At 52.3% G+C, this 57671-nt stretch carries 3 protein-coding genes (1 of these 3 running past the window's edge); all 3 read right to left on the bottom strand.

Going from position 1 to position 57671, the window contains the following annotated elements; all coding sequences use genetic code 11:
• Positions 1-897: 897 nt before the first annotated feature.
• Entirely contained in the window at positions 898-10689 is a 9792-nt protein-coding gene (locus tag ACOJUN_RS17890; protein ID WP_422133269.1) for a hypothetical protein, read from the bottom strand.
• Positions 10690-10785: 96 nt separating this feature from the next.
• Entirely contained in the window at positions 10786-39186 is a 28401-nt protein-coding gene (locus ACOJUN_RS17895) for a TcdA/TcdB catalytic glycosyltransferase domain-containing protein (protein ID WP_422133270.1), read from the bottom strand.
• Positions 39187-39216: 30 nt separating this feature from the next.
• Positions 39217-57671: the 3' portion of a TcdA/TcdB catalytic glycosyltransferase domain-containing protein gene (locus tag ACOJUN_RS17900; protein ID WP_422133271.1), read on the bottom strand. The gene runs 5422 nt beyond the window's last position; 18455 of the gene's 23877 nt are visible here — the last part of the coding sequence; the start codon falls outside the window, past its right edge — the gene reads right to left on this strand; it ends in the stop codon at positions 39217-39219.

Here is a 57671-nt window from a genome sequence, read left to right on the forward strand (position 1 = left end):
AGGAATAATTCCATTTGCGTACATTTTTTGCAAAAGAGCACTTACCTTAGCTCTTTCTAGCTGCTCCCTGGCAATCCTGCCCCATCCCATTCCAGATATGCTCGTGAGCGAAATACCCCTTTTTTTAAAGGGCTCTTCGTTCAGTGATGGTAGCAGTCCTTTATCAATATATACCCCTCCATCAGAGAGTAAATGAGAAAACCCTATAGCTCTTTCGGCTACCAAAGTTTTTTTAAGACCTAAGGTGTATTTGATATACTCACTGTTTTCTCGTTCAAAATAAGACTCGGATTCTTCAACAACAGCCCTGCTAATGGAATTTTTAATTGTATTTAACACACGTTTGGTTTTATTCCATTGGTCAATAAACGACTTCTTTACACTGCCTGAAAAATCGGCTCTCATTATATCCAATCTTTCTACATCAACGTTTTCACCCATAAAAGTATCGATTTTTTGCCAGATGCTATGCCTCAACCTCACAATATCAAAGGGATAATCTGTTTCAGTAGTTTGTTGTATTCTCTCAGAAAACAGCAGCGAATATAGAATTCTTTTGTATATCAAGGTCTTGGGAGCCCAAACGTAGATTGTATGGCCTGGGTTCACTCTGTCCCATATTGTTAGCCAAATATGCTCCCAACCTTTAGCAGGACCGACAAGAGCAACATGAACCTTCTTGGGTATTGGGAAGTTTGCCATGATAACACCTGAAAGATTGATTTACATGGTTTTCAAAAGGGTTTTGATACTTGCTCTTTTCACCGGCGTGATCAGAGTATTTTAAATGCTTAAAAATTGCACCATGTAGTGTAGTTCGGAACTGGGATAATGACCTGCTTATCCGTTTTATAAAAAAAGTATGTCGTTTAATTAAGCGTGATCAGTCGCTGATAATCACCCATGACCTAACGTCGTTAAAGGTTGTGGTGTCGTCAAGTTCTGCATCATCCTCTGATTTTCCGACGTGATAAACGACGGGCTCTCGCTACTGTAATTGCCTGACAGGGCACTGAGGTCCTGAACCAGTCGCTGGTAGTGCTGGTAAAGTTCCGTATTATTCAGGCTTGTTCCTACTGGCCGCTCACTTTCTGATCCAGTGTTGTTTTTCTCACCTCCGGCCAGGCTGCACAGGTAATTCACCAGCCGTTGCCCTCTGCGAATGATTTTGTTCAGAAAGGTCACGGCTTCATTCTCTCTCCCGTCACTGCCGTCCATGGCTGACGTACTGTCATTCCTGGTGATTACAGCCATGGGGTTCAGGCTGACTTGTCCGCCTTTAAAGTGCAGGCTGGCCAGCACCTCCGGTTTCACCAGCGCCAGTGTCTGGTTGTTGCGGGTATTGATGATCCTGAAGGTTTGGCTCTCCAATGGCAGGGAAGCGCTGCTGCGGGTAAAGTTGCTGCTGCGGGTGAGATTGCTCTGCGCCTGCGGGTTACACTGGCTGAACGCCACCTGTTCCGGGGTCAGGTCGGTAAAGAACAGTGCGGTGCTGTTATCACCCGACAAACGTCGTAAATCCGCCTTAGACCCGGACGACAGTAGAACATAATGCTTGCCACGGCTGTCGATTGTGCGGGCTGGCCTGCACGCCCGCAGGTCATAGACGTCATTGCCAACACCGCCGACCAGCGGGCGGGTCCAGTCGAGAATGGCCTGCCAAAGGCTGCTGTTGCCGGGCGTATCCAGCCTCCGGTTGTCACACTGGTCGCCCCGGTTTGCCAGCACTTCTGGCCGTGCTGCGATGTTGCCTGAGATTCCCAGCAGCAGCAGGTCATGACCGCCCCATCCACGGAGTGACCACTGTCGGGCGTCGGCGCCAAGGTACAGAATATTACTGCGGCTATTGCCCCAGAGTCTCGCTGTCCTGTTACCGACGGCGGACGAGCTGATCACGGAGGGCAGAAACGGCCATGACTGGTAACCGCTGTCGGGTTTCGGCCCGCTCACCTGAACACTGCCCGGCTCCCAGCCCCACTGTCCTGTGCCAGTAATAAACACCTGACGTCTGACGTATGTGGCGTTCAGGGGTTCCAGTGTCAGTTTAATCCCGTCCATCGCCTGGTAGGTGACGATTTTTACCGGTTGGTCCTGCTGGATGTACAGAGGGTTGCTGGCTGTGGCGTTGATGAATCGGAGGCGTTCCTTCCTGACGAGGCTGCTCACCGTGAGTGGCAGGACGACCCCCTGACCTGAGTCCGTCACCCGTGCTGCCAGGTCGGATAATGATAGCTCAAGGTCATTGAACACCAGCGTTGTGGGTTGCAGGAACTGGTCGTGCTGTCTGGCCCAGACCTGCTGAATCTCGATCTCGGCATCGCCGGTGGTAAACCGGTTGGACAGCACCAGGTTCTGACCCCGGCGCCAGGCAAGGAAGAGGAAGGCCGATACATTCAGTTCAATGCGGGTTAGTGCCCTGTCGTGCTTGGTGATGCTTTCTTCAGCCAGGCCGGGATGGATGAGGATTCGGGCAAAAAATGACAAGTCTGTCTCATCCAGTTTAATCACGTCGGACCCACCCTGGCCCTCCACCATGATCCCGAACCGCTGTCGGGTACCGTTCCGGACAAAGGCCACCTGATGCTCTTGCTCTTGGTAGTAAGTGTCCAGCCGCAACGTTTCCAGTTTGATCTTGTCGGCTCCGGGGGTTCCTGACAGCAGCAGACCCTCGGCCATCACGGCGACCCTGCCAAAGGTGCCCAGTGATTGGTAACCCTTTTGGGTGACCCGGTACAGCGTCTGGTTGTTCTGGTTATAAACGACCGCGCTCGTTGACTTAGGGGACGAGAACTTCCGGGTGCTGCCAATCACTTGCTGAACACCGTGTTCCTTGCCAGGCAAACCGAACAACAGTCTCTGTTTACGGGGACTCTGGCCCCGGTAATCCATCCAGGCTACCTGGGTGGGGGAATAATCAGGGCGCAGCGTGAGGGCGATCAGTCCGATGTCAGCCCGCTGTCGTACGTCCGCTGGCAGAGAGCCCACGGTCTGGTTAAAATCCTGCCGGGTCCAGTAGACCAGCCTGCCGGTGGTGTTCCTGGGTCCCATCAGGCTGAGGTCCAGCGCCACCAGGGCCAGACGCTCACGGTTGGCCAGGTATTGAGCCTTCGGTGTCTTGATGCGCCATGCCCGGGCACCGAATTTCCACTGGTAGCTGCCCCTCAAGTCGGTGCGCTTAGGCAGGGTGTAACGGCAGGGAGGGGAGATCTGGTCATCGAACTCACTGGGCATCCCGGTCAGCGAAGCGGCGGCGGCCTCACCACAAAAGGGATGGCCTTTGGCGCCCTGATCAGGCTGTCGGAAAAACTCGAAAGCCTCCTCTTTGCGAGTGTCCGACAGCGCGAGCAGTTGGCCGTCGTCGTTCACCATGACTTCAAACTGGTCACGGGTGTTGGCTGCCAGCAGGGTGTCGCTGTCCGGGTAGTACCAGACGTCCAGTTGCCTGATCGCGCTGAACAGGGGGTGGTCGATGATTGCGGTGATGGGTCTCAGCGGCACCAGCCCCACCTTGGCCGAGAACCCCTCCCGGGCCCCATTCAGCCGGTCTCGCAGCAGACTCTTGAGCTCACGGATGAAAAAACGGGCACTGGTGGTGGTCCAGGTTGTACCGGGGTGTTCTATGGTCAGTTTGGCGAAGATCAGGTTGACTACCTTGCCCAGGTCCAGGCTGTCTATCACCACGCCAGATTGGGGGGTGAACTGGTGCACACTCAGGGTATCGTTCGACTTGGCGACGATCTGCCCGGTAGCTTCGACCTGCCAGTTCTTAAAAGGTCCTGACTCCACCGACAGGTTTTCGCTGACCACCCGGGTGTTGTCCCAGGCCTTGTCCGGTATCCACAGCCGGTAGTGACCGTTGGTATCGGCCAGAAGGCTGCCGGAGTGCGCCTGCACATGCCTGAAGACGCCGCCCCTGGCCATCTTTGCCTCTACTTTTGCCTTTTCCAGCGCTTGCTTCTCGCCTGCCGGGCGGATCAAATGGAAACCGGAGCTCAGCCGCTGGACATTCTTGGGGTTTTTTACGTCGGCGGTCAGGTAATACAGGTCTCCGGAGTGCTTGCTGAACAAAATGTAGTAAACTTTCTTGCCCCAAACCACCTTGTGGACCGGCAGGTGCTCTTCACTCAGTACTCTGCGGACACGCTCATCAATCGTCCGTAAGTGGCTTCCGTCGTTTTTATTATTCGGCACGTCGCCATCCAACAGGCTGCTCAGGAAGGCAAAATGGGTTCGGGTGGCATCGTCATAAAAACCGGCTCTAAGTATACGACGTTTGTTGTAGCTATCGACGACCCGCATGGAAATCAGTCCATGGTCAGATGCCGTTGTGCCGGATGCCGCTGCAGGTGGTACAGGAGGTTCGCTGAGCTGGCCATCCAGAGTTTCTGCCGCAATCAACTGGTGATTCAGCTGACCGGACGGGCTGGCCGTCAACAGGTAATAATAGGGGGCATCAAATACCAGCAATTGTGACTCATCTTTGTTCGGCACTATCTTAGAGACGTGGCGGCCAAACAAGCTGGCATTCAACTCATCAAAGTGCCTGATTTCCCGGGTCAGTACCTCCTTATTCTGGAATAACACCTTGCCGTTGGCGGAGTCAAAAAAATAGTAGCCGGTAGCCGGGTTCCCCTGGACCGGTTGCACCTTGGCAGCAATGAGCCGGATTTCCTGATGGTTAAGGGTATCGTACCAGATCTGGATCCGGTCTAACTTATGCCAGTCCGCTCTGGCCAGTCCCAGTTTGCCGGGGAAGCAGCGGTAAGGTTTCTTGAGATACTCATTAACCTGTCGGTCACAGTCCCGCTGGTGCTGTAACCAGGCCGGGTTCTGCCGATTATTGCTCCTGGGTAGTGGGTCAAGGGCACCGTTCATCGCCCACCGGTTCGGTATTTTGGGTGACCACCCGGATGTGGTTGTGGTCCACCGGTTCGGCGCTCCGGCCATACAGTGTTGACGGAGCTGAAATGAGGCGTCGCAGTCTTTCAGCTCCAGCGGCAGGAAACGCCTGGCCGCAGTGTAACGGCTCATGATTCTGTTCAGTTTCGATGCTCTTGACGGCCTGTCATTCAGTGTACCGGTGTCGTATAAGTGATGAATCACTTTGTCGTCCGGCAGCCACTCAAACTGTGCGTTGGGATCCTGTACCACAACTTTATACGAGGGGATGGGTTCGTGAGAGGGGGACGGCGCCGGATCAGGAAACCGGAAAAGGGTCTCACCCAGCCTGATGTCCCAGGTTGGGTTCCTGATCTGGCTCAGCGAGGAGCTACAGTTTTGTATCTGGTCATCCCGCTCGGTAATGCAGGCGTAGGGGCGCTTGCCGTCGTAGTTCAACACCCAGGTAGAGGCCGTCTGCCCCCGGGGGTGAATGCGGATAACATGGTCACCGTTGGACACCAGGACGTAGGTGTTGTCGGACCCTTTAGGACTGTACAGGTCATAATCCAGCAGCCAGGAGAATTCGTCTGAGACCCAGCGAAAGACGACGATGTGATCGTTTTTATCGAGATTCAGGCTGCTGGTTGATTGAAGGTACTCCTGGCCGCTTATATGAGTGAACGTCTTGCCAAGGTATTTATATGTGTAAGTCACTTTTTCTTTACACTTCTTAAAAAAGATGCTCACACACCGAGTGACTTTGGTGTCTTTCACCTTTTTCTGGTAAATCCGTTTCAGCTTATCATCGCTGACGGCATCGAGCAGCTGCGCACCGGGTGAACTGCCGTCCGGCGCACTCCCTTGAAAGTCCTGATCAATGTCAGTGTATTCGAGTGTGAGCTTCAACTCGGGTACGGCAGGCATTAAAATGATCTTTTTATCGCTCATCTGTCCCAGGTTGTGAAACACCCCGTTTGAGCATTGGTACGGGATTAAACGCGATTCCTTCCGGCACAATGTCTTCAGAGCATCGTTGATCAGGTTAAAGGGGGCCGGGGAGCGGTCGAGCCGGTTGGTATAGGTAGGGCATTCCAGGGTGTTGTGTGCTACATCGACCTTTTCCTTGCATTTCTTCCAATTCCAGTCGCCATTATCTTTGGCCACGAAGGTTATCCCGTGCGTATAGACGCCTCCGTAGGTCAGAGTCTTGTCCGCCAGGTTGATGGACTCGATGTTCAGGGGCAGGAGGTTTTTGCCGTCCTCGCTCACCAAAGCATTGAGGGTCTGGTTGTTGGCCAGAAAACTTTTGGGATCCAGTTGGGCGTGAATCGGGTTAAAGATGTGGGCCGCCTTGCCCGAGGCGTCCCGTAACTTTTTATAGGCCAGCTTGGCGAACTTTTCTTTATAATCCTCGGCAAAAATAGCCCTGACGTAGTGCATGAGACCGTCAACCGTAAACCCGAGCGGCCCGAGAAAGTCTGAAAAAATTGAGATACCCATGTCCACCGACTCAAAGATCACCATGGATTTCTTGAGTTCCTTGACTTCCGGGTCCTCTTCGTTCTCATAGTCAATCACGGTCAGGGTGAGACTGGTTATCGGCACACTGGAACCCACTAAAGGCAAAAAACGAGCGGCTTTTTTACCCAGCCTGCCGACTTTTTTCAGCCCACTGACCGGCTTTTTCAGCTCGGTACCGGGTAGCTTTGGCGCTGTCCGGTGGGTAGAAAATGGCTGCTTGAAGTTCGGGGTGAACAGTTTGAGTCCCTGTCGCCCGAGATCGATCATCTCAATCCCCTGCAAGGTGACCGCTGCATAAAAAACCACCTGACGCCCGGTATAAATCTGTCGTTCAGTGTCCGTCATATTCTGAGGCGGGGAGTTTTTGTAATGAAATCCTGCGGGGGCAATCCCGGTGACCAGGTCGAAAAGACCTATAACAGACCTGAGTTTATCCCAGCTGCCGGTGGCTCCTTTTTTTCCTTTGAGCCGCGATGGTGATGGACGACCCTTGCCCTGGAGAAAGCCCCGGAAGCGGTCAAAAGCTCCGGACGTAAACTGTATGTTCTTACGGGCCAGGGTATCGGGTTCTAAAAAGTCGATGCGCCAGCCACGGCCATCCCGACGAAGGGTATCGAGTTGGGGGATCATACTGTCGGGGAGAGAGTGCCGGGCTTTAATGTCCCCCAGGGCGGTGTCAAACTCCTGCAGCCGCTGCCTGAATTCGGCTCGTTCAGAGGCCAAACCTGAGAGTTTGTCTTTAGTCCGGGGCTGCTCCGGAACCGAAAGCTGGCTGGATGGCAAATACCGAATAAGGGCTTTTGAATCCGATGGCCGGGGTGACATCAGCACCGCCTTTTCGCCAGAAAAAAGCCGGTACTGCGGTTCTCCGGTGGCCGGGGAGCGCAGCACAAGGGTTTCGATCGCCGGGCGATCCTTCGGCATCTGGCGCTGGATATCCTTCACCAGTCGTTTGAAAACCTCGGGGCTGCGACTTCTGGGCTCGATAATCAGTTCGCCCACCAGGGGTTTGCCGTTGGTGGGTGAAAGGGCCACAAAGGTTTTCAGGGCGTTCAGGGCGGTGATTCCGCTTGACTGTTTGCTGCTGGCAAGATCGCTGACGGTCAGGCTGGCGATGTGGATGTCCGGGGTAAAGTAGGACAGTGTCGTCAAAGCATCGGCGATCAGTCTGGCTGGCCGACCGACAACGGTGACGCGGTTGCCGTCTCCCCCGGCGATGGCCGACTGAACCCGGCCATCGGGTGTGAGCAGCGCATAACTGCCGGAGGGGGTGGTTTTCAGCAACAGGGGTTGGCCACTCAAGGTCCCGTCTTTTATCTGCTGTTGAGCACGGGTAAACGAGTCTTCGTTCAGGGCAATGACCGAGTGCATGCCCCGGGTGTTAGCTAATGCGTCCCTGGCTTCGAGGCGACGATACCGGGTGAAAAAATTCTGCAGCCAGCGCACACCTTCGTTGGTGGGTTTGATCAGGGCAATATCGGTTTTTTTACCTTTGTTGTCTTTTTTGCCATCAAGATTGAGTTGGGTTTTGGGGCCGGAAAGTAACCGGAGCGCATACGCCAACTCTTTGCGTCGAGCGTCGCAGCTGCCGGCATTGGCTGATCTTCGGCGCCGGTTACAAGAGGCTGGTAGCTGGTTTGCGGGAAGCTCAATGTTGGGGAATTCATTTTTGTAGATTGCCCTAACTGTGGCAGCACCCTCTTCAGTGAGGGCATTGAAAGTGAAGCTATCGAATGAATAGGTCTCTGCCTTTCTTTTGAAGGTTTCGAAGGCCTTGACCTTCTCTTCTTCACCCTGATATTGGTTCATTTCCTGCCGAAGCTGGGTGATGTAGTTGAACTCGGGGAAACGCCTTTCATAGCGGTCAAGCCATTCGGTGTAGGAGGAAGATTCCTTCGCCATGTCGATTGTGTCTTCCAAACGACGCGTTTCTCTCCGATCCGGATGGAAGAAAGCAACTCTTCCAGGGGTTGAGTCTTTGTTTAATCCGAAAAAAATCGCATCTTTGAACTCAGATGCAAATAAGTATTTTTCAGCATCTCTTCTATAATCGACCTCATTGTGGACTGTGGAAGTGGGTACCCTGTTTTCCGGTCTGGCAGAGGCAGAGGCAGAGGCAGAGGCAGAGGCAGAGGCAGAGGCAGAACCATCCTGCTGCCTGTCACCGGCATACATTTTTTCGACCAGGGCTTTGGCTGACTCCTTTCCGAGTCTGGGGTCGCCCGAATCCTGCGAATCCTCAACGACTATGGATTCGAACAACTGATCTGCAAACATGGATTCGCGAGTGTCAAGGCCGGTTGTGGGATTAAACTCATTATCAGGGTCAAGCGAGCTCAACCCGAACTTGGCTATATACGTAACGGTGTCGTCTTTATTCCGGGTAAAAACAATACGGTTGAGTTCAGAATCGGGCGCATCTCTCGAGGTTGACGGCCTGTCAGGATCACCACCGGTAGTTTGCTGTGGAACGACTGCGGATAAGTATCCCCGAACTGCAACAGCTGAATTTGCATAGATACCTTTTTTAGCCAGCCCCCTCAGGACTTCAGGTATAACATAATCTCTCTGACCAGCATCCAAGAAACCCTCAACACCTGGAATGTCTTGTGCGGAGTTATCAAAAGAGAATGCTATGTTTTGTACGGTGGTATCCTTGGGGATCACTTCAATTAAAGCTGACAATAGCTTTTTCACTAAGAATTGGGAGTTGATGTGATTAACGGCACTCGACTCGGTACTAGAGAAATCAAGACTTCCAGTGATAAAAACTTTAGTGTCTACGCCAATATTTTTGAATGATTTTCCTGCCATCACTCTAAGTTCTTGCTTTTGCACTGCATCAGATTCAACAAATTCGTACAAAACAGCGCCGCCATCTTGAGTGCGTAACTTATTATAAAGTTCGTAAGACTTTCTCAAAGATTCTTCCCTGTTCTCTGGAATCTTAAAAACATTAATCATTATTAACTTTTTGTATGGTCGCTTGCGCTCAAATTCTGGCAGGTCAAAATCATTGTCATAAGAATTCATGTAATAGAAGGGATTGTACTCTAAGAAATTTTGATCATAATTAACTGTGGTCCTTACTCCGGATTGGCTATTTTTTAATCTTTCAAAAGCGTCATAACCTATTTTAGCGAGAATCCTGTGTTCAAAATCCCCATTATGATATGAAAGCTCTGTTAACATCATTGCAACTTTATCGATGTCATCGCTAGAGATATAGAATGCTTTCAAAGACTCCTGTAACTTTGGTATACGCTCTTGCTTGCTTATTTCATTTTTTTTAAGGTTTTCTAAAACCCTGTGGAAATATATGGTTTCTTCCATTATTTTTCCGATCAAGCGGTTATTTGGGGCAGCTTCGAACATTATTGGCTTGATTGAATCACTAAGGTATGAAGCTGTAGGCCGGCCTCTAGCCATAGTTTTACCGAAAAATACTTTATGAAAGGTAGCTTTCGATAGTGCACGATCACTTAGTTTTTTAAATAGTTTGTCAATACTGGTTTCTTTTACGACTCTTTGAATTCGATCGGAGTCTACTTTTGGCAGTTGTCGGTGTACCTTAAAATAAGGTCCAGGATCAGGAATAATTCCACTTTCAAACATTTTTATCAGAATAGCACGCACCTTAACTCTTTCTATCTCCTCCGTGTAAATAATCTTACCGCTGGTTCTCGGTATAAGATTTTTCGAAACACCCCCTTTTTTAAAGGTCTCATCGTCCAGTGATGGTAACAGTCCTTGATCAATATATACCCCTCCATCAGAGAATTGATGAGAAAACCCTATAGCTCTTTCGGCTATCACAGTTTTTTTAAGGCTTAAGGTGTACTTGATATATTCACTGTGTGTTTTTTCAAATTCAAACTCTAATTCGTTAACAGAAACCGTGCCAATTTCATTTCGGATTTGATTTAACAGATCGTTGGTTTTATTCCATTGGGTGGTAAACGACATCTTTACACTGTCTGAAAAATGGGATTTCATTATATCCAATCTTTCTACATCATCGTTTTTCCCCATAAAAGTATCGATTTTTTGCCAGATGCTATGCCTCAACCGCGCAATATCAATGGGATAATCTGTTTCAATAATTTGTTGTATTCTCTCAGAAAACAGCAACGAATATAGAATTCTTTTGTATCTCAAAGCTTTGGGAGACCATACATGGATTGTATGGTCCGGGTTCAAGCTGGCCCATATTTTTAGCCAAATAGACTCCCAACCTTCGACAGGACCGACAATAGCAACATGAACATCCTTGGGTACAGCTGGCATGATAACACCTCATGGATTGATCTAGATGGCTTTCAGAAGGGTTGTGATATCAGAAGGGTTGTGATACTTGTCTTTTCACCGGCGTGGTCGGAGGACTCAGCCCTGACCCATCATCGTTAAATTTAGCGGATTCGTCAGGTTCTGCGCCATTCTTTGGCTTACCGATGGAATAAACGATGGGCTCTCGCCACTGCGATTGCCTGAAAGGGTGTTTCTTTCCTGAACCAAACGCTGGTATTGCCGGTTCAGTTCCGTGTTATTCAGGTTCGCCACCATGGGTCGCTCACTCTCGGCTTCACCTGTGTCAGCGTCGTCTTTCTTAGCTACGGTCAGACTGCCCAGATTCAACAGCTGTTTCCCCCTGCCAATGATCCTGTTCAGTAAGGACTGGGTTCCGTTGCCCCCACCCTCAGCGGCCAAAGTTGCCTCTGGGATGCTTTCATTCAGTGAGCGGCTGCCATTTGACTGTAGGGTATCTACTTTCGCCAGCACCTCGCTCATGCTGAGCACCCGGTTATTGACGATCAGGCGCTCAACGGTATCGCCTTCCTGGCTGAAAAAGTTTTGCACCCGAAGGCTCTGGGTGGCATTGAGCGGATGGCTGCTATTGTCGCTGATTTTCAACCGGTTCTTATTCGACAAGACAGTCAGGATCAGATCCTCGTCCGACTTTTGATAGCCCAATGTCTGGCAATCATGGGTATTAATTTCGAGCTGGTCAGCGGTGCCCGTGGCGTTTGCCAGAAGCCATTGGCCGTTATCCATGTCATCGCCAGAGAAACGGTAAGTAGTGCTTTTTTCGTCGATTACATACTGATGTCCGGGGATGGTTTGCTCTGAAAGTGAATAACCAGACTCGAGTCGTCGACCGATCCTTTCCCTGTCATCCAGAATGCCGTCATCCAGTTCCAGGCTGTCTGGCCAGCCATTGGCGTAGATACGGTCAGGGTCCTGCCAGGTGCCTATTCTCACCAGGGGGTCGGCACCGGACGCCATCATTTTTATCCCTTCAGGCGACGGGAGACGCTGGTTGATGATGAGTTTGTCAGCGGCATAACAGTTCAGCGCCCGAATTTTCCTGGCTGGCTTGAAAGCCTGGGTTGCCAAAGCAATCTGACCATTTCGGTAGATAGTTAGAAAACCACTGTCATTTATTGTCATGGCCAGATGCAGGCGGGGGGAGGTAAAAAATGGCCTGACCCTTCGATGAAAGAACCTGGCACCCTCCGTTACCCTGACCTCCAGCCTCCCGGGTTTCAGGCTCAGGCTGATGGCATCAGAGCCGTCAGGCCCGGCAAAATGAATCAGCGTGCTCCCGGCCCGTGTTCCTCTGCCCAGCGGCAGGCCCTGGCGAATCCAGGCTGCCAGGATAAAACTGCCGCCGGTGACCGGAGGGGGCATCAAGCAGGATAAGCCGGCTGGGCAACCAGTCTGGTCATTGCTGTCAGGCGCATTACGCAGAGCCAGCGAACGCCAGCTTGCTGCCTGCAAATCCGTGAGGCTGACACCAACCATTCGAACACGGTTAAACGAAAAGGGAGCAAAAAACAGCTTCACGGCGCGGTTTTCCCAGCCGCTTTCCCTGCCACTATCCCTGCCACTATCCTTTAAACCCCCCAGCTCCAGACTGACAAGGTTATTGCCAGGACCGGGGTGAACACTGGCACCACTGCTTTTGAGGTGGAAAATATCATTTCCCGACTCCCCGAACAGCCCAGCCCCCGGCTTGACAGCACCCGAGAAGAAAAACACGTCATCACCTGGCCCGCCATGCACCGGTGCGGTGATATTGCCAAGCTGATAAGTGCTATCCAGTCGTTTATCCACAGTCAGCTTGGCGTGATAGTAATCTCGAAGGTTTTTGCCGCTCAGCAGCCTGCTTTCGTTGTTGGCCGGAGCAATTATTGTCAGGCGCCAGATATGCCGTTCCAGGCTGTTGATAAAGTGCCCGGTGACCAGGCTGCCATCCTCACGCACACACTGGGGAACGTGCCCTAAATCGATGCTGAAAAAGAAATGTCCGTCGTTGTCCACTTCCAGATGGGTATAATTTCCAGTCAGTCGCCAGTCCAGCTTTTCAGGTTGGACTCCGTGCAATATCAGGCTATTTCCGTTGTCCCGGTCGACGATCCGGGTGCCATTGGCCTGTGGGTAAATAACGTAAATATCCGGGCCCAGGTCGCCGGAAAGCAGGTCAGGCCCCAGGTTTGCCACCATCCGGTCACCCTCCCGGCTGCCATAATGCCTGTTGTATCCAGGTCCCCCTACGGTGGAGGTGATTGAACTGTTGCTCTTGATGCGGGGAGAGGAAATTCTGAAAGTATCATTGCCACCTCCGCCATCGACGACAATCCCGGCAAGGGCCGGAATGTTGAAAATATCGCCGGAATCGGGGCCCTTGAAAATCTCAAAATTACTGATAGCTGCCGACCATTTATCGAAAATGCCCTTGGATTTGGATTTGGATTTGGATTTGGATTTGGATTTGGATTTGGGTTTGGGTTTGGGCGACCTTTCCGTAAAAGACATATGACCTTTGACGTTTTTATCAGGAGGGCAGGATCCCGAATCGCTTGCATAACAGGCAAAGCTCACTGCTTTTTTTCTTAAAGACAGATTGAGCCGGACAAAATGCGGCTCGATGGTCATCTGGCTGAAATCTATCGTGTCGGTGCCCGGACCACCGTTTAAATGGGTGACCTTCGGCTGCTTCAGAAGAAAAAGGTAGTCATCTCCTCCCCTGCCATTAAAACTGTACAGAGAACCTCTGGACACATAAATGTTATCTTTATCATCACCGGAAAGTTTTATCTTGCCCTTCCCTGAGTCTTCCAGGACAAAGTTCTTGATCGTTAAACTCCTTTCCAGGTCAACAACTACACGATGGCTGTCGGGCAAATCAAAGAGCAGGGTATTGGCACCGCTGCCGCCGTCCAGCGAGGTACCATTTTGCCAACGGGCGTTAACAATGACCCGGTCGTCTCCGTCCCCCATGTGCACCTTGTCCAAACCACCCCCGGTGCTGAAAATATCCGTACCATTGCTGCCATAGTAGGAATCATCTCCCGAGGTCCCGGCAATCTGGACGATCCCATTGAATACGGTCTGGTGATAACGCCAGCTGCCTGTTTCCGTATTTCGCCATCGGGTCTGTGCGATCCCCTGGGTGACATTGACGGTCATGCCATCCAGTTCATATATTGTGGCAACCTTGAAGGTAAGAACCCTGATGTCTTGCCGCAGGCGCCGGATCCCATAAAGTAAGGAAGACTTGTCGTGTATTAGCTGATTATGTCCTTCCCTGCCAGCCATAACAGTGGTATCGCCCATGCCGACAATAAACTGGTTGTTGCCTCCCATATCCTGCAAAATGTCGCGCCCTCCCTTGCCAAGCAATATATTATCTGTGGAGGGATTGCCTGTTAGCCGATCATTGCCCGGACCACCGATAATGATGGGAACGCCAGAGTGTGAGTCTGAAGACAAGTCAAGCTGGACATCCGGTATAGTCATAGAGCTGTTGTACAGTCTGGTGGCTCCGCATAGCTTGATGAGCCCCATTGTCCTCTGAAAGGTATGACGCACCTCCAGCATGCCCAGGCCAGCCTCCATTGGCTGACCGGGGAACAGTTCGTGCCATTGTTTTGAGTACTGTTCTTTTCCTGATATCTGGTGACGGCCATAATGTTGTCTGCTGCCGTCTGCATCGGTTTTAACCAATTGTAAAGTCAGTGTGTGCTTTGCCGGGACAGAGAAAACCATCTCCTTGCCCTTGTCGAACGTGGCATGCACCTTCTGGGCGGGGGCTAAGCCTTCAAAGAGCACCTGCTGTTGGTTCGGCTTCAGGGTCAGCCTGCGTAAAAGACCGCTACGCTGGCTGCAACTGGAAGAGTCGAAACGAATCTCAATCCCCAGCCTGAGATTATTGCTTTCCTCACTGCTAATGCGGTGCAAACCGGCACCCAGGTTTTTTCCTTCATTGGCAAGACTCTCCAACTCAGTCTCGTCAGGCCACTGCTTGCGACGGAATTCACCTAAAGGTTTTCCGGGGTAGCGATTCAAAAATGCCAGCATCTGTGCTCTGGAAAAGGTATGGGTGTCCACTTTCCTGGTGACCTTGCAAGCACCTTTTCTTGAATCAAAATCGGTCAGGGTAGTGTTTTTCAGTTTCATCACATCCCCGGCTATGTGCCTCCAGTGGTCCGTATCCGTATCCAAATCCTTCCGGTACCAGTGGGTATTAAATTGCTTGACTGTGACCGGCGGGATGTCGGGGGTGTTAAAGTCCAGGGTGACGTTAGCATTGGGTTTCTGTTTGCTGAAAACCAGGTCCATGCGCTCGCTGAACGGGTTGACAGTCAGGCTGGCCAGCTGTCCGTGCTGCCGGGTGCAGCGGTCACTAAATCGTCCCCAGCGGATAACCAGAACTGGCCATTTTCCTGTCGAAGGTTCCTGAGGTTTGTGGACATAAAATTTTTGGTTAACAAGGTTGTTGCCACTCACCCTGATTGAGTCGGCATGAATGCCCGTGTAAACCTCGTGTTGACCATCACCCAGTATCACGGAGTTAAAACCGATTCTCAGCCAGATGGATGTCTTTCCGCCTTGAGTGATAACCGTGTCGTTGCCAGCTCCGACATCCAGGGTATTGGTGCCACCGGTGGCCATAAAAACCGTATTCTCGGAGTTGCCTTTGATCTTGTCGTTATGGGGGGAGTCTTGTATGACCTCGACACCGGTCACCACCTCCCCCTTCGACCGATCCCGGTTGGTCATATCCAGCCAGAGATCTTTTTTTCGAACCACGTAGGAAATAGTGTCTGTGCCGGGGCCGCCGTCCACCTTATTTTGATCGCTCAATACCGCCCGGTCATTGCCCTCTCCCAGTTTTATTGTGTCTGTGCCATTGCTGGCATAGACAAAATCGTCACCACCTCGCGTATTCACTATGTTGTTGCTATTTTTATCGCCCCTGAGATAAATGTTATCGCGCTGTTCGGTTCCGTAGACTTCCGAGCCGTCTTCGGAACCCAACAGATGCTCCATACCATCAACAGAGCCCCCGGTTACCAAGCTGTCCAGGAGGGTGGCGAAGAATTTGACAGCCTTATTAGTTTTGCTGGCCTCGAGCAGGCTGTTCTCTTTGAAAAACAACAGGGAGCGGTCAGTTTTCATCACGAAAACGCCTTTGAGCGAAAAATAGAGGTGGACTTGCTCTCGCGCGCTGCCGTACTGAACTTTGCCGAGGTAAAAGTAAGAACCTGTACCGTAAATATCAGAAATTCGACTGACGCCCAGGTGACCGGCGAAAGGTGTAACCTGCTCCATCAATGCCTTAGTCACCGATGACTGACCGCCAGGCCCTACACCAAACACACCGAAAAAGGATTTATCTGTTTCCTTTTCCTCGCCATCCGGATGGGTGCGCTTCAACTTCTGAAACTCAAGATAATCAGAAAAACGGTTACCCCAGACTCTGTTTTTCAAGTTAACCCAGAGTAATGGCTTAGAGTAACCATGAGCGTAGCGACGCGTGTCATGAATGGGACCGGATGGATGGCCATCAATCCTGAAGGTATTACGACCAATAGTGTACTGAGCCGTGAGATTACCTTTTGGCATCTGGCTGACCACAGAAAATGAGAACCTGGGCAGGACAAGCGTATCATTTCCGGGTCCGCCAAAAAGGTGTGCATAACCTAACCCCGGCGAAAGGCGGTCATTACCTGTTCCACCGTGCTGGTAGACTGCGCCGAGCTTGTCAATGAGCTGGTCATCGCCCGAGTCGCCATACTGGGATTTGCCGAAATAAATCTGATCGTTCCCCGGCCCGCCATAGCCAATGCCACCGATCTTTGACAGGTAGAGGGTGTCGTCCCCGTATCCCCCGTAAGCCTTACCTGTGTGCCCAATCCAGATAACATCATTGCCACTGCCCCCGTAACCTGTACCTGACTTTTCAATCCGGATAATGTCATTGCCACTGTCCCCGTAAGCCTTACCTGACTTTTCAATCCGGATATCGTCATCGCCACTGTCCCCGTAAGCTTCGCCTGACTCTTCAACCCGGATAATGTCATTGCCACTGCCCCCTGCTGCTCTGCCTTTTTTGACAATCAGCAAGTCGTTGCCCGGACCGCCATAAAGCTCACCCAGGTCAGTGATCAGGGTGTCATTGCCACCCAAACCAAAAAATCTCTTGTATCCTTTCCTGCCCTCTATATAGTCCGACAGGTACGTCCCTGACCCGGATCGCCTTACGTTTTGCCTGTCAACAATGGCATACCATTTGTCTTTGTCGAAATCATCCAGAAGAAACCACATAGTGGAGAACCTCAATGTCTCGAGGTTCTCGTCATACTTACTCTGGTCAAGATAATTACTGGCATCGTCGAACAGCATAAACCGCCTGTAGCCTGCTTTCTCAAAGTGCTCCATCTGCTGATCAAGCTGTCCATTGAATTGCGGGCTCTCCAATAAAGCGTTGAAATCCTCCTGGGCGGTGGGGGGCGGCATAATGGCCTGCAGGGCCGTTTGCACGAAACCTAACAGCATACTGATCAGGTCCACAACAAGACCCAGCTTTGGAAAGATGAAGTCCAGCGCCATACTCAGGACATCAAGGCCAATGGTAATGACATCCAGGGCTGCCATGGCACCATAAATGGCCGCCCGTTTATAGCTGCCAGCCTTTCTTGCCGCGTGGGCGTTTGCGGCATTAGCGGCCAGTGAAAGCGTACCAACTTCAAGAGAAAGGAGACCGCCTATAACGGGTAAAGTCCTGGCCACATTTCGTGACGCTTTCGGACCCAGCTTTAACGCGACGCCCAGGGCACCTGCCGGATTGTTGGTCTTGACAAGGGTTTTGCTCAGCGCCCAGTTGGCGCTCATGGTAAGACCGTAGACCGAGTTGGTGATGCCCAGGCTCGCACTCGCATAGGCCGAGTTCCTGGCATCAGGAGGCATCGAGTCGCCGTATTTTTCCAGGTTATTCAGTGTCACCGAAGCCAGGGCAAGGCCAGCGACGGCATTCCCTGCACCAACAACCATCCTGCCCGTATTAAATTTTGTACTGCGATCCAGCACGTCCAGCGTGCGCATGAACTTCCCTTGCAAGCTTTTCGACCCACCGCCTGACTTGCTGCCATCCGGGCTATCAGGCTCGAAGCTATCCCCGCCGGTATGGTCTTCACGAAGCTTAAGGCTCTCCACAAATTCCGGGCTTGCAAGCAGCTGTTGCTTTACATAGCGGGTGTCGTCGGGACTGTAGCCCGAATCATCGAGCAAGGTGACCACCCGATCAATGATTTGCTCCGGTTTCAGCCCCTGCCTTTGCGCCAGTGTTTGTCGTATGAGTTCAAGAAGCTCCTTGCGGAACGCCGGGCTGTCCATAATGTCTTCGGTGACCACCGCCGCAAAACGTCCCTGTTCCAGCAGCAGGAAGGCGTCTGCCAGCAACCCCTTGTCACCGGCACTCTGCCTGACATGGATGAAGTGATCACTGGCCTCAATGACATCCAGATGCCCGCTGACCCTGTCTATCAGGGCCATCGCGGTCCTGATCGGTCCGGAACCATCGCACAGAACACAGTCTGCATCGGGCAGTCTTGCTGCCTGACCGTCTGGCAAACCAGCCTTGTCCAGTGTCTGCAAGGTTCTCCGGAAATCACGGCCGGTGATATCAACCAGCTCAGCCATTTGGCCAAAATCAATATCACGCCTGAGTGCGGCAACGCTGTCGGCCACGTTCTGGCGAATCTTTCTGGCCAGAAGTCGGGCTCCGGAAAAATTCTCCCGCTTCAGCCTGTCCGCCAGCCCGATAAAGCTGGTCAGACGTTCCAGCAGGCCGGAGAGTGCCAGCTTGCCTTCCTTAACCGTGAACTCACTGACCAGCGACTCTGGTGACAGGCTTTCCACACCCTCTGGCAATCGGATTCGCTTCTGATGCAGGGCCAGGAATGTTTTTGCCTGATCCTCCGGTTTCTGGGCTTCCCGTGCCTGCAGCAGAGCCATTGCTGCGGCGGCGGTCAGCGGGCTGTCAGCGTCACCATTGCCCAGCACCAGTGTGCCTTGGGCAGGCATCAGGTAGGAGGCATCGGCGGTGATTGAGGGGTCGGTCAGCACCCGAATATTCAGGTCGCCAGAGGTCAGTGAAAATTCCTTTTTCCCGGTCAGGTTCAGCAGCCCGTTGAGCCGCTGATAAAGCCCGGTAGAAATCGTTTCAGGCAGAGAACCCAGGGCGCTGACCTCTGCCGCAAGTAACTTCCCGGCGATGGTTTCAGCCAGACCTGCCGGGATGGCTGACTGCCGGGCATAGTGCAGGAAACCATCAGCAAACTGCTGCCGGGTGACATGGTCCATCTTGTCAATAACGCCATTGACCTGGCCGGTCATGTTAATGTCCTTCAGTTCACTAAAAGCCTCATAATGGCGTGCCAGCTGTGACAGGTAAGCCTGAGTGGCTGCAGCGTTTTTGCCCGGATTAAGAGGCCGCCGTAACAGCCTCTTCAGGCCATCCTGTGACTGGAGTGACATAAGCGAGAAAGGATTGCCCGGGCCCGCCGGAGTTATTTTTATATAACGCCTTTTACCATCCGCCATAACCGCATAACGAGGGCTGCTGGCGAAGGTTTCAATGATCTGATCCTGCCCCGCTAAAGCCTGCACAGACGTGGGCTCTTTACCCTGGGCGTCCGGTTGTTGATTAACAGGCAACTGGAACGGCCTTCCGACGCGCCGTCGCAGTGCTACCGCCTCATGGAATACGGTGTCCACATCTTGCTTCAGATTGGCCAGCAGGCCAGTGTCAAAAGACTTCCAGCCGAGTCCCCGGGCAACAAAAGTGCAGGCTTTTTCCAATGCGACGAGAGTGGATATCCTCGGACTCTCTGGCGTATTTATCTCCAACCAAAGATCAACGTACATCAGTTTTGCGATGTCATCGATATCGCCGTCAGGCAGTATGGTCGTTACCGCATCGGTCACTCCCAAGCGTATCCGGCTGGCTGGCTGGCCGGTGTCACCCAGAACCTGCTCCATCTTCCAGTAGATAAAATGAACCAGCAGTGACTTCAGGTAAGTGCTGGCAACGACTTTTAGTCTGAAATGCTTTTTAGCGACCTCTATCTGTTGGGACAGGAAATTTTCTGCCGCCGCCCGACTTAACCCCAGCAGTCTGGCGTCGAGCAGGGATTCTATACCGGAACCAACGCTCCAGAAGGCCCGGTAATCCACGTTGACCAGCTCAGAGGTGAAGGGCAAGGCCTTGTAGGAGGCAATGGTATTATCAGAGCCATCTGGAACCAGGGGCGCTGAGGATTGTTTATCATTGACAACCTCGTTGAAAAGTTTTTTCTCACGGTCACTGGCTGTAATTTCCCCTTTAGCAAGGCTATCCCTTATTGCCTGAATCCTGGTCTTGTCATGCAACTCTAAATACGCCAATGCCCGGCGATAATCGGCTTTCGTACCTTTGGCTAACAGCAGGTTATGATGGCCTGCGACCAGTTGCCGATAGAGGCTTGTGCCTGAAGGGGGGTCAACCGCCAGAGTCAGTGCGTATTGACGGGTCAGTCCCAAGGGACGCGACTCCTTGTCAGGCAGTGTCGCGGTGTTGATCCCGAACTGCTGGCGCACCTGCTGGCGCAAGGCTGTCAGCGACCCTCCACCACCTTCAAGTGCCTTCAACAGACTGGCACCCACCAGGTTGGTCAGGGTTTCCCGGAAAATAAATGGCCTGTTCCTGTTCTTCGTGCCCAGCAATAACAGGGCGTGGGCACTGTTTTCCTCACTCACCTCGACACGACTGTCCACCAACGGCCAGAGCGGCCTGGGGCTGATTTTTATTTTAAAAGGGCTAATATCGGCAATGCCTGCATCCCTGACGGGTTGCACCAGCGCCTGAAGAAGCTGCGATAGACGAGGCTCCCCCATCCCCCGGGCAATGAATTGAATGTCGTTCTGTAATTGCTCTTTGCCAATACTGCCCTTCCGTTGCAGCTTGCGATAAAACTCCATGTGGACAACCAGCCTGATCGGCAAAAGACGGTCTGGCCAGCCATCAGGAAGCTGGAGGCGAAAGACCTGCTTGCGGTCGCCTTCGCTGTGAGTCAGGGTGTAGCCGGGCCCCCGGTTGGAAAAAGCCAGGTCATCCCGGCGACCCAGCGTGAACGTTTTTTGCCCGTCCTTGGTTTGAACCTGAGCCTGGTAACGGCCCAACCCGGTATCGAGGGTGAAAGCCGGGCGCTCCCAGCCAGGTCCCGGAAGCAATGGCGGATTTTTTTGCAGGAGATCAAGCCATTTATTGGCCCGCAGGGCATCCGCCCGCAACCTGGCTGGCTCTGTGGGTTCCAGCCCCCTGAGCCGCCGGTGAAAAAAATACTCCGCCAGCAGCGACTCACCGTCGGTCAGGGATGGCTTGTTGAGCAAATCAACAAGGGTGTCATCCAGGTTGTTGGTCTGCTGTGGGGACAGTGATAACAGAGTACGCTTGATCGCGTCCCGGTAATAGTCCGGGTCGGTAACTGCTGGAGCCCAACCAAGCTCGGTCCTTAAAGCAGCGACAGCCTGCGGGCTGTCAGGTGACTCCTGTCTCAACAGGGCCAGCAAACCGCTAAGCTCACCGCCTGCCGGAGCGGACAGGGGGCCGTTCTGGCTTTCAATAGCAATGAGAGGCTGATCATTCAGCCGGGTGACCGGTTGCCGCCCGGTGCTGGTCAGGGCAAGGGTTTTTCGGTTACCAGTGGTGACCGGTACATTGCCGCAGGAATCCGCAGCGAGGGGAAGTTGTCCGGGCTCGGCCCATTCCTTGCGCACGGCCTGTGCGTCCGTAAGAACCGCCTCTGCACGGCTTAGCCAGCGCAATAATCCCTGTTGTTCTGCCGCTGTGAAGGCGATGCCCCGTCGGTCTTTCAGAGCATCGGTCAACACCTCTTCAAGCTGCCCGGCGAGGTTGTTGATCCCGGCCAGTGCTTTCAGCTCACTGTCATCAAGCACGGCTGTGACCACGTCCGCCGGATCAGCCAGCAGTGCGGGCTGCGATGTCACCATGCGCTGACTGACCAGCCCACTCCAGGCCAGCTGCGTTAACAGTGAGCGAAGGTTTCTCAGCCCTGCACGACCAGCGTCGGATAACCGGTCAACCCGTTGGTTGCAATAATACTGAACCCGCTGAAACAGTCGACGGGTTTCCATATCCCCTATCAGCCGGGCAAAGCCGGACAGAGGCTCAGCAATGGCTTGATAGGCAATGCGGACCCGATGGCGGTTTTTCACAGTCGTTATCCCGCCCGCTGAGGTGACCTCCTGAACAGGGGTATGGGCTGATGCCGTGGCCAGCACGGGCAGCAGGTCGTACTGCTTACGAAGCTGGTTTTCCAGTTGCAGCAGCGTCCGGGCACTGGTGATTTTAGCCCCCTGCAACCAGGTCATGGCGATGGCTGGTGAGTTCACCTTATCAGTACTGACCAGTGCTGCCCGACACAAATCCTTCAGGACCGAGGCCAGTGCTCCCAGGTAATTACTGGTGGAGTGGCGTTGCCCGGTCAACACCGCCGGGTCAACCTTCAGCACCACAAGCCGGTTGCCACTGGTGTCCCCGCTGTCCCCGGGACGATAGGGTATCACCCGGTCAGCAAGAGCCTGTTTGCCAAACCTGATCACCAGCCTGAGAGGGGCAGGGGGCTTCATACCGGGCAGCAGCTGACTGTCCAGCTCGGTCATAGTGGCGGGTTTGATGAAACTGTCAGGGAACCCCAGGGCATTGACCAGACGCTGTCCTGCGGAGCTGGCAACAAAGACTCTCAGTTCTGACAAGAGCCGTTCGGCCTGATTCGCCAGTTTCTGGCCGGGACGGTAGTCGGCAGGAAGGATCACGGCTATCCTGTCGTCTGTGCCCGTCAGCGTCCGTAGCTCGGAACTGCTCGCTGACAGCCAGTGGCGGGCGGCGGCTAACTGATCCTTCAGCGATTCCTTCGGGTTGAGTTTGAACAGCCCGTTTGTCCCTGCGGCGGCGTCGTCCAGTTTCACGCCATAAATCGTCTTTCCATGGTCGTTTTTTTCCAGCACCGGAATAAGGGTTTTACTGTTACTGTCGTACGACGCTAACAGCTTATCTCCGGATTGCAAACTCACTGCCCGGTAGTGACCGTCAGCTTCCGAAATCAGCTGATAAACCTTGCCATCGGAACGCCTGACCGCCACGGACGAAGTGGCCAATGTTGGGTCTGAAAACACCCGCTCAGCTGGGGAGTCGTTGCTATCGTGGATGCTGTCATAAACGGAAGCCTGGCCCAGGGGGGTGGCAGTAATATCCTTGTCTGAGCGCCTGAGCACCTGGTACAGCTCATCGTTGTGGTTAAGGAACTCAACTTTGTAATAAGGTTTGTTGGTATCGGTGTAACTGATATCCGTGCTGTCAATGTCCAAAAAGGGGCGGTCCGCCAGATTTCCTGCTGATAGCAGGCGAGTACTGCACCCGTCGACCCCACGTCGGCAGCGTTTGTTGTCTTGCGCCTCAGGGTCTTCGATGACAACCACTGACTCTCTGTCGCTGTCGTCGCCGCTGCCAGACTCAACCAGCCGGTAGGTCGATGACTTAAACCCGTCAGCATCGGTTACCTGGGCTTGCGAATCGAACGTTGTTTTAAGTGTGTCTATGTAGTCAATCAGTTCCCACTGCTGAGGGGCCTGGTGAGTCAGGGCACCCTTCAGAAATTTGATCTGCCTGGGAGTGAAAGCCTCCCTGAACAGGACTCTGTCACCATCAGGCAGGTTGCGGTCAAACTCATACAGCGCCTCGGCAAAGGTTTGAACAGCCGGGTTATCCTGGTCCCCCTGAATTTGGTCAAAGAGCTGTTCAAGGCCCAATGAAATTGATCCAGGCTTCTGATCGAACAGCCATTTTAGCGTCCGTTTCACGCCTTCCTGACTGACGGATCCAGCATAAAGTTTTGGTAAATCCGGGCTGTTGTCTCTCGGAAGGGTATTATCCAGGTGCCGCGCCGCAGGCAGGGAATCCCATCGCTGGACAGAATCAAAATCAACAGTGTCGCCCAGTTGACGCAGTCGCTCCGCCTCCTCTGGCCAGACCGACTGGAACAGACTGGCATCAACAGCCTCTACACTCTTGGCCAGACCCATGGCGTAGAACCGGCCAACCACTTCGTTAAAGAATCTGTAACTCTGCAAAGGGTTATCCTTCATCCCAAACTCAATCGTTACAGCGGCATCCCCGACCTGCAACCGGGACTTCTGCAGGGGAATATGGGGATTTAACTGCCAGTGGAGAGGCCGGCCCGCACTCAGGTCAAGCGCCCCCCCCTCCTGAAGTCGTTGGCGATAGATTTCCGGTCCAAAGTCACTGAACGTTTTAATAAGCCACTGGACATCATGCTGGTAACGGTCGGGATGCAGCTGTCTATCCTGCATCGCTTGCCGGTAGAGTCTGACGCTGTTGTGCGTATCCAGAAACGACCCTGGAAACTGGCTGCTGTATGAACTGGCGAGCATTAGCAGCCCTTGCGGATACGGCTTGAGTGATGGCTCTCCAGTCACCGGCTCCGGGGAGTCGGCCAGCACAGGTATGATCCCCTCGTCAGTCTCCAGCCTGAAGCCATGACTTCCGTCTTCGGGTAATGTCACACGCCTGATGCGAAACGCCGGCGGTGTCCCGTCCTGATCATCCTGACTGATCTGCTGATTCACTTCCGACAGCTGGATTCGGGTAAGGGCAAGGGCCAGCTGCTTGATACTGTCCTCTGGATACTGCAAGCGATATTGACCCAGCGCCACCACTACTGCGGAACGCTGCAATTGGGGCAATGAAGAGAAGTACTCCAAAAACTGCGGCCAGTCGGCTTTACCCACCCCGGACATCGCCAATTCAAGAAACGCACGGGTAACCTCTGGATCACTGCCCAGCCAGTCCGGTTTCAAAGCCAATCGGAGCTGGCTCCGGAGGTTATCGGGGGGGGCCGGGTTTCGGAGCAACAGGCGTTTGACCATGCCGCTTTGACCCGGCAAGGCCAGGTCCAGAAGATATTGGCCATCGGCGTTTCTGGAGACAGGTCGCGCTCTGCTGTCCTCTGACATCTGGCCAGTCCAGAGCTCTCGATATTTTTTGTTATCTTTCAGGGGCAGCGAGTAGTAATCCGGCAGCGTGCCGGGCAGCAACATGGCGCCGTTGGCAAGGCGGTAATCCAAAGCCATCCCTAGCAGGTCTTTGATCCTGACGCCCGCTTGCAGATCCGGGGCACCCGGCTTTGCAATGACAGTGAGCTTCGTTTCCAGTTCCTGAGTGACCTGTTGCAGGCCAACACGGTGAATGTAGTCACTGAGTAAGGCAGCGGCACTGTTGGAAAGGCAGGTATGGATATAATCTGCCAGCCTTATTCCCGGAAACAGGGATTTCCCGTGGGGGGCGTCCCTCGACAGCCGGTACAACAACAGGGTAAGCAGCGACCTTAACTGAGCATGGATTGCCCTGTAATCGCCTGAGGCCGGGGCAATATCTGTCACGAACTGTTTGGCAGCCTTCAGGCTGGCCAGCAGCCGCTCCCCTTCAGGGCTGTCACTGTCAGCAAACAGGGCAGCGAACACCGGCCTGTCCAGATCCTCAAAGGGCAGCCTCAGGATGATTCCGGTATCTGAGCCGTCGGTGGTTTTTGCCCGGTCAATGGGCTGCCCTTCAGAGCCTGACCGGTCGCTAAAATACTCCTTGTAGACCTCATCGTAATCTTTTGTATTGTCCGGATGAGTCAGCGTCGAGATCATTTTATCCAGCGCATAAAAATCGGCTGCCAGAGAAAGCCTGTGAGTGTCCAGGTCATCCGGGGAGAGTGGGGCTGTTACCAATTGCAATCCCGGCTGACCTTCGGCACCAAGCCATTTCAGAGTCGTTAAAGGTGAGCCATTGATCTCTGTCAGGCTCTGCTGCACCGTGCTGTCCCATCCGGCAGGTCGGGAGACAGCGTCGGTTACTCTTTCAAGAACGATCTGGCCAGTTGCACTGTCCTTTTTTACCGCCGCTATTTTGGCAAGCTGCACCAGGGGAGCCAGCCCCATTTCCTGGCGAACCCTTGTTTCAATGTCTTTATCGTCCGGGGCGGCAGGCTGACTGCTATCATCCATGTCGTAGCCGGATTTAACCAGGTCAACAAACACTGGGATCAAGCTGGACAAACGGATCTTTTGACTGGCACTGGGATCAATGATCACTTGTCTGTCAGCCGTTTCTTCGCCAGCCAGTGTTAACGTAACAACGATTTGCTGCTTTCCATCGCTTGCTTTTGGGGCATCAAAAATCAGGTACTGATAACGGCCGGACGTGAAACTCTCTTCAAATTTTTTCAGGTAATCTTTGCCCAGAGGTGTTGCCAGGAAGTTCCTGATAGCATCGGGTAATAAATGATAATTCGCCCCGGCATAACCGAAGTATTCAGGGGTGACCCTTAACATTATCCCCCTGCTCAGTGTGATACCAGGAAGGCGTCGTTTTAAATCGCGGCCACTATAAAGCGCGTCAAGACTTCTGGCATCTATTATTGCATCCAGGCCACTGATTAATGGTGCGCGCCTTTCATTCAGGGTCTGTTTCAGAAAAGTGCAGCCGTCACTCCCGATAACCTGACGCAGAGTCAGTGCTGCCCGGCCATCCGGCAGGTTCCTGTGTGTCTTCACCACTGCTGAGGCAAAGGTGTCCAGATATACTCCGGTGTTTTGACGGTGGTAGTTCCGAATCCGATGAAAAGCCTCTGTCAGACTGTCCTGATCATAGCGGGTGGACAACCCGTACAGAACCCGGGCGAAATCCTCAACCGACCCGGAAGCAAACTGCCAATTGTGATCGGGGTTGCCGATGCCATCCACAAACTGTGTGTAAAGGGCGTCCTGCTGCTCTGGAAAAATAGCCAGAGTCAGTTCTTTGGTCAGGCCATAGTTGCGGTCAGTCTTGATTGACGACAATCCCCAGATCGCCCGCAAATCCTTTTGCGCCTGATGGAGCGCGGCCACATCGGGATGGTTTAACAAGGCTATTGCGAAAAGCTTTCCTATAGGGGTAGCTTTATGGTTATCTTGCGTCGCGTCTTTTATTCCCACTGTCAGGGTCAGCGGATTCTTGTTCAGTTGACTCTGGTACGGGTGCCAGTGGGGGTCAAGAACAATCGTTATTTCCTGCGACACACGGCGCAGAGACATTCCGTACCCGGACAGCACCTCTCCTGATTTAAGCACCGGCTTAATAAAACCTTCGCTTTCATCACCAGAAAACAGTTTCAGAAGTGTATTGAGTTCAGTAGACAGATTAAGCTCTGCCAGCTGTTGCCAGCGGGCCTGACGGTCAGTGGCTGCCACAGGAAGCGGTTGCTCCTCGCTGGTTATCCGCTGAAGATCCACAGACACTATTTTTTGCAACTGCACCAGAGTGTCCCAGGCTGATCCTGACGACCCGCCGGTTATTGCCCTGAGATTGGCAGTCAGCAGCAACCGGGCCACTCGTTCCTGCCCGATTGGGTCCTGTGTTTCATGCGGACGGTTGACGAAGGAGCGGGTGACATGTTCGAGCTTTGCCTGGCTGAGTCGACCCAAACGGTCGAGGATGGACTGCTTCACCCAGCTCTGGAAATGCGAAGTTTTGGTTTCAGGGCTGACCAGGGATTGAGCTTTTCCTAAAAAAATCCCGTCAACCTCCGGGTCTGCTCCCAGTAACCCCGGGGTTTGAACGGACTTTATTACCGAAACCGTGAAAGAGTCGGGAGGGGAAAAAGCCATCTTATCGAGATTGGGCCAGAGTTTTCGAACCTCCACTGTCCCGAGAAAATGGGCTTGACCCTCTTCATCAACATAAGAAGTGACGCCATGTCTTGAGGATGCATTTGTGATATCTACGTAACCCAGCTTCGGGCTTTTGTTCTCGCCCTGGGGTAATTCGAAAAAATCTGAGCCATGGTTGTAGGGGATAATCATCGCCCCATGTTCGACACGATGATCCAACATGTCGGTGAACAACAATTTTAACCTGGCTTGCAATCGCTGTTCGGGAACCTTCCACTCCCTGCCAATTCCTTCAGCCTCAGATCCCACCGTGGCCAGATCATTGACCGTTTCCTGCATCAACGAAGTAAAGCTTTGCCAGCCGTAATTCTGGATGGCTGTCTTAAGTTGTTCGGCCTCCGACTCAGAGATGGCAGTCATTAAAAAATCAGCGGTACCCAGTCTCAGTAATCCTCTGAGTTTATTGATAGAGGTACCTGCAAGACTCATTTTCCCCCTCTTGAAATTGTTGGTTGAACTGTCTAATGCCTGCTTGTACAAATGCATGGTAAACATGGATTTCAGCAAGTCAGAATTCAGATTCAGCTTTTCTGAAATGACAGCGGCTTTATACTGGCTCCACTCAAAAACCTGCCTTAATGTGTCGCTTTTATCCGAGACAAAAAGATCGGGAATATAGGAGGTTATATCCCCAATCAAACTAAGGTCGACCCCAATATTGACATGAATACGATAAGGTGGTGACTGTGCTCCTGCCGCTACCGCTGCCCCCATCTTGCCAGACAACAATGAAATCTGACTGTCTTTAAATTCATCAAAACTGGATAACTTGAAATTTTTTAAATTACCTTCGGGGTTATTGCCAAGTAGCTGATCATTATAAGCCTCAACCAAACCACTGACGGTAACCCCCCCTTCAGGTATATTCGCTAAAACAGAGGCCAGCGTTTTGGTTGCAAGAAATAAATCTGAGGACTCACTGAGATAAGCCGAGAGAGGTTTGGGGCCGGTAACAATTTCAATGATGGTGCGACCTTCATGGCTATCAGTAGACAGGAGTATATTAGGAAAATCAGAGTTAATACGCTCATCAGGATTAAATTGAGAGTATGCAAGGTTTTTCCTCGCTTCAGTGTCCACACTTGTGATGAGATTCTCTATTTCAAGGCCGGCCCGTCCCTTGAAAGGGTCGAAGGGAACAACGATAATGCTTTTCTTTTCTGGTAATGCCTTGATGCCAAATTTACGCAGCATTTTTTTGCGAAGGGTTTCATAATCTCCGTTGATTCCTTTTAGCAGACCGGATGCAACAATATAACGAGCTATCAGGCCTGATAAGGTCTGATGTTGTTCAACCTCTATTTGTCCTTTGATGAAATACTGGCTCGGATCCACTTTCAGAACACAACCGGTATTCTTAACCAGAACCGGCTGCGGCATTTCTGTAGCGGATGGAGTACCCGATGGATCGGGAGGAGTAATGACCAGCAATAGCCGGACAGAGTCGGGTATTTTGACCTGGTCGAAGCCGCTACCGGCAGAACCATCAATAACCCCCTGATCCACCAGCTTCTGGAGGTCGCCAAAGGCCTGGCTCCGATCTTTCGCCAGAGCGCCGGAAAAAACCTTGAATTCAGGGACGGTGCTGAGCCATCTAAGGCTTTTGATAATCTTACTGTGTATTGAAAACAGGTGTTCGGAAGGAGCATTCTGTTCAAGAGCATTCTGATCACGAACATATTTGATAAACCCGGCAGAGAACAAGATCGCGACCTTGGTCTGCGAACCATTATCGCCATAGGAGCCTGGTGTTACTTCACTGATAATTCCGGGACTGTTCTCCTTTATTCCTTTGCTATAGACGTCCATGTAATGAGAAGGCATGGTGCCGGTGTACGAAGTTTTGTCTGGCGGGTTTTCCATATTGCCCAGACTTGACAATAACCTGCTCCTGGTATTAACGGTTAAATCGGAGCTGGTTAATCGTTGTTTCAATATCTGGTATTGCGATGCCTGCAACTGCAGCACCGACCGCAGTTGTGCATCCTGCATCTCTTTCCAGAAATTTGTGTATACCTTAACCAGAGCTTCTACAAAAGTATTAACAGAGGTCGCCGGATTCATTGCAATGCGGCTAATAACGTTGCTGACCGAATCGCTGAGTTTCCCTTCCGAATCCAATACCTCCATAGCCCGCTGGAAATCATCTACAGAACCCACGGCAAACTTAAGATCATGGTTCTTACTGTCACGGATCAGTGCCCGGTAAAGCGGATCGCCAGTGAATTGCCGAAGTGTCAGAGCATTGTCAAAACCGTAATCCCCCTCAGGATTATCACGGTAATCCATTTGCCATATCTCCATAGCCCCGATTAGATAGCGAGCATTTGGAGCCATTGCCCGGATTCGCAGACACAGGGCCATCCCGTAGGATTGGGTCAGCACCCGGGCCAGGCGGGCGTCAGACGCCTCTTCTGGTACATCCTTCACTCCAACCCGGACGATGATCGACTTATTTGATTGCCATGGATGGACAATTGCCTCACTGTCCTGGATGAATCGGTCTTGCTCCAGAAGAATATCAAGGTTCGGCTTTTTAGCCTCAAAACCAGACTCTATTTCCCATTTTCGCCAGGCCAAAAGGGTATCGACAAATTGATTAGGTTTGTCGAAATAACGAAACACAGGTCCCTGTTTTTTTGGCATTCCATTCAGTTTCAGCAGCTCACGCACCTGAGAGCGATAGGTACTGTCCTGAATGGTCGAGATAAAAAGTGGCGAACGAGCCCCCAGAGTGACTCGCGAATGCAAGCCACGATAGTCATTCGTGTCGATGGTCTTCAAAGGATCCAGAGTAATCGTGCGTTGGTATTTTCCCGATTCTGGGACCAGGACGACAAAGGTCTTTTCTTCGGGGGCCCGGACGAGTAATTCTGCGATCAGAAACTTCTGCTGGTAATCCGGTTTGTGACCGATGTCCAGAGCCTTCACTGCGCTGGCTGCCAGGCGAATCAACAGTCTTCGTATCAGACTCCGAAGAGCCTTAGGCTCCGTGTCGAGGTTAATAACTTCAGTGGCCAGTGTGACTACATCAGCCATCGGCAGCCGGGTTATTTTTTCAGCAAGCTGCTCTCCTGCCAGGAAATCTGAATGCCGGGAATAGGCTAACTCAATGGTATTGATCAGCGTCTGGGCATTACGCGGCCCCAGCGGCCCTGAGGACTGAAGCATAAACAGGATATTGCGCAGATTATCCGGAAAAGCCGCGTTGTTACTTTCTGGCAGGTCCAGCAGAACATAAGTTACGCCCGAAGGGTCGGTGACAACAGGCAGGTATTTGCTGTCATCAAAAGCCTCTCCGTGAATCCTGGTCACAGGATCTGTAAAACCGACAGCGTCATGGGGAACTCTTTTATTAATCCCAAGGGAAAGTGTTTTTTGCAGCCACTGTCCCTGCTTATGCCATTCTCTGGCGTTCAGTCTCGGTATTTTTTCGTCTGCTTTGTCCGCCAGAAAGTGACCCAATAACTTTTTCAGAGACTTGATATACCACTGGCTCAAGTCGGCAAAGTCATTTTGCAACTGCTGGCCACGGAGAGCCTGCAGGTCACCTTTTCCCAATACCGAAGTCATCAGCTCAAGGCTGGAGACCCGGAACGGATCTATGTCATTGCCTCCGGGTGCCACAATGTCCTGCACAGACCCAAGCAACAGGCGGGTAAACAATGCAGCCATGACCTCGGATGGCGAGTTTGCAACTCCCATGGCCAGCAGATACCCCTCCTGCTGGATCCGGGCAAAATTCTCTTGCGCCAGGGGATCGTCATAGGCCAGCTGACCCACTCCGGAAAACGGGTCACCGATTGAGTCTGCGCGGACAAAGGCGCTTATCTGACGTCTTTCTTCTGGCTGAGGCTCTTTTGAGGCAAGAGGAAGCTCGACATCGGCAACCGGCAAAGGCATCAACCGGTAAGGAGACAGGTCATCACCGGTGTTTTGATACAGTCGACGGTTGTAATGCTCAATCAGGTCAGAGAGTTTCTGCCTGCCATTGTTTTCGATCATCGTTTCAAGCAGTAAGCGTCTGGCCTGATCGAAATGACGGTCATTCCTGCCCAGATGGGCATAATCCCTGCCGGGGGGCAACGCGGGCAAATTCCGGAGTTTTTTCACCAGCCCATCTGCAACCGGAAGCTGGCGGGCCATTAACTGGCCCCGATCGTCTTTCTCAAGCACCAGCTTGACGCGATGGTCTGACTGTGACCAGAGGATATTGCCATCAGCGGGCAGGGTGCCAGTCCATTTACGGCCAAGCATATCCACTGCCACCAGTGCGTTGCGGACGGTGATGCGTTCTGTCCGGATTTCAGCAAACAGTGTTCTGGCGAACGCTTCTACAGGGTAATGCTCGCCGCTGGCATCAGCACCACAACCCACCAGACTGACAGTCCTGACAAACTGCCCACCGGTTATGCGCTCGAGCACTTCAGCCAGTTGCTCAACCGTCTTGCCGCCCAGAAGAAACTTGCCGGAACCGGTCTTTTTATCCTGAACCTTGGAACCATGACCAACAACAATAATACGTGTGTCGTCTGTAATAAAACTGGCTTTCACAACCCTGGATTCAATGATATAACCTGCTTTCTCATCAATCAGGGAGCCATCAGGCATCAGTCGTATAAGACGGCTGAAATCGGGCTGGTATTTATTTCTCAGGTATGAGCTGGCTCTGGCTTCATTGTCGCTGTTACCGAGCTGGAGAATGACCTGGTTTTTATAACGGCTGTCTCGCTCATTGGTCAGTTCATAACGCACGATTTTATCAGTATCGTTAAGCCAGCTACTGGATTTTTCATCCGTATCAAAACTCACTGAATCAATCCTTGCCAGTGGGTTAATTTGCGTGAAATAGGATTTTAATTTGTAATCAAAAAGATCCTCTTCTGGAAGCAAAGCAATGAGATAGCTTTTGATGACGTGAATAATCAAACCCGGCCCGGTTAAATGCAACGTCGATCCAGATCTTCTAACTAATCCATCAACTCGATAGTTAATTATATCTTTGGCCAAATCGTTATCGATTCCCAATTCATTGACGATTGACTCTTTCATTTGCTCAACTGTATCGACATCGATACTCTCGTCATAAGAGTTTTCCGTGTCGCCTATTCCCAGCCGATCAATCAATTTGAGACGCCTTATTATTTCTCGCTTAACTGCCTTGAGAACTTCACTTTCTGGCGGCGCGATAATAAAGTTGTTGTTGGGATTGATTGCTTCTTTAAATTCTAATGTTATTTCTATTGAGCCAGGAATAGCCTTGAATGAGCCTGGAAAAGTAAAAAGAGGCTCTTTCCCATGATTAACGATGGCTTCTTTGACAGCCTTAAAAAAATCAGGGTATATTTCTTTGAATCTGTTATATTCTCTCCGTATTTCTGGATCAGGTGTTCTGTTAAAAAACAGTTGTTCCGGGCCTGGGTCAGCAAAATAATCCATAATCATATGGTTAATTAAATGACTCAGTCTTCCTGAATGTAAAATTTCACTTGGGATTTCAATCCCTTTAAACAATTTTTCATTATAATGAGGCAGCGTGTCGACATCCAAATAGACACCTCCCCCCTTCAGCAGTACCACTCTTACCAAATCAGAGGCTGCAGCAAAAATCCCTCTCAAGCCAAGTTCTCTCACGTACAACGCTTTCATGCTGGTTTCATCGCCTGACTGCCAGAGTTGATTGATATCTGCCAGCATGAATCCCCCGGATCCGGTGTTGCCCCGGAGCCCGGTCAGCTCTTTGGCGAGATCTGTGAACTCCTGCAGACTTTGCCTTTGTATTTGTGTTAATTCTTCTTGATCCATCCCCAGGTGGTTGACTAAAAATATCTTCGCCATGTCGTCAAAGGTTTTGCCCTGGGCGAGGCCTTTTTTTATAGTGCTGTAGGCCAGATCTTGTAGATGACACAAACGCGTCAAAAACTCCACTCTGGCTTGTTCATGTACCAGGAATGACTCGGCTATTTTCTCATCGGCAACAGCCTTATATATTTCCCGGGTAAGCACGGGCGCCAGAAATGCCTGTGGGTCGTACCAGAGCCTTAGCGACCATGAGGGAACCATCTTACTCCAGACCCTGAGATGGTCTTTAACCCCTTCGTTGAGACGACCAATCCAGATAAAGTTAAGCTTTTCAGGAACCTCCACCAAAGCATCCAGCAGGTACTGATTTATTGCCGCCGCCAGGTGGGAGGCCGCTGATTCCCCACTCAGAATTGCGGGCAGGTTTTTCTGCATCCGATAGACAAGCATGTACTTTTTCAGGGCACTTTCACTTCCCTCCTTCTGGCGAAGTTGGTCAAATTCTGCAATTTTCGTCTCCAGTGCTTCTAAATCACTCGGTTTGAGAAAACTCAGCAGACCCGGCTTCAAACGGTGCCTGAACATCGCCAGAGTTGGCACCAGGTCATCGGGATTGACGGTGGGCCCCAGCAACCCGCTGTCCTGTGATAACACAGAGGGCAGCCGCCGGAGTCCAGTGGCACCTTCAGCCAATGTGTCTTTTTCAGACCAGCGTTCGACGGTGATTTCACCGTTACTCTTACGACGCGCTTTCAGCTTGTCAGAGTGGTCGGCCAGTGACCAGGTGACCGGATCTGTTTCTGAGACCAGGCCAACCCATAGGCGCCCCCAGATATCGACTCTCAAAAGACCGTCACGGGCAGTCACTGCCGAGGTTTTTGTTGTTTTCAGAATTTCTTTCAGGTAGTCGCTGACAAGCCCATTGTCGTCAATGCCTGAGCCAACCAGGTTAATGGTTTTAACCGGTGTATCAGCCGTCAATTCATTGATTTTTTTTGACAGTTCTAACGCGGTTTGGCCACTCAGGGTAAATTCCCCGTTCCCGGAGTCACCCAGACCCACCATATGAATTCGGCTTTTACTGTCCAGAAATCTGCCAATATCGACATTGTTGACCTTTGCGCCTGTCTCTCCATCTGACCAGGCATCGTTATTCTTGACCAGCCAACGGATTGAACGATAACTACCTCCCGCCAGTTGACCATTGTTGTGTTTGCGAAACAGATAACGGCTGGCCCTGGCAATCGGGCTATCATCACCAGGCTCCATCTGGATAACCAATTGTTGGCTGTATTGGCTTCTGCTCTGTGGATCGGTGTTGGTATTGACTGTGATATCTTTTTCACGCTCCCAGACAGCCAGTGCTTTGCTGGAAATCGTATAGTGTTCGTTGGAAGACAATTCAGGAATATCCAGCGAATCTCTGTGGTCTCCAGTCCAACCCATTACACTATTGCTTTGCTCCAGCGCATTATTACCACTCAGTATTTGATAGCTATCTGCAAACGTTGATATACCCCCGAGTCGATAACGAACCAATGGCGGGGGGGCTTTCTGATGCCAGGTGAAAAACGTTCTTGTATCCTCGATAGTTTTCCAATCTGTCATGTCGAACAACTTATATTGATCAATCGTCTGATAAGCGGTTAAAAGGTGGTTTTGGACCATCTCCATGGTCTTGCTGCCCTGTGATGCTGCAAAAAATAAACTTGGGGCTTTTTCCAATGGCAGGTATATCTCACTGGGAATGACTTTAACTTCTCCCAGGGGCTTAAATAGTTGCGACCGATCAGAGTTCGTCAGGCTCCGTTCAATATCGCCTTTAAACTTGGGGTATTTTTCACCGAACCAGACGAGATCATCTGAAACCTTCTGTTCTATTGCAGGATCCTGATCTTCGGGAAGGAATTCCCTGCCGAACCTTCGGATGACAAGCTCTGTCAGTGCCATCCGTATCCTATCCCAATCTGTTTTGATGAGGCCTGAATGGTCAATTTCCTTGAAAAGATCCTCATTAATGGCAGGTGAAAGTTTCGTGTCAGAACAAACGCCACCGAGAGTGTCAATCACCCTGGTTTTCACCAGTGCAATGGCTGCAGGCAGGTGGCCACGCAACCCCAGCTCCCTGAGATAGTAACTTTCGGCCTCCTTACCCTTTTCCCCGAAGGCATCGCTCCAGACCTTATTAATATCTTCGTAGGAAAACTTCGCCCCGGGATAAGAAGACGCTATCTTCTTTTTAAATCGCCGGTAGGCTGACATCATTTGGGCTTTTTTCTTATCAATATCCGATGATTTATAGTTGAGGTGGCCTACCAGAAAATTCTTCACCGCCAGATCAAATCCCCGGCCCTGTTCCATGTCTGACGCTATGGATTTCCAGGCCTGATCCTGCAGCTCCATGAATCCTCTCGTTAAATCCGATTCAAAATTAGACGGATCACCGGGACCAGATTGACGGGTCAATTGACTGGTCACTGCTTTTTTAAGGGCTTCAGAAAGCAGAGTGGCGAGCATTGCGTTTTGATCATACCAGAGGTTTATCTGCAAATCGGACTTTGAATTGGCTGCAATCCATAACCTGATAGTGTTCAGCTCTGCGACGGTTGGGCCGATGCTGACAAAATGCAGCTTTTCAGGGACTGGTTTAATGGCGACATCTAACCAGCGACGAAAGTTTGTAGTCAGTTTCGCAAATTTTTCGCCGGCTTCCCCTTTCATCGGGTAATTCCTGGTCAGGTCGATGAGTTTTTTGTAGACCTTTACCGCTAGAGCAAAGGTTGATGAAGAATTCACACGACGGTAGCCATCAAACATCCTAAAAGCCCTGAACAGATGTTCAAAACGTGTGTGTATGTCTGTATTCACGGCGCGTTGATGTAGCAATAACGGCGCAAATTCCCTATGGAACGTGATAAAGTCAGGAATCAGTTTATTCATTAATTCGAAGTCTGAACCTGCAACAGGAGCAGATTCAGAATCAGAACGGCGAACCCTGTGCCCCGACGCCGGTCTGGTGAGTGCGGGATAGCGGTGCCAGAGGGAAAGTGGCAGAAGACCGCCATCTGCGGTCATTGTGCCAATGGCAGCCAGTTGCAGACGATAAGTGCCGTTCCTGTCAGGCTCTGCTGTCAGTTTCAGATAACGCCCCAGGGAGCCATATCCGGTCACTGCCAGAGGTACGGGTTTTCTACTGTCTGTCGCTGTCGTTTGATTAAACCTTACCTGCACCGGCAGGGTCTCTTTGAGTATCACCTGACGGGGGTTTACTACCGGTAACGGCAGTCTGTCCTGTCCGGGGTTGCCCTGTCCAGAGTAGTACCGTGGCAAACCAAGCTCAGTACGAATCCTGTTTTTGGCCGCATTGGCATCTTCTTCTGGTGCCAGCCCAAGGGCCAGCCGTAATGCTTCCCCCAGCTGGTAAAAGAACGAAAGATGGCCTGCCAGCCACCCGGAGCCGTAGGGCAGGTCCCCCTCATCCGGATCAAAAGGGATAAGCGTGAAGGTGCCGTTATTGACTGTCTGGTTAACCGGAGCAAGATCATGGATGGTGTCATTTTCCGCACTATGACGAATGGGCTGGTAGGTCAGCGGGCCTGACTGACTGGCAGTGGACGCGCCATTGCGACCTGGGATAATCAAGCTGACATACTCCCCGGGGATCGTCCTGTTGCGCTCATCGGGGTGGACTTTAAGTATACCCTGGTCGTGTATGTCACCAAGAGTGTCAGGTCTTATCGGGGTTGTTACGTTGCTCGATAGCATCCGTAACTCCTCGGTATTGTTCAACCGGTGTCTGAACAGCTCGCTGGCATCCACCAGTTGCCGCAGGTCACTGGCAAGGGTCTGATGACTGGAACTGGCCAGATAGTCCGGTGTCAGATAAACCCCAATCCAGTCACCCAGAGCCTTGAGGGTAAGGAATCTGCCCCGAACGCTGCTGGTGGTATTGTTTAAGAGCGGCGCCTGCTCCGGCTCGAACAGACCATCGTATTCATCCTGTTGTGCCTCGTCATTTTTTTTCAGTCGCTGAAGGTTTGCCAGAGCCGGGTTGTTGGGGTCTCTGTTACTCAGCCAGTCCAGACTGGCATCAAGTGCCCTGCGGAAAAACCATTGTTCACTGCGTAGCGGCTGTTCGCCATAAACTGTGACAATGGCCTCGAGCAAATCCGCCATTTCCCCGGCTGTGTGGTTAGTCTCAGCTAACGCCTGCCAGTCTCCCATAACGCTGGCAAGTGCTGGCGCCAGCCCGTCACCCTGATAAAGTTCCCGGACGGCATCAACAAAGTCTTCCGCTGTGCCACCCCGTTTCCTGAGATCATGGCGTTGGCCTGACACCAGTTGCCGGTAGAGATCACCGGACTCTTGTGGCCATTGCCGGGCCTGGTAACGTTCATCAAGCCCATAATGTGGTTTTAGTGCTTCCAGCCTGCTGCCAGTGATCCCCCACAGCTGTTCAATACCGGCCACAGCCAGGGCATTGTCGGTCAGGGTTTCTCTCCATGTTGGTATCAGCAGGGCCGACAGTCCGTGCCCAAGAGCTTCGTCAGAGTGCCGGGAAAGATCGGCGGCTCCCAGACGAATCAGTGGCCGACTGTCGTTTGTGAAGGTTGCGTCACTGTCAATAAATAATCGGTCGGACTCTGCCTTGATAAGAGGGACTTTGTTATCCGTGCCACCCGGATCACTGGCAATCTGCAGTCCGTGAAGAAAGGTCAGCAACTGCCGGTTAAAACCACCGTATAGAAACAGTCCTGCCAATTTCTTGAGGTCAAAAACCAGCCGCCGGAGCGTTTGTGCCGGATCCTTGTAACCGAGTGAATGGTAGCTTTCCACATCAAGGGTGATGTCGGCCAGTCGCAGTGGCGGAGCGGCGTCGCCCTGGGGGTATACCCTGATGCCTATTTCTGTTCCGTTAACCCGGGTGCGGTAACCATCGCCAAAAGCAGGACAGGCTATTGTCTCGTCGATGCGCAAAAGAGGCGCGACGGGTGTGAAAGGAGAAAAACTGTCAGGCACTGGTCTGGTAACATTGCCTGTTGGACGGATCTCCTCACTTTTGAGCCAGGCAAGTGTTTGACCAAGATCGTTTTTAGAATGCCAGTGTCTGGCTTGCAGTTGGGCACTTAGAGGAGTTGGCGGCTTCCCAGGATTTTTTGGGGCATTGAACAGATCAGGAAGCAAAGACTCCAGCCAATAGAGTGAAACCGGTGATACTTTCTGATTCAACCATTTGGCAGCCAGGGTTTCAGAGATAAAGTCGAGCTGTGTTTGAGTGGCTATAGCGGAAACCACGTCATCAGTCTGGCTGATGGGAGACGGGATTAAACCGCCACCATTTTCTGTGGAACCATTCTGACGTGCCTGAAATTCTGACCAGAAGTTATTGGGATCACAGGCCTCATAAACGACCATTGCTATATTGTTTAGCAACCTGGCAACGAGCCGGTCAGTTCCAAGAGCATCGGCTATACCGGCAGCTTTGCCCGAAGCCTGGGGCAATAATGACGGATTGATGATCGATTGCCCGATTAACAAGGTGACGCCATCGTCGTCATAATAGATATTCTGCCCCGGCAAATCAGGGTCAGACAGGATAATACTGATATTCCGATGCATGTAGTGAGGAAAAAAACCGGACTGCTCGATTAACCAGAAGGCTCGGTCAATGGCTGTCCTGACAGTAAGAATGTGTTCTGGTGTGGCAAAGACCGACTCCGGGTTGGCCGGGTTCGCCGACAGTCTGATGGTAAAACTATCGGTATGAACAGTGGCCGAGTAAAACCAGTCATCGCCGGTATCAATCCACTGTCGCTTATAAGTAGGATTGAGAGGGACGGTGTCGGTCAGATTTGCAGACATAAGAGAAGATCTCCGCAACTAACAGGTCGTTTAGTTTTGACCAATCCTAGTCGAAGGTTGCGGGGTCGTCAGGTTCTGCATCGCTCCCTGGCTTGCCGATGGGACAAACGACGGGCTCTCATCACTGTGATTGCCAGTCGTGGTGTTGAGTTCCTGAACCAGACGCTGATAGTGTCGGTTCAATTCGGTGTCATTCTGACTCGCTACCTCGGGTTGCTCACTCTCGGCTTCACCTGTGTCAGCGTCGTCTTTCTTAGCTCCGGCCAGACTGCCCAGGTAATTTGCCAGCTGTTGCCCCTTACGAATGATCCTGTTCAGTAAAGGCTGGGTTCCGTTGCCTCCACCCTCAGCGGCCAGTGCCCTCTCCGGGATGCTCTCATTCATTGAGCGCCTGCCATTTGACTGCGGGGTGTCTACTTTCGCAAGCACCTCGCTCATGCTGAGCACCTTGTTATTGACGATCAGGCGCTCAATGGTCTCGCCTCCCTCACTGAAAAAATTTTGCACCCGAAGGCTCTGGGTGGCATTGATCGGCCTGGTGCTATTTTCACTGTTTTTCAGCAGGTTATGATTAGGCCTGACAGTCAGGATAAGATCCTCGTCCGACTTTTGATAGCGCAATCTCTGGCAGTCATGGGTATTAATTTCGAGCTGGTCAGCCGTGCCTGTGGCGTTTGCCAGAAGCCATTGGTCAGTGTCAGAGAAGTCATCGCCAGCAAAGTGGTAAACGGTGCTTTTTTCATCTATCAGGTACTGATGTCCGGGGATGGTTTGCTTTGAAAGTGAATAACCCGACTCGAGTCGTTGAGCAATTTTTACCTTGTCATCGAGAATGCTGTCATCCAGTTCCAGGCTGTCTGGCCAGCCATTGGCGTAGATAAGGTCAGGCTCCTGCCAAGTGCCTATTCTCACCAGGGGATCGGCACCGGACGCCATCATTTTTATGCCTTCAAACGACGGGAGACGTTGGTTGATGATGAGTTTGTCAGCGTCATAACAGTTAAGCGTCCGAATTTTCCTGGCTGGCTTGAAGGCCTGGGTTGCCAGAACAATCTGGCCATTCCGGTAGATGGTTAGAAAACCACTGTCATTTATTGTCATGACCAGGTGCAGCTGGGGGGAGGTAAAAAAGGGCCTGACCCCTCGATGAAAGACCTTGGCACCCTCCGTTAGTCTGACCTCCAGCTTCCCGGGTTTCAGGCTCAGGCTGATGGCATCAGAGCTGTCAGCCTCGGCAAAATGAACCAGTGTGCTCCCGGCCAGTGTTCGCCTGCCCAGCGGCAGGCCCCGGCGAATCCAGGCTGCCAGGATAAAACTGCCGCCGGTGACCGGAGGAGGCACCAGGCGGGATAAGCCCGCTGGGCAGCGAGTCTGGTCACCGCTGTCAGGAGCATTGCGTAGATCCAGCGAACGCCAGCTGGCTGCCTGCACATCCGCAAGGCTGACACCAGCCATACGAACCCGGTTAAACGAAGAAGGAGCAAAGAATAGCTTTAGCGCACCCTTTTCATCTGCATTCTCCAGCTCCAGACTGACAAGGTTATTGCCGGAACCGGGATGGACACTGACACCGCTGCTTTTGAGGTGGAAAATATCATTTCCCGACTCTCCAAACAGCTCAACCCCCGGTCTGACAGCACCTGAGACGAAGAACTCGTCATCACCGGGCCCGCCGTGTACAGGCTCGGTAAGATTGCCAAGCTGATAAGTGCTATCCAGTCGTTTATCCACAGTCAGCTTGGCGTGATAGTAATCTCGAAGGTTTTTGCCGCTAAGCTGCCTGCTTCCGTTGTTGGCCGGATCAATGGTTGTCAGGCGCCAGATATGCCGTTCCAGGCTGTTGATAAAGTGCCCGGTGACCAAACTGCCATCTTCGCGCACACACTGGGGAACGTACCCTAAATCGATGCTGAAAAAGAAATGTCCGTCGTTGTTCACTTCCAGATGGGTATAATTCCCAGTCAGTCGCCAGTCCAGCTTTTCAGGTTGGACACCGTGCAATATCAGGCTATTCCCGTTGTCCCGGTCGACGATCCGGGTGCCATTGGCCTGTGGGCAAATAACGTAAATATCCGGGCCCAGGTCGCCGGAAAGCAGGTCAGGCCCCAGGTTCGCCACCATTCGGTCAGCTTTCTGGCTGCCATAATGTTTGTTGTATCCAGCTCCTCCTATAGTGGAGGTGATTGAGCTATTGCCCCAGGTGTCGGAAGAGGAAATTCTGAAAGTATCATTGCCACCTCCGCCATCAACGGTAATACCGGCAAGGGCCGGAATGTTGAACATATCGCCGGAATCGGGGCCCTTGAAAATCTCAAAATTACTGATAGCTGTCGACAATTTTTCGGAAGTGCCCTTGGATTTGGACGACCTTTCCGTAAAAGACATATGACCTTTGACGTTTTTATCGGGAGGGCAGGCTCCCGAATCGCTTGCATAACAGGCAAAGCTCACTGCTTTTTTTCTTAAAGACAGATTGAGCCGGACAAAAGGCGGCTCGATGGTCATCTGGCTGAAATCTATCGTGTCGGTGCCCGGACCACCGTTTAAATGGGTGACCTTCGGCTGCTTCAGGAGAAAAAGGTAGTCATCTCCTCCCCTGCCATTAAAACTGTACAGAGAACCTCTGGACACGTAAATGTTATCTTTATCATCACCGGAAAGTTTTATCTTGCCCTTCCCTGAGTCTTCCAGGACAAAGTTCTTGACCGTTAAACTCCTTTCCAGGTCAACAACTACACGATGGCTGTCGGGCAAATCAAAGAGCAGGGTATTGGCACCGCTGCCGCCGTCCAGCGAGGTGCCATTTTGCCAACGGGCGTTAACAATGACCCGGTCGTCTCCGTCCCCCATGTGCACCTTGTCCAAACCACCCCCGGTGCTGAAAATATCCGTACCATTGCTGCCATAGTAGGAATCATCTCCCGAGGTCCCGGCAATCTGGACGATCCCATTGAATACGGTCTGGTGATAACGCCAGCTGCCTGTTTCCGTATTTCGCCATCGAGTCTGTGCGATCCCCTCGGTGACATTGACGGTCATCCCATCCAGTTGATAGGTTAAAGCGACTTTGATACTGGTTCCCGTGGAGCCTTTCCGCAGGAGTTGGAGACCATAGAGAACCGAGAGCTTGTCGTATATTAGCTGGTTGTATCCCTCCCCAGCAGCAATAACGGTTGCATTGCCCATGCCGACCACGAACTGGTTATTGCCTCCCATATCCTTCAGAATGTCGTGCCCCCCCATACCAAGCAATACATTATCCGTAGAGGGGTTTCCTGTTAGCCGGTCGTTGCCCGGGCCGCCAATAATGATGGGGACGCCAGAGTGTGAGTCCGAAGACAGGTCAAGGTGAGCATCCGGTATGATCACAGAACTGTTGTATGACCTGGAGACCCCGCATACCTTAAGAAAAGTCATATCCCAGCCAAAGCTATGACGTATCTCCAGCATGGCCAGGGCTTTCGCCATTGGCTGACCGGGAAACAGTTCGTCCCATTGTCTTGAGACCGGTTTTAATTCTGATATTGTACGATGGCCGTGTTTTCGTCTGCGACCGTCTGCATGGGTTTTAACCAGTTTTAAAGTCAGTGTGTGCTTTGGTTTGAAAGAGATAACGTTCTTCCCATTTTTGAAGGACTTGACCTGCTTCTCAATGAGAGGGGTCAGACCTTCAAAGCGCACCAGCTGTTGGTTCGGCTTCAGGGTCAGCTTGCGTAAAACACCACTGCGCGGGTTGCAACCGGGAGAGTCGAAACGAAACTCAATATCCAGACTGAGATTATTACTTTCCTCACTGCTAATCCGGTGCAGGCCGACGCCCAGGTTTTTTCCTTCGTTAGCAAGACTCTCCAGCTCTGTCCTGTCACGCCACCGATTCCGGCGGAATTCACCTAAAGGTTTTCCGGGGTAGCGATTCAAAAATGCCAGCATCTGCGCTCTGGAAAAGGGATAGATATCCACTTTCCTGGTGACCTTGCAAGAACCTTTTCCCGAACCAAAATAAGCTGACAGGGTCGTATTTCTCAGCTTCATCACATCCCCGTCTACGAACTGCCAGCGGCCCGTACCGGCCAAATCCTCCCGGTACCAGTGGCTATTAACGTGGCTGACTGTGACCGGCGGGATGTCGGGAGTGTTAAAGTCCAGGGTGACGTTATGATTGGGTTTCTGTTTGCTGAAAACCAGGTCCATGCGCTCGCTAACCGGGTTGACAGTCAGGCTGGCCAGCTGTTTGTGCTGCCGGATGCACCCGGCACCAAATCGTTCCCAGCGGATGGCCAGGACTGGCCATTTTCCTGTCGAAGGCTGCTGGGGTTTGTGCCCGTAAAATTTATGGTTACCAAGGTTGTTGCCACTTACCCTGATTGAGTCGGCATGAATGCCTGTATAAACCTTGTGGTGACCATCGCCCAGTATTACGGTGTTAAAACCGCTTCTCAGCCAGATGGACGTCTTTCCGCCGTCAGTGATGACCGTGTCGTTGCCAGCCCCGGCATCCAGAATATTGGTGCCACCGGTGGTCATGAAAACCGTATTCTCATGGTTTCCTTTGATCTTGTCATCGTGGGGGGAGTCCTGTATAACCTCGACACCGGTCACCACCTCTCCCGATGACGGATCCCGGTTGGTCATATCCAGCCAAAGATTTTCCTTTCGAACCGCATAGGAAATGGTGTCTGTGCCGGGGCCACCGTGCACCGCATTTTGATCGGTCAACACCGCCCGATCATTGCCCGCCCCCAGTTTTATTACATCTGTACCATTGCTGGCATAGACAAAATCGTCACCCCCTCGCGCATTCACTATGTTGTTACTATTTTCATCGCCCCTGAGATAAATGTTATCGCGCTGGTCGGTCCCGTAAACTTCTGAGCCGTCTTCGGAACCCACCAGATTTTCCATACCCTGAACACGGCCACCGGTCATCAGGCAGTCCACGAGGGTCGCGAAGAATTCAATGGCTTTGTTACTTTCACTGGCCCTGAGCAGGCTGCCCTTTTCGAAAAACAACAGGGAGCGGTCGGCTTTCATCACGAAAACGCCTTCACGCGAAAAATAGAGGTGGACTTCCTCCCGCCCGCTACCGTACCGGCCTTTGCCGAGGTAAAAGTAAAGCTGATCCCTGTAAATATCAGAAATTCGACTGACGCCTGTGTGACTGGCGTCAGGTGTGACGTGCGTCATCAATGCCTTAGTCACCGATAACTGGCCGGCAAGCTTTACACGAAAAACATCGAAAACGGATTTTTTGCCTGTTTCCTGGCTATCCGGGTGGTCGCGGTTCAACCCCTGAAAGATGAGGTAACGATAAAAACGGTTAAGCCAGTTTTCGTTTTTCAAGTCAGCCCAGAGTAATGGCTTAGAGTAACCATGACGGTAGTGAAGCGTGAGATCAGTGGTTTTGAATGACTGATCATTGAACCTGCTGATGCTATAACGACCAATACTGTATTGAGTCGTGAGATTACCTACACTTTCCTGGCGGAAAACAGGAAGCGAGAGACTGGGCAGAATAACAGTATCCTCTCCGGGCCCACCAAAAAGGCGTGCATAGCCTAACCCTGGCGAAAGACGGTCATTACCTGTACCACCGTGCTGTTCGACGGCACCGAGCTGGTCAATGAGCCGGTCATCACCCGCGTCGCCATACTGGGATTTGCCGTAATAAATCTGATCGTTTCCCGGTCCGCCGAAGCCGATTCCATCGACCTTTGACAGGTAGAGGGTGTCGTCGCCGTATCCCCCATAAGCCTTACCTGAGCGCCCAATCCAGATAACATCATTGCCACTGCCCCCGTGAGCAGTACCCGTCTTTTCAATCCGGATGATGTCGTTGCCACTGCCCCCGTAACCCGTACCCGTCTTTACAATCCGGATAACGTCATCGCCACTGTCCCCGTGGGCAGCACCTGACTCTTCAATCCGTATATCGTCATTGCCAGCGCCCCCTTTTGCCACGCCTTTTTTCAGGATCAGCCTGTCGTTGCCGGCACCGCCATACAGCTCTCCCTCGTTAATGATCAGGATGTCATCGCCACCCAGCCCATAAAAGATCTTGAACCCTTTCTCACCGTACATGTAGTCCGACAGAGACGATCCTCTCGTGGTTCGCCTTTCGTTGATCAAATCACGAAGGGCAAGTCCTTTGTCTCCTTTGCCATCCAAAAACCGGAGAAAGGATTTCTTCACTGTCTCAAGGTCCTCCTTATAATTATCCTGGTCAAGCCAACCAGTGGCATCCTGGTGGAGCACAAACCACCTGTAGCCCTCTTTCTCAAAGTGAGTTACCTGGTCATTAAGATATTCCTTGAATTTATCGCTCTCCAATACAGCACTGAAATCCTCCCTGGCGGTGGGAGGCGGCACCAGGGCCGCCAGCGCCGTTTGCAGAAAACTCAGCAGTTGACTGATTACGTCCACAATAATACCCAGCTTTGGATTGATGAAGTCCAGTGCTGTACTGAGCACATCAAGGCCAATCGTAATGGCATCCAAAGCGGCCATTGCACCAAAAATAGCCGCCTGTTTATGGCGGCCAGCTTTTCTTGCCGCATCGGCGTTGCTGGCATTAGAGACCAGTGAAGAAGCGCCAAGCGCAACAGAAATGACACCGCCTATAATGGGTACCGCCCTGGCCACATTTCGTGACACTTTCGGGCCCAGCTTTAACGCGACGCCAATGGCCCCTGCCGGATTTTTCGTCTTGACCAGGGTTTTGCTCAGCGCCCAGTTGGCGGTCGTGGCAATGCTGTAGACCGAGTTGATGGTGCCCAGGCCCGCACCTGCATAGGCCATGTCCCTGGCTTGGGCAGGCATCTCGTCTCCGTATTTTGCCAGGTTATTCAGTGACACCGAGGCCATGGCCAGGCCATAGACGGAACTTACCCCGCCGTAAATCATCCTGCCCGTATTGAATTTTGTACTGCGATCCAGCTTATCCAGCATGCGCATAAACTTCCCTTGCACTTTTTTCGGCCCGGCTATCGACCTGATGTCACCCGGGCTGCCGGGCTCAGAGCCATCCCCGACCTGGCCTTTTCGGGTCCGCAGGCTCGCCATGAACTCCGGGTTGCCAAGCAGCTGTTGCTTGACAAAGCGGGTGTCGTCGACACTGTAGCCCGAGTCATTGAGCAAAGTGGCCACCCGATCAATGACTTGCTCCGGATTCAGCTCCTGCTTTTGCGCCAGTGTCTGTCGTAAGAGTTCAAGAAGCTCCTTGCGGAACGCCGGGCTGTCCATAATGTCTTCGGTGACCACCGCTGCAAAACGTCCCTGTTCCAGCAGCAGGAAGGCGTCTGCCAGCAACCCCTTGTCACCGGCACTCTGCCTGGTATGGATGAAGTGATCACTGGCCTCAATGACATCCAGATGCCCGCTGACCCTGTCTATCAGGGCCATCGCGGTCCTGATCGGTCCGGAACCATCGCACAGAACACAGTCTGCATCGGGCAGTCTTGCTGCCTGACCGTCTGGCAAACCAGCCTTGTCCAGTGCCTGCAAGGTTCTCCGGAAATCACGGTCGGTGATATCAACCAGCTCAGCCATCTGGCCAAAATCAATATCACGCCTGAGTGCGGCAACGCTGTCGGCCACGTTCTGGCGAATCTTTCTGGCCAGAAGTCGGGCTCCGGAAAAATTCTCCCGCTTCAGCCTGTCTGCCAGCCCGATAAAGCTGGTCAGACGTTCCAGCAGGCCGGAGAGTGCCAGCTTGCCTTCCTTAACCGTGAACTCACTGACCAGCGACTCTGGTGACAGGCTTTCCACACCCTCTGGCAATCGGATTCGCTTCTGATGCAGGGCCAGGAATGTTTTTGCCTGATCCTCCGGTTTCTGGGCTTCCCATGCCTGCAGCAGAGCCATTGCTGCGGCGGCGGTCAGCGGGCTGTCGGCACCGCCATTGCCCAGCACCAGTGTGCCTTGGGCAGGCATCAGGTAGGAGGCATCGGCGGTGATTGAGGGGTCGGTCAGCACCCGAATATTCAGGTCGCCAGAGGTCAGTGAAAATTCCTTTTTCCCGGTCAGGTTCAGCAGCCCGTTGAGCCGCTGATAAAGCCCGGTAGAAATCGTTTCAGGCAGAGAACCCAGGGCGCTGAGCTCTGCCGCAAGTAACTTCCCGGCGATGGTTTCAGCCAGACCTGCCGGGATGGCTGACTGCCGGGCATAGTGCAGGAAACCATCGGCAAACTGCTGCCGGGTGACATGGTCCATCTTGTCAATAACGCCATTGACCTGGCCGGTCATGTTAATGTCTTTCAGTTCACTAAAAGCCTCATAATGGCGTGCCAGCTGTGACAGGTAAGCCTGAGTGGCTGCAGCGTTTTTGCCCGGATTAAGAGGCCGCCGTAACAGCCTCTTCAGGCCATCCTGTGACTGGAGTGACATAAGCGAGAAAGGATTGCCCGGGCCCGCCGGAGTTATTTTTATATAACGCCTTTTAGCATCCGCCATAACCGCATAACGAGGGCTGCTGGCGAAGGTTTCAATGATCTGATCCTGCCCCGCTATAGCCTGCACAGACGTGGGCTCTTTACCCTGGGCGTCCGGTTGTTGATTAACAGGCAACTGGAACGGCCTTCCGACGCGCCGTCGCAGTGCTACCGCCTCATGGAATACGGTGTCCACATCTTGCTTCAGATTGGCCAGCAGGCCAGTGTCAAAAGACTTCCAGCCGAGTCCCCGGGCAACAAAAGTGCAGGCTTTTTCCAATGCGACGAGAGTGGATATCCTCGGACTCTCTGGCGTATTTATCTCCAACCAAAGATCAACGTACATCAGTTTTGCGATGTCATCGATATCGCCGTCAGGCAGTATGGTCGTCACCGCATCGGTCACTCCCAAGCGTATCCGGCTGGCTGGCTGGCCGGTGTCACCCAGAACCTGCTCCATCTTCCAGTAGATAAAATGAACCAGCAGTGACTTCAGGTAAGTGCTGGCAACGACTTTTAGTCTGAAATGCTTTTTAGCGACCTCTATCTGTTGGGACAGAAAATTTTCTGCCGCCGCCCGACTTAACCCCAGCAGTCTGGCGTCGAGCAGGGATTCTATACCGGAACCAACGCTCCAGAAGGCCCGGTAATCCACGTTGACCAGCTCAGAGGTGGAGGGCAAGGCCTTGTAGGAGGCAATGGTATTATCAGAGACATCTGGAACCAGGGGCGCTGAGGATTGTTTATCATTGACAACCTCGTTGAAAAGTTTTTTCTCACGGGCACTGGCTGTAATTTCCCCTTTAGCAAGGCTATCCCTTATTGCCTGAATCCTGGTCTTGTCATGCAACTCTAAATACGCCAATGCCCGGCGATAATCGGCTTTCGTACCTTTGGCTAACAGCAGGTTATGATGGCCTGCGACCAGTTGCCGATAGAGGCTTGTGCCTGAAGGGGGGTCAACCGCCAGAGTCAGTGCGTATTGACGGGTCAGTCCCAAGGGACGCGACTCCTTGTCAGGCAGTGTCGCGGTGTTGATCCCGAACTGCTGGCGCACCTGCTGGCGCAGGGCTGTCAGCGACCCTCCACCACCTTCAAGTGCCTTCAACAGACTGGCACCCACCAGGTTGGTCAGGGTTTCCCGGAAAATAAATGGCCTGTTCCTGTTCTTCGTGCCCAGCAATAACAGGGCGTGGGCACTGTTTTCCTCACTCACCTCGACACGACTGTCCACCAACGGCCAGAGCGGCCTGGGGCTGATTTTTATTTTAAAAGGGCTAATATCGGCAATGCCTGCATCCCTGACGGGTTGCACCAGCGCCTGAAGAAGCTGCGATAGACGAGGCTCCCCCATCCCCCGGGCAATGAATTGAATGTCGTTCTGTAATTGCTCTTTGCCAATACTGCCCTTCCGTTGCAGCTTGCGATAAAACTCCATGTGGACAACCAGCCTGATCGGCAAAAGACGGTCTGGCCAGCCATCAGGAAGCTGGAGGCGAAAGACCTGCTTGCGGTCGCCTTCGCTGTGAGTCAGGGTGTAGCCGGGCCCCCGGTTGGAAAAAGCCAGGTCATCCCGGCGACCCAGCGTGAACGTTTTTTGCCCGTCCTTGGTTTGAACCTGAGCCTGGTAACGGCCCAACCCGGTATCGAGGGTGAAAGCCGGGCGCTCCCAGCCAGGTCCCGGAAGCGGTGGCGGATTTTTTTGCAGGAGATCAAGCCATTTATTGGCCCGCAGGGCATCCGCCCGCAACCTGGCTGGCTCTGTGGGTTCCAGCCCCCTGAGCCGCCGGTGAAAAAAATACTCCGCCAGCAGCGACTCACCGTCGGTCAGGGATGGCTTGTTGAGCAAATCAACAAGGGTGTCATCCAGGTTGTTGGTCTGCTGTGGGGACAGTGATAACAGAGTACGCTTGATCGCGTCCCGGTAATAGTCCGGGTCGGTAACTGCTGGAGCCCAACCAAGCTCGGTCCTTAAAGCAGCGACAGCCTGCGGGCTGTCAGGTGACTCCTGTCTCAACAGGGCCAGCAAACCGCTAAGCTCATCGCCTGCCGGAGCGGACAGGGGGCCGTTCTGGCTTTCAATAGCAATGAGAGGCTGATCATTCAGCCGGGTGACCGGTTGCCGCCCGGTGCTGGTCAGGGCAAGGGTTTTTCGGTTACCAGTGGTGACCGGTACATTGCTGCGGGAATCCGCAGCGAGGGGAAGTTGTCCGGGCTCAGCCCATTCCTTGCGCACGGCCTGTGCGTCCGTAAGAACCGCCTCTGCACGGCTTAGCCAGCGCAATAATCCCTGTTGTTCTGCCGCTGTGAAGGCGATGCCCCGTCGGTCTTTCAGAGCATCGGTCAACACCTCTTCAAGCTGCCCGGCGAGGTTGTTGATCCCGGCCAGTGCTTTCAGCTCACTGTCATCAAGCACGGCTGTGACCACGTCCGCCGGATCAGCCAGCAGTGCGGGCTGCGATGTCACCATGCGCTGACTGACCAGCCCACTCCAGGCCAGCTGCGTTAACAGTGAGCGAAGGTTTCTCAGCCCTGCACGACCAGCGTCGGATAACCGGTCAACCCGTTGGTTGCAATAATACTGAACCCGCTGAAACAGTCGACGGGTTTCCATATCCCCTATCAGCCGGGCAAAGCCGGACAGAGGCTCAGCAATGGCTTGATAGGCAATGCGGACCCGATGGCGGTTTTTCACAGTCGTTATCCCGCCCGCTGAGGTGACCTCCTGAACAGGGGTATGGGCTGATGCCGTGGCCAGCACGGGCAGCAGGTCGTACTGCTTACGAAGCTGGTTTTCCAGTTGCAGCAGCGTCCGGGCACTGGTGATTTTGGCCCCCTGCAACCAGGTCATGGCGATGGCTGGTGAGTTCACCTTATCAGTACTGACCAGTGCTGCCCGACACAAATCCTTCAGGACCGAGGCCAGTGCTCCCAGGTAATTACTGGTGGAGTGGCGTTGCCCGGTCAACACCGCCGGGTCAACCTTCAGCACCACAAGCCGGTTGCCACTGGTGTCCCCGCTGTCCCCGGGACGATAGGGTATCACCCGGTCAGCAAGAGCCTGTTTGCCAAACCTGATCACCAGCCTGAGAGGGGCAGGGGGCTTCATACCGGGCAGCAGCTGACTGTCCAGCTCGGTCATAGTGGCGGGTTTGATGAAACTGTCAGGGAACCCCAGGGCATTGACCAGACGCTGTCCTGCGGAGCTGGCAACAAAGACTCTCAGTTCTGACAAGAGCCGTTCGGCCTGATTCGCCAGTTTCTGGCCGGGACGGTAGTCGGCAGGAAGGATCACGGCTATCCTGTCGTCTGTGCCCGTCAGCGTCCGTAGCTCGGAACTGCTCGCTGACAGCCAGTGGCGGGCGGCGGCTAACTGATCCTTCAGCGATTCCTTCGGGTTGAGTTTGAACAGCCCGTTTGTCCCTGCGGCGGCGTCGTCCAGTTTCACACCATAAATCGTCTTTCCATGGTCGTTTTTTTTCAGCACCGGAATAAGGGTTTTACTGTTACTGTCGTACGACGCTAACAGCTTATCTCCGGATTGCAAACTCACTGCCCGGTAGTGACCGTCAGCTTCCGAAATCAGCTGATAAACCTTGCCATCGGAACGCCTGACCGCCACGGACGTGGTGGCCAATGTTGCGTCCGAAAACACCCGCTCAGCTGGGGAGTCGTTGCTATCGTGGATGCTGTCATAAACGGAAGCCTGGCCCAGGGGGGTGGCAGTAATATCCTTGTCTGAGCGCCTGAGCACCCGGTACAGCTCATCGTTGTGGTTAAGGAACTCAACTTTGTAATAAGGTTTGTTGGTATCGGTGTTACTGATATCCGTGCTGTCAATGTCCAAAAAGGGGCGGTCCGCCAGATTTCCTGCTGATAGCAGGCGAGTACTGCACCCGTCGACCCCACGTCGGCAGCGTTTGTTGTCTTGCGCCTCAGGGTCCCAGATGACAATCCTCAACTTCCTGCCACCGTCGTTGTCACTGTCACTGTCGCTGTCGCTGTCAGACTCAATCAGCCAGTACGCCGATGAAGCAAACCCGCTGGCATTGGTTGGGGCCTGCGAATCGGGCGTTGTTTTAAGTGTGTCTACGTAGTCAATCAGTTCCCACTGGTGAGGGGCCTGCTGCGTCAGAACATCCTTCAGTAATTTGATCTGCTGATCAGTGAAAGCCTTCCTGAACAGGGCTCTTTCACCATCAGGCAGGTCGCGCTCAAACTCATAGAGTGCTCTGGTAAAGGTTTGAATACTCTGGTCATTCTGATGCTCCTGAATCCACTCAAAGAGCGCTTCAAGTCTCAATGATAATGATTCAGACTTCTGATTGAACAGCCATGTCACCTCTTGTTTAATTTGTTCCCGAGTGATGGATGATCCAGCGGGGTCAGGATAAAGTGCAATTGAATCCCGGTTCATTGCCGCAGGCAGGAAATCCCATTGCCGGACAGAATCATAATCAATAGTGTTGCCCAGTTGACCCAGTCGCCCGGCTTCCTCAGGCCAGCCAGACTGGAACAGGCCGGTATCAACAGCCTCTACACTCTTGGCCAGACCTATGGCGTAAAACATGCTGACGACTGAGTCAAATAATCCGTGTCTTAGCGAAGGGTTATCCTTCATCCCAAGCTCAATAGTTACAGCGCTATCACCGACCTGCAACCGGGACGCCTGCAAGATAATATGGGGATTTAACTGCCAGTGAACAGGTAGGCCGACACTGAGGTCAAGCGAGTGCTGCTGTTGGAATCGCTGGCGATAGATGTCCGGTGAAAAATCACTGAAAATTCTAATAAACCGCTCGACATCATGCTGGTAGCGGTAGGGATCCAGCTCGCTGTTGTGCAAGGCCTGTCGGTACAGTCTTTCGTTGTGGTGTGTATCCAGAAATGCCCCTGGGAACTGGCTGCTGTGTGAACTGGCCGACAATAGCATCCATTGCGGATACGGTTTGTTTGATGGTTGTTGAGTCAACAGTCCGGTCACTGGCTCCAGGGAGTCAGCCAGGACAGGCATAATCCCCGCGTCGGTCTTCAGCTTGAAGCGATGGCTTCCATCTGCGAGGGGTTGCACACTCCTGATGCGAAAAGCCGACGGTGTCCCGGCTTGATCATCCTGACTGATCTGCCTGTTCACCTCAGCCAGCTGGATTTTGGTAAAAACACGGGCCAGCTGCTTAATATCTTCCTCCGGATACTGCAAGCGATATTGACCCAAGGCTTCCACCACTGCGAAACGCTGCAATTGGGGTAATGAGGAAAAGTGTTCCGAAAACCACGGCCAGCCGGCTTTACCCACACTGGACATCGCCAGTTCAAGAAACGCACGGGTAATTTCCGGATCTTGGCCAAGCCGGTCTGGTTGCAAAGCCAGCCTGAGGCGGCTCTGGAGGTTATCGGGGGTTGCCGGGGTTCCCGGAAACAGGCGTTTCACCATGCCGGTTTGACCCGGCAGGGCAAGGTCCAGAAGATAATGGCCATCGGCGTTTGTAGCGACAGGTCGCGCTGTGCGGTCTGCTGACATCCGGCCAGTCCAGAGTTCCCTGGATTTTTGGTTATCCTTCAGGGGCAGCGAGTACTCGTCCGGCAGCGTGCCGGGCAGCAGCCCGGCGCCGTTGGCAAGACGGTAATCCAGAGCCATCCCCAGCAGGTCTCTGATCCTGACGCTTGCTTGCAGATCCGGGGTATCCCGCTGGGCCAGGACAGTGAGCTTCGCTGCCAGTTCTTTGCTGACCTGTTGCAGGCCAACGCGCTTAATGTAGTCACTGAGTGAGTTAACGGCACTGTCGGAAAGGTAGGTATGGATATAATCTGCCAGCCTTATTCCCGGAAACAGGGGTTTTTCGTGAGAGTCGTCGTCCCCCGACAGCCGGAACAATAACAGGGTAAATAGCGATTTTAACTGAGCATGGATTGCCTTGTTATCGTCTGAGGCCGGGGGGATAACCGCTGTCGCGATAACTCTGGCTGACTTCAGGCTGGCCAGCAGCCTTTCTCCTTCAGGGCTGTCACTGTCAGCAAACAGTGCCGCGAACACCGGCGTATCCAGATTCTCAAAGGGAAACCTCAGGATGATTCCGGTGTCTGCCCCGCCAGTGGTTTTTGTCCAGTCAATGGACTGCCCTTCAGGGTTCCCATAAAAGTCGGCTTCCAGAGAAAGCTTGTGGGTGTCCAGTTCATCCAGAGACAACGGGGCCGATAGCCATTGCAATCCCGGCTGACCTTCGGCACCAAGCCATTTCTGAGTCGTCAATGGTGAGCCATTGACCTTTGTCGGGCTCTCGCGCCTTGTGCTGTCCGATCCGTCAGGTCTGGGAACAGTGTCGGTTATCTTTTCAAGGATGATCCGGCCCGATGCGCTGTCTTTTATCACCATCCCGATGTCGGTAAGCTGCACCAGGGGAGCAGGCCCCGTTTGCACCTTGCTGTTACTGTCTTGGGGGGCTTGCTGGTCTGGCAAAATGGCCAGTGTCAGTCCTTTGCTCAGGCCATAACTGCGGCCAGTGATGATTGCCGATAACCCCCAGGTCGCCCGCAATGCTTTTTGGGCCTGCCTGAGCACTGCGACATCGGGATGGTTTAACAGGGCTATGGCGAACAGCTTTCCTATGGAAACCGCTTTACGGTGTTCAGGCAGCGAGTCTTTTGTACCCACTGTCAGGGTCAGCGGATTGTTATTCAGGCGACTCTGGTACGAGTGCCATTGAGCGTTAAAGACAATCGTTATTTCCTGAAACACACGACTCAGAGAGATTCCGTACCCGGACAGTATCTCCTCCGATTTAAGCACCGGTACAATAAAAGCTTTACCTTCATCAGCAGGAAACAAGTCCAGGATTGTATAAAACTCAATGGGCAGAAAAAGCTCTGCCAGCTGTTTCCAGGGGGCCAGATTGTCAGTGGTTGTTAAAGGAAGCCGTTGACCCTCGCTTGCCCGCTGAAAATCCACCGAGACTATTTTTTGCAACTGCATTTTTTGCAACTGCGCCAGAGTGTCCCAGGCTGAACCTGACGGCCCGCCGGTTATTGCCCTTAGATTGGCAGTCAGCAGCAACCGGGCCACTTTGTCCTGTTGGATTGTGTCCTGGGTTTCCTGCAGACGGTTGACGAAGGTGCGGATTACATGCTTGAGCCTGGCGTGGCTGAGTTGACCCAGACGGTCGAGGATGGACTGCTTCACCCAGCGCTGGTAATCCGGAGTTTCGGTTTCAGATTTGACCAGGAATTGGGCTTTTGTTAAAAAAACCCCGTCAATCTCCGGGTCTGCTCCCAGTAACCCCGGGGTTTGAACGGACTTTATAATCGAAATCGTGTAGGGCTCGGGAGGGGAAAAAGCCATGTTTTCGAGATTGGGCCAGAGTTTTCGAACCTCCATGGTACCGAGGAAATGGTTTTGACCCTCGTCATCGACATAGTAAGTGACATCATGTCTTGAGAGTGGACTTATGACATCTATGTAACCCAGCTTCGGTCCTTTGTTCTCGCCTTGGGGTAATTCGAAATAATCTGAGAGATCACCAGGGGGGATAACCATCTTTCCATGTTCGACACGATGATCCAACAGGTCGGTGAACAGCAATTTTAACCTGACTTGCAATCGCTGTTTGGGAACCTTCCACGCCCTGCCAAGCCCTTCAGCCTCAGATCCCACTGTGGCCAGTTCATTGACCGTTTCCTGCAGCAACGAAGTAAAGGCCTGCCAGCTGTAATCCCGGATGGCTGACTTAAGTTGGGCGGCCTCCGAATCAGAGATAACAGTCATTAAAAAATCAGCGGTACCCAGTCTCAGTAATCCTCTTATTTTATTGATAGGGGTACCTGGAATATTCATTTTCCCCCTCATAAAATTGCCGGTTGAACTGTCTAATGCCTGCTTGTACAAATGCATGGTAAACATGGATTTCAGCAAGTCAGAATTCAGATTCAGTCTTTCTGAAATGACAGAGGCCTTATACTGGCACCAATGAAAAACTTTCCTTAATATGTCTTTTGTCTTTGAGACAAAAAGATTGGGAATATAGGAGGTTATATCCCCAATCAAACCAAGATCGACCCCAATATTGACATGAATACGATAAGGCGGTATCTGTGCTTCTGCCGCTATCGCTGCCTCCATCATGTCAGGCAGCAATGAAACTTGACTGTTTCTATATTCATCAAGGGTGAGCAACCTGAAATCTTCTGAATTACCTCTGGGGTTATTGCCAAGTAGCTCGTCATTATAAGCCCTAACTAAATCGCCTACGGTATAACCACCCTCAGGTATTTTTGTTAAAACAGAGACCATTGTCTTGGTCGCATGAAATAAAGCTGAGGATTCACTGAGATAAGCCGAGAGCGGTTTGGGTCCGGTAATGATTTCAATGATAGAGCGACCCTCATGGAGATCAGTAGACAGGAGCATATCAGGATAATCAGGGTTAATAAGCTCATTAGTATTTAATTGACTGCGTGCAAGCAATTCGCCGTCTTCAGCATCCACTTTTGTGATGAGATTCTCTATTTCAAGACCGATCTGTCCTCTATAATCGTCCCGACGTGTCTCCGGAGTTTTGCTCTTTTTTTGTAATCCCTTAATGCCAAGTTGAGGCAGAATTCTTTTTCGAATAGTTTCAAAATCGCTGCTGAAACCTTTCAGCCGATTTGATGCAACAATATAACCTGCTATCAGGCCTGATCTTGAGAAAGTTTGATAGTCTCCAACCAGCATTTTGTCTTCGGTGAAATACTGGCTTGGATCTACTTTCAGGATACAACCGGTATTATCAACCAGAACCGGCTGTGGCGTTTCTGTAGTGGATGGATCGGGAGGAGTAATGACCAGTAAGAGCCGGACAGAGTCGGGTATTTTGGCCTGGTCGAAGCCTGTCCCGAAAGATCCATCAATAACGCCCTGATTCACCAGAGCCCGGAGATCACCAAAGACCTGGCTCTGATCCTCTGCCAGGATGTCGGAAAAAGCCTTGAATTCAGAGGTGGTTCTGAGCAATCGAAGGGTTTTGATAATCTCATTGCGTAATGAAAACAGTTGTTTGGAAGGAGTATTGTTTTCTGGATCATTGTTTTCAAGAACATTGTTTTCGAGAACATTGTTTTCAAGAACATGTTTGATAAACCGGGCAGAGAACAAGATCGCGATCTTCGAAACCGAACCCTTATCGCCATAGGAATCCGGTGTCACTTCACTAATAATTCCGGGGCTGTTCTCCTTTATTTCACTGCTATAGACGTCCGTGTCATGAGAAAACGTTTTGCCTGACGAGCTTTCAATATTAGCCAGATCTGCAAATAAACTATTCTTTTTTCTGGCGGATAAACCAGATCTGGCTATTCGTTGTTTTAACATCTGGTAATCCGGGTCCTGCAACTGCAGTGCAGACCTCAGTTGTGAATCCCGCATCTGTTTCCAGAACTCTGCGTGTACTTTAACCAGACCTTCTGAAAAAGTACAAACAGAGCCCACCGGGGCTCTTGCAAGGTGACGAATAACGTTTCTGACCGAACGGGAGAGATTTCCTTCCTCAAACAATACCTCCAGTGCCTGCCGGAAATCATCTACAGTACCCTCGGCAAACTTAAGCCCATGGTCATTGCTATCAAGGACCAGTTCACGATAAAGCGGGTCGCCGGGATCCGGTAACCGCCGCATTGTCATACTGTTGTCAAAGCCGAACTCACCAAGAGGATCACTATAGAATTGTGTTTGCCATATCTCCGAAGCACTGTTGAGAATGTATGGGTTTGCCCCAATTAACCGCAGTTGCAGGAATAGAGCCATTCCGTAGGATTGGGTCATCACCCGGGCCAGGTCGGCATCAGACGAATAATGCTCTACATCCTTCAATCCAATCTGGAGGAAAGGCCCGGCTATTTCCCAATCCAGGACAATTACCCGACTGTCCGCGAGCAATCGGTCTTGTTCCGGGCGAACACTAATGGGCACCCTTCTTGCGACAAAACCAGTCTCTATCTCCCATTTGCGCCAGGCCAAAAGGGCATCGGCGAATTCATTAGGTTTACTGAAATAACCAAGCAAAGGCTTCAGCCTATCTGGGGTTCCAT

Source organism: Endozoicomonas sp. ALD040 (assembly GCF_049275945.1).
GTDB lineage: Bacteria > Pseudomonadota > Gammaproteobacteria > Pseudomonadales > Endozoicomonadaceae > Endozoicomonas_A.

What these genes read in the sequence shown, in the direction of transcription:
- ACOJUN_RS17890 (WP_422133269.1), bottom strand. Translation starts at nt 10,689, where the DNA reads ATGCCAGCTGTACCCAAGGATGTTCATGTTGCTATTGTCGGTCCTGTC.
- ACOJUN_RS17895 (WP_422133270.1), bottom strand. Translation starts at nt 39,186, where the DNA reads ATGTCTGCAAATCTGACCGACACCGTCCCTCTCAATCCTACTTATAAG.